Raw genomic sequence first — 46,471 nt, 5'->3', positions numbered from 1 at the left:
GTAACTTTACCCTCGCTAACTTTATCCTCGCTAACTTTATCCTCGGTAACTTTATCCTCGCTCACGTTACCCTCGGTAACTTTATCCTCGCTAACTCATTCGACTACCCATTGTAAACTCGCACCGTGTTGCCTTAACCATTTTGTTGCTTGCTTATAATCAGGATAAAACTCACTGACGCGCTGCCAAAATGCGGCACTGTGATTTAAATATTTCAAGTGAGCTAGTTCATGCACAATTACATAATCAATAATACTCTGCGGCGCACTGGCTAATAACAAATTAAAGGTCAATTCTCGTCGTCGATTACAACTGCCCCAACGACGCTTATAAGTATGAATGCGAATACTGCTAGGTAAAGCCTCTGCCATTTTTAGGCAATAAGCATGTACACGCATTTCAATATAATTTTCTAATTGCTCATGTAAAAAACTTTCGAGCAAGGTTTGGTACATTGGCTGCTGATGCTTAACCCGTCCAGAAAGATTTAGCTGTAACACATTCCCCTGCTGATTTTTTACTAGCTGCCATGCGCTGCGCGAGCTGACACCATAAGTCAGTATCATAGGTTGTGAAAAAACCAGTACGCGATTATCTTGTAATGGGTATTGGCGAGTATCAAGCATTTGACTTTGCTTATTAATTTGCGCATTGATCCAGTCAGTTTTACTTAGCAGCCAGCTTTCAAGTTCCTTTTTAGCAACCCCAACAGGCGCATAAACTGTGACACTTTGTTGCTGGACTTTGATAGCGACAGTTTTGCGGCGGCGACTACGTTTTAATGTATATTCAAACAAACCTAACTCTTGTAATTGACCGACAGTCATTGAACTAATTAACAGGTCACTATAATACCTTGCAAAATAACTGCTAATCTATAACTAAGTAGAATTAAATAAAGCGATATCAAACATGCCTGATAAGCCTTGTTGTCGTTATACCTCTCCCGATGGCCATCATTGTCAAGAAACAGACATGGGCTCAGGTTTTTGTTTTTGGCATGATGCCAAATTTGATAAGTCAGGCTTAGATCTGACCCAAAAATTAGAGCGCTATGCAAAAAAGGGAGGATTATTACAGGGATTGCAATTAAAACGCGCTAACCTCAATGGGCTTAATTTGATAAAACAAGATGATGAGGATGGTTTTGATTTATCTTACAGTAATTTTTATCGTGCAACGCTCACCAACGCTCACCTGTTTAATAATAAAATAGCCCACAGTTCACTGATGAAAGCCAACTTGCACGAAGCAAGCCTGCATTACTGCAACCTACAAGATACAAATTTATTGGGTATAAAACTAAACAACACCCGTATTGATAACATTGAGCTAGGCGCTGAACTATTACAGGAAAAACAAGCTAAAGCAGCGCTTAAACATACAGATAAAAGCGCAGCCCTTGACTTATTTGAACAATCAGAAGAAATATTTCGCAATTTACGTAAAGCATCAGAACAACAAGGCTTATTTGAACTGGCGGGTAATTTCACGTACAAAGAACTGCGGATGCGTCACGCACAATATCCACGGGGTTCAAAAAAACGATTAGCCTCGAGCTGTATTGATATGTTGTGCGGGTATGGTGAAAAGCCTGAAAATGTGATCCGTTTTAGTTTGTCACTGATCATCTGCTGCGCCCTGTGTTATTTTATTTTTGGGGTGATGGATGCTGGTCGTATTATGCAGTTCAATCCGGCGGCAACATTAAGTGATAATTTATTAGCCCTACTTAATAGCTTTTATTTTAGCGTGGTTACTTTTACAACCTTAGGATATGGCGATATTACTCCGGTTGGTTTCTCCCGATTCGTTGCTGCAGTTGAAGCGTTTTGCGGGAGTTTCTCTCTGGCACTATTCGTAGTCGTATTTGTCAAACGTATGACCCGATAATTACCGATTACTTTATCTGCGAAAATAAATAGTTCAGCTAAATACCTGCTATAAAACTGGTTATAAATGATGCTATCATTACGCACAATGAAACTTAGCGAATTGATTTTAAAAAGTTTTTGATTTTGTTAAATTTTGCAGCTAAATATGTAAACAAATAACAGGCATTTGCGCAAAATTAATTAATTGTCTTAACATATATTTCAGGTGATATTAGTTATTACTGAAATAACAGTGTATTGAGTCGTTATGCTTACCGCTTTTTTTATTACCGATCACGATCCGAGCCTTCTTATTAATGGTGTTTATGACCCATTTTTAGTCGCTCTGTCTGTTTTAACGGCTATTTTCTCTGCATTTTTTGCAACTTACATGATCGATCTGGCCAAAGAAACACGCTTCAAAAGTTATCAAAAATTAGCCAACTCAACGGCTTCCTTGGTACTTTCTGGCGGTATTTGGAGTATGCATTTTATTGGTATGTTGGCATTTTCACTGTGTACAAATATCAGCTACGACCCAACACTCACCTTTTTATCTTTCATTCCAGCATTTTTAGCCTGCCTAACTGGCGTGTCATTATTAGTAAAAAATAACGCCACTATTTTCAGTTTAATACTGCCCTCGGTACTACTCGGCGCAGGTATCGGCACTATGCATTACAGTGGTATGGCAGCAATGGAATTGAGCCCGCTGCTACGCTACGATCCATTGATGTTTGGGTTGTCAATTATCGTTGCCGTTGTACTGGCGTTTATATCTTTATATGCTCGCTTTAATATTAAAAAGCACCTCCCAACACTAAATTCTTTGCAGACGCGGTTGATCAGCGCAATCATTTTGGGTTTTGCTGTTGCAGGTATGCATTACATGGGAATGGCAGCAACACGGTTTGTTGCAACCTCGCCATTGATTGGTAATGACAGCGCCAGCTCAGAACTTACATTTGTTGCTATTAGCGTAGTGTTCGCCACCATTATTCTAACCGCGATAGTTGCTATCATTAACGGTATGGTACGCTATCGCATGTTACTTGAAGAAAAAACAGGGAATGAATCTCGCTTAGAGGCTATTTTATCGACCGCTATAGATGGCATAGTAACAATTAACAATCGCGGTATTATCTTAAGCTTTAATAACGCTGCAGAGAATATTTTCGGCTGGCATAGCACTGATGTAAAGGGTAAAAACATAAAAATGCTGATGGCAGATGATATCGCAGCCGAGCATGATGAATATCTATTAAAGGCACATCACATCGATTTAGGTAAAGTTATTGGCGTCAATCGTGATGTTCTTGCTAAACATAAACAAGGTCACCTATTTCCTATTCGCTTAGGTATTGGTGAAGCAAACCAGCCAGGACAAGAGTCAATATTTGTTGGCTTTATTACTGACTTGACTGAGCAACGCAAACTACAACAAAACCTCATAGCGAAAGAACAACAATACCGCTCGCTGATGAATAATATGCCTGGCGTGGTATTTCGCTGCCAGTTGGATAAAAGCTGGAGCATGATTTTTATTAGCCCTAGCATTAATGAAGTAACTGGCTATGTCCCATCGGAATTTATCAATCAGCATATTCAGTTTAGTGATTTGATTTTTAAAGATGATAACAAACGCATCAATAAATCGGTCGAGCAAGCGATCGCTGCTAAATCGCAATACTCAATTGAATACCGACTACGTCATCGAAGTGGCAAGCTAATTTGGGTGCTTGAGAAAGGTAGCTTTGAGTTCAACAAGCAAGGTGAAGCGATTTGGATCGACGGCGTTATTATCGATATTAGTGAACGTCGTGAATACGAAGATAAATTAAAGTTGGCGAAAATAGCCGCCGAAGATGCAGCTCAAGCCAAACAGTCATTTATGGCGAATATGAGTCACGAAATTCGCACACCGATGAATTCGATTATTGGCTTTAGTGATTTATTGATGGATACCCCACTTGATCAAGACCAACAAAAGCACTTAATTATCGTAAATAATGCGGCTCGCTCGCTGTTACGGCTATTAAATGAAATATTGGATTCTGCAAAACTTGAAAAAGGTAAGCTGACCATTGAATTAGTGCATTTTAATCTTCAAGCGGTGCTTGATAGTATTATTTCTACATTTTGGTTAGAAGCAAAAAAGAAAGATCTAGAACTAACACTTACCATCAAAGAGTCTGTTCACCCTACTTATTACGGTGATCCAGACCGAATTCGCCAAGTTTTAACAAATTTAATTGGTAATGCAGTTAAGTTTACAGCTCAGGGCTCAGTGAATGTCACTGTCAGTACGACACAAAATAATTACTTATTTTTTGAAGTACAAGATACCGGTATTGGTATTGCTAAAGATCGTCTTAAAGCGGTATTTCAGCCTTTTGAACAAGCTGACGGGACTACTACACGTCGTTTTGGTGGCACTGGACTTGGTACTACTATCAGTAAGCAACTCGTTGAGCTGATGGGTGGCATAATCAACGTAGTCAGTGAAGAAGATAAAGGCAGCTGCTTTTATTTTTCATTGCCTTTAGAGGTCGGTGATGAAACCCAAGTCAATTACTTTGATAAGTTGCATACGCAATTACCTAAGCTGCGCATTTTAGTCGTTGATGATATAGCACAAAATGTTGAGCTACTACAGTTATTATTGTCGCGAGATCAGCATACGATTAGCTCTGCAAGCAACGGCTTAGAAGCGATCGCTATTTTTGAAAAACAAGATTTTGATGTCATTTTAATGGATATCCATATGCCTGAATGTGACGGTATTGCCGCGACCGAAAAAATTCGTGAAATTGAGCAACAACGACAGCTAAAAAAGACTCCGATCATTGCGCTCACCGCCAGTGTCTTACAGCAAGATAAATTAACGGCTAGAAAAGCGGGTATGAATGGCTTCGCCAATAAGCCTGTTGATATCAATCAATTGAATCAAGAGATTGCGCAAGTGCTTGGCTTTGGTTTAAATATAGAAACGCAAATTGCTCACATTGATCCCGCAGCACAGCATATTGATTTTAAAAAAGGACAGCAACTTTGGGGCAGTAAGTGTAAACAGCTGAGCGAAATACACCGTTTTTTTAAAGAGCAGCAGGCAACATGTGACATTATCTTTAATGATGGACTAAATGCCTTAAAAGATATTAATGGCACATTACATACCCTTAAAGGCTTATCTGGTAATTTAGGTTTACCGACTATGATGGCCCTACTTTCAACCTTAGAAAACAGCCAAGCCCCTGAGCAGCAGGCGCAAATAATTCAGCAATTGCAGATAGAGTTTAATGCGGTCAATGAGTTGTTAGCTAGAAAAACCAGCAGCTGTATAGCAGTGCAAAGCAGCGAAAAAAATACCCAAGTACTATCGCTCAGCGAATTTAAAATACTGTGTGAACAACTGCGTAAAGACGCAGAAAATGCAGAGCTCAATGATGAGTTGTTAGCAACATTAGCAGACAATGCCCCCGCTACTTATCAAAGTGATGTGGATGCATTAATCGAATATTTCGACCAGTTTGACTTTGACAATGCCCAGAGTACTCTTATTGCATTAATAGAGCTGCTCAATCAGGCAGCAAATTTGGAAACACACTGATGGACTTAATAACCGAACGCCCACGAATTCTTATTGTTGATGATGAACCCGCCAACCTTAAAGTCATGCGCGAAGTATTAGGGAATCAATATCGCCTCTCTTTTGCTAAATCGGGTGATGCCGCGCTCGCGTTAGTTGAAAAAGAGCCACCCAAACTCATTCTACTCGATATTATGATGCCAAATATGAGTGGTTTTGAAGTATGTCAGCTGCTTAAACAAAACCCTGCTACTGAGCATATTCCAGTCATTTTTGTGACTGCACTTGCGGATGAAAGTGATGAGTTTAAAGGTTTTGAAATTGGCGCGGTAGATTACATAACCAAGCCTATTAGTCCTGCAATCGTAAGAGCGCGTGTTAAAACTCATTTATCCCTAGTTCAGGCTGAGCAGCTAAAGTTGGCTCACGTTGATTTAGTCCATCGTTTAGGGTGCGCTGCCGAGTATAAAGACACCGATACTGGCGAGCATATTGTGCGCATGAGTAAATACAGTAAAATTTTAGCACTAGCCTATGGAATGACTGAACAACATGCTGAGCTTCTCAAACAAGCAGCGCCGATGCATGACATTGGTAAAATCGGCATTCCCGATGCAATCTTGCTTAAACCAGGGAAATTAACAGCCGAAGAATTTGAACACATGAAACAGCATGCCAAAATCGGCGCTAAAATTTTAGCAAACTCGTCATCGCCGTTATTGCAGCTCGCCTATATACTTGCGATGGAGCATCATGAAAAATGGGATGGATCAGGTTATCCAAACGGTCTTAAAGGTGAGGAAATTTCGATTGAAGGACGTATTGTGGCAATCGCCGATGTATTCGATGCACTTACCTCTAAACGTCCCTATAAGCAAGCTTGGAGCGTTGATGAAGCCATAAGTCATATGCGCGAGCAAGCTGGTAAACACTTTGATCCTCAGCTTATCGCACTATTTGAAGGCCAGCTAGATGCTGTTTTAGCAGTGTACTCTGCCTACCAAGGCTAACCATATGCTAGATGTTGGCCGAGATATATGCATAGTCATGAGAGGTGATTTCATGACTATTACCACTTAAATCCTGAAAATAAACAGAGTATGTAACTTTGTGATCAGCAACCACGGTTTTAATATTTAAGTCAGCCAAATGCTTAAGCCAAGCGATAAACTGCTCTCCAGATGCGCCAAATGCAATCCCTTTACTACTGCCCTCTCGCTCAAATAACGCTAAGCGAATAGTTGCCGCAGGATCTTCTAGTGTTAAAGGCCCAGTACCCTCATCCCAAAAAGCAAGCTCTGGCACAATATTAAATCCAAGGACTGTTTTGTACCACGTGACGGCTTGCGCAAGGTTAGTCACATTTAAATGGCAATGATCGACACCAGATAAAGTAGGCATTGCCATTAGCCAATCTCCGACTTAAGTTGTTCAATAAATACCTGCATATATTCAGTACGACGCACCGCTTCTGCTTTTGCTGAAGGTGTATTCATACTCTGTGCAATATGTAATAGCTTGATGAAGAAGTGATCTAATGTATACAAGCTGTCATCCGGGCTGCGGTGGGCGCAAAATGGATCGTCAGGGTGATATAAATTGCGTCCGATTGAGCCCCCTACTTTCATACAGCGGCTGACACCAATTGCTCCTAAGGCATCCATACGATCAGCATCTTGAACGATTTGTGCTTCCACACTTTCAATTGCAATGTTAGCGCTAAAACTATGGGCTACAATAGCATGATGAATGGCATCAAAATATTGCGAGTCATACCCTATTGACGCTAAAAATGAAATTGCTTTATCTGCGGCCATTGTTGAAGCTTTAGCGCGATCCGGGTGGTTTTTAGCCACTGCAACACAGTCATGCAACCATGCTGCGGGTAACACCACGTCCATCGAAGCATCTTCAGCAAAGCAGAGCTGTTTTGCAACACGCACGACTCGTTCAATATGGGTAATATCGTGGGCGACATCAGCACTCACTAACGACAAAATAAAAGCACGGCAATGATTTTCTAGCTGTTGCAACGGCTCAGATAATACTAAAACGGGCAAACGTTGTTCCATAAATCCTGTAATTTCAAATTAATGCATTGAATTACTGTTACTTTACCGCGGTTATAGGCTGTTGTGCAAAACATTCATTGTATGTTCGAGCCTGCTTCACTAAAATACGCTCTTAATTTATCCGTAATGAGAAGCCTAATGTCATCTGTCGTATACCTAGAAGCTGGTCGTGAAAAATCACTAAAAAGAAAACACCCATGGTTGTTTTCAAAAGCCATCAAAAAAATAAAAGGTAAGCCAGGTTTAGGTGACACAGTGACCATTCACGATAGTAATGGTAAATTTTTAGCTACAGCGGCTTACAGTCCGCACTCACAGATCCGCGCGCGTGTTTGGAGCTTTGATGAAACAGAAATCATCGACCAAGCTTTTTTTGAACGTCGCTTACGTCGTGCCTTTGCGGCACGCGAGCAAGTAATTACTGAAGGTGGCTTAACGGGATTTCGGTTATGTGCCGCCGAGTCTGATTTTTTACCAGGTGTAACCATTGATAAATTTGACAACTTTTTAGTGTGTCAGTTATTAAGTGCCGGTGCTGAGCGCCATAAAGGTGAAATAGTTGGCGCTTTAATCGCTATTTTCCCAGGCTGTAACGTGTATGAGCGCTCTGATGTCGATGTGCGCACCAAAGAAGGCTTAGAGCCGACTATGGGCGTGTTATGGGGTAATAAGCCTGAGCAGCCAGTATTAATTGAAGAAAATGGTTTTAAAATTGAAGTAGACATTCTCGAAGGTCATAAAACCGGTTTCTACCTTGATCAACGTGATAGCCGTGCTGCATTAGAGCGTTTTTCAAAAGATAAAAGAGTACTTAACTGTTTTAGCTACACAGGTACCTTTTCATTGTATGCACTGCGTGGCGGCTGCGAGCATGTTACTAACGTTGACGTATCGCAACCCGCGCTTGATACCGCAAAACGTAATGTCGAGCACAATAATCTTGATTTAGATAAAGTTGACTTCATAAAACAAGATGTATTTAAATTACTACGCCAATACCGTGAAGATGGGGTGTTATTCGATACTATCGTTATGGACCCACCTAAATTTGCTGATAACAAAGCACAACTAACGGGTGCGTGTCGTGGCTATAAAGATATCAATATGATTGCCATGCAAATTCTTAAACCAGGTGGTACGTTGCTTACGTTCTCATGTTCAGGTTTAATGGAGCAAAATTTATTTCAAAAAGTGGTTGCTGATGCAGCCCTTGATGCTGGTAAGGATTTGTTGATCATGGAGCGTTTAAACCAAGCTGCTGATCATCCAATCGCAGGCAGTTACCCTGAAGGTTTTTACCTAAAAGGCCTGATCTGTAAAGTTTACTAAACTGACTGCAACTAATTAACCTGAGTTCATCAGGTTAATTAAACTGCATTATTTCTAGCCCAGCGGTTACCGTGCCATCACTTTCTTTGCTGGCACGAACGACTTTTGCTGTTGCATCAAGTGGTGCAATGGCAGGGCTGGTCGAATCAATATTCACCTTCACAATGGTGCCCAGTTCAAGTAATTCATCCAACTGCAGTGACAACCCAGTAGCACTTAAATCGACACATACAGCATCAAAATGTTGATCAGCGACTGGCTCAAGTGTGGTTAATTTTGCCTGTGCATTTAATTGCATACGTCTAAAATTACGTTTATCTTCATTTAGCATAATAACTCCTAAACAACCGTATTGATTTTTTCTAATAACCCCACGACCGAAAAAGGCTTCACCACATAGGCATCGCAACCGGCATCAAAACCAGCTTGTTGTTCCTGTACGGATTCTAAGCCTGACACCATAACAACAGGAATATTACGAGTTTCAGGGGTGTTCTTCAACATTCGACACGTGTCGTAACCATCTAGGCCGGGCATACATACATCGAGTAAAATCGCATCCGGTGGATTTGCAATAGCCGACGATAAACAGCTCTTACCTGATTCAGCATAACTGAGCTCAAAATCCGCTGATAAAGCGACTTTGAGCATTTCAAAATTAAAGTACTCGTCATCTACAACTAGTAAACGCGGGTGTGTATTAGCGGATGAGCGCATGGTTAATATCAGTTCCTTCTCATCTAACAAATATTTCCTTCCAAGGTATTCGATGTTTACTAAATACCAAACTCAATCAATTTCTTTCAGAGCATTCAATACACGCTTAGCTGAAATCGGATACGGTGTCCCTAACGTTTGCGCAAACAAGGATACTCTAAGCTCTTGTTGCATCCAAAAAATATCCTGCAATTGTTGCGGAGCAGGCATTCCAGGCGGCACTTTTTTCAGCTGTTTTTGATACTCTTGAGCAACCTTTTCTAACTCAAGTACACATAATCTGTCACGATTTGGATCAACTGGCAACTTTTCTAAGCGTTTTTCTATTGCTTTTAAGTAACGAATTAAATCACTAAGTTTGTCTGCGCCATGATTTGAAACAAAGCCTTTGAATACCAAAGATCCCAGTTGGCTTTTTATATCTCCATGTGCAGTGATCATGGTTAAATCAACTCGCCCTTTCATTTTTTTATGTAACGCATGCGCAATACTCAACACTTGCTCAACTTGGGTTGCAATAGCAACAACCGCATCGCCGAGCTCACCGCGCACGTGCTCTTTTACTTGCTCAAACGCTTGTTCGGTGCGTACATCGCCTAATTTTACCAATAAACTGTCAACGCCTGCGGCAATACAGTCATCAATTAAATCAGCAACCTTACCAAACGGATTAAAATATAGACCTAATTTAGCCTTATTGGGTAAGTTTTGTTGCAAATATTTTATCGGCGAAGGTACATTCAGTAATACCAAACGGCGTAACCCCTGCTGATGGGCAGTTTGCGCTTTAACTTCGTTATCAAATAGCTCCACTGCCGCCGATGATTTTTTATCTACCAGCGCAGGGTACGCTTTGATTTCATACTGGCCTTGTTTTTTCACATAGGATACCGGTAACTTGCCAAAATCCCATTGCAATAGGTCAGCTTTTTCAATGCCTTTATCTGCCACTTTAGACAGCGTTTGCGTCACTTTACCCTGCAATTGCGCTTTGAGTTTCGCTAAATCCATACCTCGGGCAAGTACATTATCTTTTTCATCACGAACTTCAAATTGCAGTCTTAAGTGAGTCGCAAGGGTGGTTAAATCCCAGGCCTCTGGATCAACTTTTACACCTGTCATACGTAATAAACGCGTACTGAGTGCCTCAATGAAGTTACCTTGCATAGGCTCGGTTGCTGCAAGAACCGCATCTGCGTAATTTGGCGCAGGCACAAAATTACGACGTAGTGATTTAGGTAAAGATTTAATTAAACCGGTGATCAACTCATGACGAAATGCCGGAATATGCCAGTCAAAGCCAGCTTCTTCTACTTGGTTTAGTAAGGCCACCGGAATATGCACTGCAACCCCATCGACCGCTTGGCCTGGATCAAAATGATAGCTCAACGGCAACATTAAATTGCCTTGTTGCCATACATCGGGGTAATCAAACTCAGTAACACTATCAGCACCATGTTGCATTAAATCATCACGTGTCATTTGCAAGTAATGTTTATCCTGCTGCTTTTGCGTTTTATACCATTTATTAAATGCTGCACGACTGTTTATTTGAGCAGGAATTTTCTTATCGTAAAACTCATATAAGGTTTGCTCATCAACTAAAATATCACGACGGCGGCTTTTATTTTCTAGAGTTTGAATATCTTCAATCAGTTCGCGATTAAACTGCAAAAACCCTTCATTTTGACCTAAATCTTGCTCTACTAATGCACTGCGAATAAACAACTGGCGGCTAACTTTCGGGTCAATGTTACTGTACACACAGCGACGCTTTGACACTATGATCAGCCCGTATAATACCTGCTGTTCGAAAGCGATCACTGCGCCGGGCTTTTTCTCCCAATGCGGCTCACTGTAACTGCGTTTTACTAAGTGTTGTGCTAATGGTTCAACCCAATCGATGTTAATTTTGGCATTAATACGTGCATATAATTTACTGGTTTCAACCAGCTCTGCCGACATCAACCATTTTGGGCTTTTCTTAAATAATCCAGAGCCTGGGAATACATGAAACTGACTGTTGCGAGCGCCTTTATATACTTGCTTTTCATCTTTAAAACCAATGTGACTGAGCATGCCACTCAATAGCGCTTGATGGATTTTATCGCCATCGGCAACATTGCTGGTCGCTTTCATGCCCATTTCATTGCACACAGTACTGAGCTGATAAACGATATCTTGCCACTCACGAATACGCATATAAGCGAGCATATCCTTTTGGCACAGCTTTCTGAATTGGCTGTTACTTAGCTCACTTTGCTGCTCTTCTAAGTAATTCCATAAATTTAAAAAGGCGATGAAATCTGAATCAGGATCGTCAAAACGGCCATGCTTTTCGTTTGCAGCAGCGCGTTTTTCTTGCGGGCGCTCGCGTGGATCTTGAATCGATAACGCCGCCACAATAATAATCACTTCACGCAGCGCACCCAGCTTTTGTGCTGTTAGTACCATTTTAGCTAAACGCGGGTCAACCGGTAAGCGGCTCAGTTCAATACCCGATTTAGTAAGCTGTGTATTGCTATTATGACGAGTGGGTTTAACCGCTTCAAGTTCCTCTAGTAACGTTAAGCCATCGTTGATATTACGGCTATCTGGTGCTTGTACAAATGGGAACTCGGCCATATCGCCCAACCCTAAGCCAAGCATTTTTAAAATAACGGAGGCTAAGTTAGTACGTAGTATTTCTGGATCAGTAAACTCTGGGCGCGAATTAAAATCATCTTCAGCATATAAACGAATACAAATACCCGCTTCCACACGGCCACAGCGGCCTTTTCGCTGATTGGCACTGGCTTGTGATATTGGCTCAATCGGTAAACGCTGCACTTTAGTACGATAACTATAACGGCTAATCCGCGCGGTACCAGGATCAATAACGTATCGAATACCCGGCACAGTAAGTGAGGTTTCAGCAACGTTGGTCGATAAAATAATATGACGACGACTATGGGGAGCAAAAATACGGTTTTGTTCTGCGTTAGAAAGGCGCGAATACAAAGGTAAAACATCCGCTCCTTTTAAATTACGTTTACTAAGGGCATCAGCAGTATCGCGTATTTCCCGTTCACCATTTAAGAAGATTAAAATATCGCCTGGGCCTTCTTGGCACAGCTCATCAACGGCATCAAAAATACCTTGCAGCTGGTCGCCTTCAGCCTCCATATCATTTTTATCAATTTCAACCAAAGGACGATAACGCACATCCACCGGAAATGTTCGTCCTGACACTTCAATAATCGGTGCATCATTAAAATGCTTTGAGAATCGCTCTGGATCAATGGTCGCAGAGGTAATAATTATTTTTAAATCAGGACGCTTTGGTAATAGGTTTTTCAAATAACCTAAAATAAAATCAATGTTTAAACTACGTTCATGAGCTTCATCAATAATAATGGTGTCATACAGGTTTAAAAATCGGTCTTGTTGAATTTCCGCCAGTAAAATACCGTCAGTCATCAACTTTATATAGCTGTTATTTGATACTTGATCGCTAAAACGAATTTTAAAACCCACTTGCTGGCCAAGTTCACATTGCATTTCATGAGCAATCCGATCCGCGACACTGCGCGCAGCCAAACGTCTTGGTTGGGTGTGACCGATATAACCATCAACGCCACGGCCAAGTTCTAAACACATTTTAGGAATTTGCGTGGTTTTACCTGAGCCGGTTTCACCCGCGATAATAACCACTTGGTTATTGGCGATAGCCTCTTTAATGTCGTCTTTTTTCTGACTGACGGGGAGCTGCTCAGGGTAAGTTACTTTAGGTAACTGAGCTAAGCGCACCTCTCGCAATTGTTGGCTACGTGTTATATCTGCAGTGATTTTTTCAATCACGGCTGCTTGTTTTGTTTCATCGGTTATTTTTTTTATGCCGTGAAGGCGTTTTTTAAAGATGAATTGATCTTTTCTTAAACACGTTTTTAGTTCACCAAACAATTGACCTAGGTTAACCACCCGCGACTACCTTATAAAATTTGAGTAAAGACGAGCGATTGTAGCAAACTTCGCCGCAGGGGTTAACTTTGCTGCGATATAAAATGTAATAACCAAAGCTTAAAACAATAAAAAAGGCGCTAATTAAGCGCCTTTCATGTTCTTTGGGCAGAACAATTGCTGTGTTTTATTTATAGAGCAGCGAAAACTTCATCTGTTTTGGCAGCGCAAATAAAATCATTTTTGTGTAAGCCTTTAATTGAATGGCTCCACCACGTTACCGTTACTTTGCCCCACTCTGTTAGCAAGCCCGGGTGATGGCCTTCATCTTCAGCCATATCACCTACTTTATTAGTAAAAGCGATGGCTTGTTTAAAGTTTTTAAATTTATAAACACGCTCTAATTGCATAATACCGTCGCGTACTTCAGGCACCCAATCTGGGATCATTTTAATTAATTCAGCTAACTCGATATCTGATACTTGTGGAGCGTCTACGTGACAGGCTTCACATTTTTGTGCGCTTAATGATGACATCTTAAATCCTTAACTTGCTAATTTTTCTTTAGGAGAAAATTTTGGGTCATGTAACCCTAATTCTTTTGCTTGCGCAACTAACGCCATAATATCCAGCTGTGAAATATCAAATAAATCATGGATAGAATTAATGGTGTAGTACAAAGGCTGCATAATATCAATTCGGTACGGCGTGCGTAATACATCCAATACATTCATCGGGTTGATCTCGGGCTTATCTGAATACACGTATTGTGTTTCACCTGGACTTGATAAAATACCGCCACCATAAATACGCAGGCCATCATCTGTTTGCATTAGGCCAAACTCAACCGTAAACCAATACATACGGGCAAGGTAAACCCGATCTTTTTTCTCGGCAGCGTAACCTAACTGGCCATATTTATGCGTAAACTTGGCAAAATCAGGATTAGTAAGCATTGCACAATGACCAAATATTTCATGAAAAATATCAGGTTCTTGCAGGTAATCAAACTCTTCACGGCTACGAATAAAGGTTGCGACTGGAAATTGCTTATTTGCTAATAAACGAAAGAATTCATCAAAGTCGATTAAAGCTGGCACAGGCGTAACTTGCCAGCCGGTAGTCGCTAGTAATACTTCATTAAGCTCACTTAACTGCGGAATACGGTCATGAGGCAGGTTTATTTTTTCAAGCCCTTCCATGTATTCATTGCAAGCTTTGCCTGCAATACATTTTAGTTGGCGTGCGACTAATTCTGACCATATTTTATTTTCTGCTTCGCTCCAATGGATAACGCCATTTTCATCTGGTGTCTTGGAGGTGTATTTACTTGCTTTAGCCATAATAACCTTCTTAGTGTTAAACCGATATCGGTGTCAACCTGTTAAGGAGATACTAAGCAAATGTAAGGCAAAGTTTAATAGCTGAGACAATATCAACTATTAGCACCAAACCGCCTTTTGTACACCAAACATTACACTTTAATATCAAAAAGTTTACAGTGCTATTTTTAAAGGGCTAGAAGCAATGTAAATTGTAAGATTAAATTTACAGCCTATACAATAAAAGTAAAAGCGCGGTTAAGGTCGTTAATTATATCGTTAACATCTTCAAGGCCAACAGATAGTCTGATCAGACCATCGCTAATACCCGCAGCTGCTCTTTCTTCGGGTGAATACGGTGAATGAGTCATCGATGCCGGATGTTGAATGAGTGTTTCGGCGTCTCCTAAACTCACGGCGAGTGTGCACAATTGGGTATTATTAATAAACTGCTCGCCATCTTTTAGGCTGCCTTTTAATTCAAAGGCAATAACGCCACCAGCCGCTTTCATTTGCTTACCGATAAACTTAAACCCTGGGTGAGATGCAAGTCCGGGGTAATAAACGGTATTAACTTGGGGATGCTGCTCTAAAAATTCAGCAATAATTTGCGCACTTTCACAATGACGCTGCATTCGTATCGCTAAGGTTTTTAAACCACGATTAATAAGCCATGCATCGTGTGGACTGATTGTTGCACCAATATCTTTAAGTACGGTCATTTTAATTAATGTAATGTGCTCTTGACTGCCACACACCAAACCAGCCACAACATCACCGTGACCATTTAAATATTTAGTAGCACTGTGAACAATTAAATCAATGCCATAATCAATTGGCTTTTGCAGTAACGGCGTGAGAAAGGTGTTATCTATTACACTGATCAAATTGTGTTGTTTTGCCACTTGTCCTATTAACGCTAAATCAATTACCGCCATAGTTGGATTAACTGGGGTTTCGGCAAAAATCATTTTTGAATTTGGTTTAATTGCATCGCGTAATTGCTGCTCATCGGTCATATCTACAAACGTCACTTCAATCCCCCAACGCGGCAACATATGTGCGAAGAAAGCAAACGTACAGCCATACAAAGCGCTTGATGCGACTAAATGATCGCCTTGCGATAAAAAACTTAATACCGATGCAGAAACCGCGCCCATTCCTGTGGCTGTTGCTGCAGCGGCTTCGCAACTTTCAAGTTGTGCGACTTTTTGTTCAAGCTCTGTCGTCGTCGGGTTACCTAAACGGGTATAAATATAGCCCGGTTCTTCACCAGCAAAACGTGCTGCACCTTGCGCGGCACTGCTAAAATGAAACGTTGAAGTTTGGTATAAAGGAGCAGTAAGTGCACCATGCGGATCATTGGCTTTTTCTGGTCCATGGATACATTGGCTGTCGATGTGGAGTTTGTTCATTGTCTGATCTTTTTTGATTATTATTGATCCCATAATCAAAACGTATCGCAGGATAAAGCACAAGCATGCCAGATGCTCAGATGGCTATAAATTTGGATGTAGTTAGTACAGTGGCCGTTCACCACTGTACAGATTTATTGTCAGCTCGTTTCTTTCGTGCCAGCTCCTGACGGCGAAGCTTTGCGGCTCATAATTTTGCTGGCAATCAATTGCGCAGTACCTTTAAGCAAGCTGCGCTTATGCTCAAGTCGTGGTAAAGGACGGCTTAGTTCCATCGCTTTATAACCAATGCGTGCGGTAAATATACCCGCGCTTAAGCCTTGTGCTGCACGTCCTGATAATTTACCTAGTAATTCAGCACTGAGCGCTGTAGCAGCTAAATCCGATACTAACTCAGCACTGCCAACAAACATCACTTGCTTGATCAACATACGATAGAGCTTGATCCGGCTAGCATAACCAAATCCGATACCGTAAATCTTACCTATTTGCTCAATCAGTTTTGTGCCCCGCCAAAGCACTGCCATCATATCCACCAGCGCTAATGGACTTAATGCCACTAACAAGCCTGATTCAGTGGCAAAACGGTTGATCAGCTTTTTAGCTTGAGTATCTTGTTTCACTAACAAACTATCGGCGTACAAGGTCATGATCTCTTTATCGCTATGATGGCTATCAATGCTTGCTTTAAACTCATCAAAGCCGGTTAACTGCTGATGTTTATTGAGTTTTTCAAGCCAAGGTAGTGCCCCACCAACCTGTTCGCTATTGAGCAAGCGATCCGCTTCATGACGATGTAATTGATTGCGCTTTAAGCTGCGCAACATTCTATATTCGCGCCATAACAAGCGCCCCAATAACAACACGCCACTGAGCACTGCAATTAAATATACGCTGCCTAAGATGATGGATTGCTGAAATGTCACAACCATAGAAAATATAAATTCAGCTAACACTAAAGTTATAAAGCTAATCGCAAACACCCCTTTCAGAGTTTGCCATTTTGACTTTTTATAAACAGGGGTTAAATCAATCTCTTCATCTTGGGGCTCATCGATAACGTGCTCATATTCATACTCCCCTTGATCGATCACTTTAGCTGGGGTCAAGGTAAGTTCATTGTCTATTGGCTGTTCACTAGTATCAATACGTCTGCCGGCTTGAAAGCCTGAAGCGGTCTTGCTCATGTTAGTTTGTCTCCTAAAAGGTACTGCATGACATGATCTAAACGAATGTGTTTTAGTTGCTTGTCTGGACTTGGCATCGGTGCAAACGATAAAAACTCAAAACCATGGCTTGGCCACTCATCTTTATTGAGCATGCGCATTGGTGGCTGCGGTGGTAAGTAGGTCAACCATTGCGACTCTGATAACGGCTTACCATAAATACAATTGAGGGTTTTACCTTGCTCAACCACTTGTTTTGGCATGGTTGCCGTAATAGATGACATCGCCATAGTTTCTATTTTAACGCCATCAAATTTTAAGTGATTACTTTGCTCGTGCACTAATGAGTCCAACAACAGCGCTAAATCTTTATGGTGTGCACTACTAATATGATCTGACTTATTCGCAGCAAACAATAGTTTATCTATATTGGGTTTAAACAAGCGTTTTAAAAAGCCAGTTTCGCCATAGTTAAAATGCGCAAGTAATTGTTTGATCACATCCCCTTGCTCTTGCAGCGTCTCAGGCCCTTCATTGAGCGCACTGAGCACATCAACAAGCACTATTTGCCGATCAAAGTTGCGAAAGTGTTGTGTATAAAATGGCTTAACCACTTCTTTCACATAAGCATTAAAGCGCTTTTGCAAGTGCGCCAAGTTAGACCCTGCAACCATCTCATCATTAGCCTGCGCAACTGGGAAAAACAGTAATAACGGTGCACCTTGTAATTCACCTGGCATCAGCATGCGTCCAGGTTGTAGCATCGCCAATTTAGTGTCTTTTTTAAGACTCACTAACAGTGTTTGATAGTGCGTAGCAATCGCGCTTAGCGCACTTTCATCTACTGGTGCTGTTAAATCAAGCTCGCTCAGTGCAGTTAAAAATGCCTGCGACTTTTCAACCCGAGGCGAGCGTTGTAGTAATGCATATTGCTGCTCACTCCACTGTTGATAGCTTTGCTCTAGCATGGGTAAATCAAGCAGCCACTCACCGGGGTAATCAATAATGTCTAAATACAAGGTTGATTGCGGTGCAAAGTGACCACGTAAGCCTGCGTCACTCCGGTATTTAATTGCTAGACGTAAAGTATTTATGCGCTCGGTTGATGCAGGCCAGTGTGGTTGCCCTTCAAGCGGCAATAAAGCACTCAGGGCTTTAGGGTAATCAAATGTAGGAATGGTCAGCGCTTGTTGTGGCACTATTTTTGTGGCGATATGGCGCTGTTGCTGCATAACATCAAAAAACGGTAAGTTTTTGTCTGTTGCTTGGCTGGTTAAATGCTTTACTAAAGCGGTAATAAAAGCGGTTTTACCACTGCCACTGAGGCCAGTTACCGCTAATTTTACGTGTTGATCTAAACTACGGTGAACAGCTTTTTCAGCCTTACCTTTGAGTTTATTAAAGGCGTTTTTTGCAGATGAAGTGTTTATCATAATGAGCTAGCACTTCAGCGCCATTATAAATTAGGTGGCTAAAGTGCTATTAAGTCCTTTACAGCTTATTGATTTCACGGCTAACCGTAAACTCGGTTGAAGTAACATAACGTTCCATATCTTGTAAACGTATATCAACACGTCCCAAACGGTCTTTTAAATCTTGTAAAGCACGACGTGGTGGCTCACCTTTTTGCCATACTTTAAATTTTACTTCAAGAGGATCTTCGTGTTTTGCCGCATCAGTTTTGCTTTGTGCATTGGCAGGTTTTTTATCTAAAATAAACCACGCTGCGATGTAAGCCACAACAAACAACGGGCCACCAGCTAGTAACACTGCCGTTACTACGATAATACGTACTAACCACAATTCCATATTGAAATAATCACTGAGCCCTGCACATACACCGGCTATTTTACCACGTGCTGGATCTCTTAGCAGTTCACGTTTAGCACTCATACCTTACGCCTCCACTGTGGGGCCTCTTGATCAAGTAGTGCTTCTAAAGTTTCTACTCGGTCAGCCATTTTATCTGCTTTTTGAGCAAGCTCAAGTAACTGGCGGTGTTCGTGTTCGCTCAAGCCTTGGCTTACTTGCTTTTTACTTCGGTAATGTAAAATTAACCAAAGGGGTGCTACCACAACCATAAAAATGATAATTGGAGCAACAAACACTTCTGCATCAAACATAACCCTCTCCTACACATCCATTAATTTATCAAGCATAGGGGGATGACTCCCCCTTTATTTATTATCTTTATTTATCAGCAAGCTTCTTTTTAAGTGCTGCTAATTCATCATCGATTTTTTCGTTTTGCTGTAACTCAGCAATTTCATCAGCCAATGACTTTTTGCCTAAGTCGTACGATTCTACTTGTGATTCTAGTCCATCAATCTTAGTTTCGTAGCGCTCAAAGCGATTTAATGCATCTTCAACTTTAGAGCTGTCTAATGCTTTTTTCACCTCTAGGCGTGACTCAGCTGAGCGTTGACGTAAAATAATCGCTTTTTGACGTGCTTTTGCATCCGCTAACTTGTCTTGTAGCGTACTTACTTCCTGTTGCAGCTTATCAATGTGAGATTCTATGTGACTGAGTTCATCTTCAACAGCAGCAACCGCTTGTGCTGACTTTTGCTTTTCAAGCAATGCAGCACGGGCTAGATCATCACGGTCTTTGCTCAATGCCAGCTCGGCTTTATCTTGCCATTGAGCGACTTGCTCTTTTAATGTATCGACACGACGTACTAATTCTTTTTTCTCTGCTAATGTTTTCGCAGAGGTTGAACGTACTTCAACTAATGTGTCTTCCATCTCTTGGATAATCAAACGTACCATTTTTTCAGGATCTTCTGCTTTATCTAAAATGGCATTGATATTAGAATTAACAATATCTGCAAAACGCGAAAAAATTCCCATAACATTTACCTCTGTAGTGTTTAACTTAATTGGTCTGCTGTTACTGTTACAATATGCTTGCCAACTTTATAAAACATAAAATACAGTAATATTTTCATAATGTTAAACTAAAAATACAAATTCCTTTAGTTCTCCCTAATTATGAAATACACTAACTGTTAGTAAAAATGACTAAGAGTTAGGGAATATGAGCCAATTTCGCCAACAAGATAATTTACTCGGCCAATCAGACAGCTTTTTAGCGGTACTTGATCAAGTTTCACAGCTGGCAAGTTTAGATAAACCAGTACTGATTATTGGTGAACGTGGCACAGGTAAAGAACTGATCGCCGCCCGTTTACACTTTTTATCAAAGCGCTGGGAGCAAAGCTACATTAAGCTCAACTGTGCGGCACTTAACGAAAACTTGCTTGAAAGCGAATTGTTTGGCCATGAAAGTGGTGCCTTTACCGGCGCAAGTAAACGCCACGAAGGACGCTTTGAACGTGCCAATGCCGGTACGCTATTTTTAGACGAACTAGCAAATACCTCTGCCATGGTGCAAGAAAAACTATTACGGGTAATTGAATACGGTGAATTTGAGCGAGTCGGTGGCAAACAAACCGTCAAGGTCGATACTCGCTTAGTCTGCGCAACCAATGAAGACCTTCCTTATTTAGCCGAGCAAGGTGAATTTAGAAGCGATTTACTCGACAGGCTCGCATTTGATGTAATCACTTTACCGCCACTGCGCGAACGTCAGGAAGACATCATGTTACTCGCTGAGCAATTTGCGATGAATATGGCCCGTGATTTGGACTGGCAACTATTCAGTGGTTTCACCCGCAGTGCTGTGGAAATACTGCAAGGGCATGATTGGCCAGGTAATATACGTGAACTTAAAAATGTCGTGGAACGAAGTTTATATCGCCATGGCAGTGAACATATTCCCGTTCACCAGATTATTTTAGACCCATTTGAAAGCCGCTTTAGACCCAAGCAACGAATTAAAAAACTCCCCACTACAGCCATAGAAGCAGCTCCTGTTGCAGTTGTCACCAATGAACCGATAGTTGCAACAAGTACCCCGCAATTTCAGTTTCCATGTAGCTTAAAAGACCTCTCAAATGAATTTGAAATTGATTTAATAAAAAAAGCGCTTGAATATAGTCAATTTAATCAAAAGAAAACTGCAGAAGTACTTGGTTTAACGTATCATCAACTACGAGGCTATTTGAAAAAATACAACTTGTTAGATCAACAATAATAGTCAGAGGCTAAACGAGTGTATAAATTATTACTTGGTATCTTAACGGTATGCCTAACGGGTTGCTTAGATACCAAAGAAAAAACACTAGAAGAAAAGAATCAGGGCTTAGTTTATTGCGCTGAGGCTAACCCTGTGTCGTTCAATCCCCAAGTGACGACCACAGGTTCGACGATCGATATTATTGCAAATCAATTGTATGACCGTTTGATCAGTATCGATCCCGTGACCGCTGAATTTAAAAGTGAACTGGCCACTGACTGGAAAATAAGTAAAGACGGCAAGTCAGTTACCTTTACCTTGCGCAAAGGAGTGAAGTTTCATACTACTGCATACTTTACCCCAAGCAGAGAGTTTAACGCTGATGATGTAATCTTTACCTTTAGCCGTTTATTCGATGTGTATAATCCTTATCACTTTGTTGGGGATGCCAATTACCCTTATTTTCAAAGTGTCGGCATTGACCAGCTAATTCGGCAAATTGTTCGCGTGTCCGACTACCAAGTGCGCTTTGAATTATTTAATGCCGAAAGCAGCTTTTTAGCCAATATGGCAACTGATTTTGCAGTGGTTTTGTCTCGCGAATATGCCATGCAATTAAAACAGCGCGACCAAGTTAATCTTTTTGATCAATACCCTGTTGGTACTGGCCCCTATGTTTATAAAGAGTATCGTCGCGATCACTTAGTACGCTATTATCGTAATCCTGACTATTGGAAACACCATGTAGTGCTGGAGCAGTTGGTTTACGACATCACCCCAAATGGCACCACCCGAATTGCAAAAATGCTCACTAAAGAGTGCGATGTAACCGCACACCCAAGTAGCGCACAGTTAAGTATTTTAGCCCAACGCGACGACATTAACGTACAAAAAGAAACCAATCTTAATGTAGGTTATTGGGCGTTTAATACCGAGCGCCCACCATTTGACGATTTAAGAGTACGTCAAGCACTGGCCCATGCCATTGACGTTGAAAAAATCATGCAAGCAGTTTATTACGGCAACGGTATTCGTGCGCAATCGTTATTACCGCCAACATCATGGGCATATCAACCACAAGCTAAACTACCCGGATTTAACCCTGATCTAGCTAAAAAACTGCTGATTGAGGCTGGCCTTCCGAATGGCTTTGATATGACCATTTGGGCTATGCCAGTGAGCCGAATTTATAATCCTAACGCACGTAAAATGGCCGAGCTAATGCAAAGCGATTTACGAAAAATTGGTGTAAACGTCAGTATCGTTGAGTATGAGTGGAACACCTTTATTCAACGAATAGGTGAACACCGCCATGACAGCGTGTTATTAGGTTGGGCTGCAGATACACCGGATCCAGATAACTTTTTTAGCCCGCTACTCAGTTGCACCGCGGCATTTAGTGGTAAAAACCCTGCGAATTGGTGTGATCCTGAGTTTGACTTACTCTTGACACAAGCGCTTGATACCACCGATTTAGCCAAACGAAAAGCCTATTATCAACAAGCACAAGCGATGATAGTGCGTGAACTACCTTTATTACCACTTGCCCACGGTATGCGTTTTCAAGCAAGTAGTGCCGATGTAGAAGGTATTCCACTTGGCCCATTTGGCGCAATTTCCTTAGCCAACGCGAGGAAAAAATAATGGTGTTAAATTATATTTTACGTCGTTTAGGCTTACTGTTATTTATGATGTTTACCTTGAGTGTATTTACATTTTCACTCAGTTATTTATTTCCCGGCGATCCGCTTAGTAATTTAAGTGGTATCAGTAATACCAGTTTTTCACAAACCAGTGAACTACAAGAAAAATATCACTTTAACGATAATTATTTAATGCAATATTTTGCTTTTATTGCGCGTATTGTGCAAGGCGACTGGGGCGTGTCGTTCGCTTCGGGCGACAGCGTATTTACTCATATTATCGAGCTATTCCCAGCCACGTTAGAGCTGAGTATTTATGCGTTAATTATTTCTGTTGTGGTTGGCGTTCCGGCAGGTATCTTGGCGGCGGCCTATCATCGGCGCTGGCCAGATAAACTGGTTAACTCCACGACATTAGTGGGCTACTCAATGCCGGTATTTTGGTTAGCTTTGCTGCTGATCATGGTGTTCTCATTACAACTAGGTTGGTTCCCGATGTCAGGGCGAATGGGCTTACTGTACGAGATCCCCTCCCAAACTGGCTTTATTTTGATTGATATTGTATTAGCAGACTTTCCTTATTCTGGTCTGGCAATGCTTGATGCTCTGCATCATTTAACCCTGCCGACCATTGTTCTGGCAATGTACCCTACCACTGTATTAGTGCGCTTTACACGAGAGTCAATGTTGCATGTGCTTGAGCAAAGTTTTATTAAAACTGCCCGAGCCAAAGGCTTAAACCGTGCCCAATTAATTATGCATCATGCCTTACGTAATGCCTTATTACCGGTTATAAAACAAATTGGTTTACAGTTTAGTACCTTGATCACTCTGGCAATGATCACCGAGGTGATTTTTTCATGGCCCGGTGTTGGCCGTTGGTTAATTGATAGTATTTATCAACGAGACTACCCTGCCATTCAAGGTGGCTTATTAGCGGTATCGATGTTTGTAATTCTGGCGACTATTATTGCAGAATTAACCTATACCTTGTTCGACCCGCTGTCACGGAATCAAGCGCATGGCAAAGTTTAATTTATTTTCAGAAGAGTCAAACAAATCGCCATTAGCGCGATTTTGGCGCAAATTTAAATCCAATCATCCTGCCTTAGTGGGGTTATGGATTTTTATCGCCTTTGCTATTTTAGCTGCGGCTGCACCACTGATTGCACCATATGGGGTAAACCAGCAACACAGTGATGCGTTACTTATTCCTCCATCGTGGCATGAAATGGGCGATGTACGTTTTATACTCGGTACTGACGACTTAGGTCGCGATGTACTCTCACGGCTTATGAATGGCGCAACTTATACCTTTGGCTTATCAGTCATTGCTGCGCTGATCACCACCATCATAGGTGTGTTAGTAGGCACATTTGCCGGCATTAGCCGAGGTATTCGCTCAAGCTTTTTAAATCATCTACTTGATATAACCTTATCAATACCGTCTTTATTATTAGCGATTATTATTATTGCGATATTAGGCCCAGGCCTGATGAATACCGTGTGGGCAATTATTTTAGCGCTATTACCGCAATTTATTCACTCGGTGCGCAACCTCATCGTCACTGAGCTTAATAAAGATTACATTACTGCATTTAAACTTGATGGCGCATCGAACTGGCATATTCTCTCCAGAGGGATTTTTCCAAATATTTATGAGCATATTGTGGTTATTTTTACTATGGCATTATCAACCGCTATTTTAGATATTTCCGCTTTGGGCTTTTTAAAACTAGGGGCACAACCACCAACCACAGAGTGGGGTGCAATTTTAGCTGAAAATCTGGGTTTAATTTATTTAGCACCTTGGACCGTTGGCTTGCCTGGGGTATTACTCTTTTTAGCGGTGCTGTCGACCAACTTAGTGGGCGACGGGCTACGCCAAGTGCTCAAAGCACGTAAGGCTGACTAAATGCAATTACTTGATATACGAAATCTGACCATAGAGCTGCGCACCTCTGATACCGTTATTCGCGCCGTAGATAGAGTGAACTTGAGCCTCAAAGAAGGTGAAGTACATGCATTAGTGGGCGAATCTGGCTCAGGTAAAAGCTTAATTGCTAAAGCCATTGTGGGTGTATTAAATAAACGCTGGCACATCACCGCCGACCGTATGCATTGGCGCGGTGTGGATCTAATGCGCTTATCAAGCGAACAACGGCGTAAAATTGTAGGCAGTGACATCGCAATGATTTATCAAGATCCTAGTCGTTGTCTTGATCCTACCGCAAAAATATTTGAGCAAATAGCCGAAACGCTCCCAGAAATAACAGGCTCCGGGTTTTTCTTAAAGCGAAACCGTGAACGTAAGGACCGAGTAAAAGCGCTGATCCACAAAGTGGGCATTAAAGATCACGAAAAAGTACTATCGAGCTATCCTCACGAGCTCTCAGAAGGCGTTTGTCAAAAGGTCATGATTGCTATGGCCATTGCTCGTACACCTAAGTTACTGATTGCCGATGAGCCAACTACAGCTCTTGAAAGTACCACACGAGCACAGGTATTCCGGTTATTAAAAAGTTTAAATCAACTTAAAAACATGTCAATTTTAATGATCTCCCATGAACTTGAAGAAATCATTAATTGGTCTCATTGCATGCATGTACTTTACTGCGGGCAAATGGTTGAAGCAGGTCCAACCCAGCGTATTTTTGCCCAGCCTCGCCACCCTTATACACAAGCATTATTAAAAAGCTTACCGGATTATGAGCAAGGGCTTGCCCATAAAGAACCTTTTTATGCACTAAAAGGGACAATCCCAACCTTACAGCATTTACCTATAGGCTGTCGCCTTGGTCCTCGCTGTCCGCAGGCACAAAAAGCTTGTGTGGTAACACCGCCTTTAACTAAACAACATGGTCATAGTTATGCGTGTCATTTCCCTCTCATTAAGGTGATGAAATAATGCAACCTCTGTTAAAAGTGCAAGCCTTGTCAAAAAGCTTTAACCTGCGTGCAGGGTTATTTTCACGTAAGCGTTTTGAGGTATTAAAAAACATCTCGTTTTGTTTAGAGCAAGGTGAAACACTGGCTATTATTGGCGAAACTGGCTCAGGTAAAAGTACCCTAGCAAAATTACTCGCTGGAGCAGACAGCGCAGATGCTGGGCAAATCCTACTCGATGGCAACATCATCGAAAACAAAGGCGTTCGCGATCAGCAATGCCGCCATATTAGAATGATTTTTCAAGACTCCGAAGCCTCGCTAAACCCAGGTTTAACGATCGGCGATATGCTCGACGATTGCCTGCAATATAATACTTCTTTGGATAAAGTAACTCGCGCTGAAAAAATCACCGCAACACTGTCTAAAGTAGGTTTATTAAACGACCATCAGTATTACTACCCACATATGTTTAGTGGCGGTCAGCTGCAACGTGTCGCTCTAGCACGTGCATTAATACTCGACCCTAAGGTTGTAGTACTTGATGAAGCATTATCATCTCTGGACCCTTCTGTACGCGCACAAACCGTCAACCTGCTACTCAAGCTTCAACAGGACACGGGTCTCAGTTATATCTTGATCACTCACCACTTAAGTTTAGTACGCCACATCAGCGATCAACTTGTAGTACTCGATCACGGTGAAATTGTTGAATACGGTAGAACAGAGGATGTATTCCAAAAGCCACAATCAAAAGTCACTCAGAAGTTGCTAAGTTGCTGAAGGTAGAACTTTAAGCGGTAAGTTTTAGCGAAAAGAATTGTATAGGTGCTAGATTCTAGAAAAAGCCAGAGTAGCTCGGCATTAAATTTATCGCGTTGGTTGGCTTGATAGCAACGAAACCCAAACTGCTAAAAGCGAACATATAACAAGTCACTTTAATGCCCGTTCATGGCACAAAAATGTCTAATCTCTAACTCTTTTGTGAGTATTTAATATCTTCTTCTAAGCGTAACGTTTCTTAACCTCTTTGTGAATAATTAAAACAACCGACAATGCAAAGTTTTGATATATAGCAATAAAATATTTTTATGCCGTTACTCAATGGTATAAGCGCGAGATGTCCCGCGCAGAAACAGAAATATACCCGTTAAGCCGGTTGGATTAATGATTCAACAATTTTTAACGCTTTAATTTCATTTTCATCGGTAATACCATCAGCTTCAATGACTTGTTTAAGCAGCTCTAATACAAACTCCCTCATGGATTGATCGACAATATGTGTCATTCGATGCTGAATAAATGACTCGATGTCACCACTTTGCACTGCCAAAACACATTTGCTTGTCATATCAATTATATAGTTATCAAGAGCAATGACAGAATTCCACTCAATTTTATGTGCCCAGGTTTCGACGACTCTCAACTCTTCTTGTGCAATAGAGCCATCAACAGCGACAAATAATAACGCAAGGTCTAACAGTGATTCTTTTTGTAACTGTTCAACACAGATACCCATATCAAAGTTATTTAATAACTGCTCGAATTTCATGATGTTCCCTTAATAATATAGAGGTAATGTTATTGAGCTTATACTAAGTCTGCTAAAAAGTAATCAAAATAGGTTCGGTAGATTGGGGGGGAATTTATTTATACTTGAACTCAGATATCTGCCTGTTAAAAAATAAAAAAAGGCGCCAATGGCGCCTTTTCATTATTTAATTAAGCATTACTCTGTGGCGGCTTGCGCTTTAGGTAATTTTAATTCTGCATTTGCTTTTAAAGCTTCAATGAATACCATGTAGTTTTTGTTAACTTGGGCCATAGTAATATTTTGCTTAAGCTGTGCGTCAATTTCGTCTTCAACAGTAGCGTTAGTCACTGTTTTAAGTGCTACGATTGCCGCGTCACCGTTGTTTAGGTCAACTTTTTCAACTACTGGTGTGTCAGTTGGGTGTGCCATTTTAAAGGCATGTTGAACGATTGCAGGCGAAACAGTGTAAGCTTGACGGGTTAGTGCCGCTTCTTGACGAAGTTCTAAGCTTTGCTCAGTTACTAGGTCATTTAAGCTCTTGCCAGCTTCAATCTCAGCATACAGCGTTGTTGCTTTTTCTTTCGCAAGCTCTGATGCTTTTTCACTAACTAAACGTGCTTTAATTTGCTCTGATACATCAGCAAGTGCTTTTGTTGCAGCTGGTACATGCTCTTTAACACGCACTAACACAACATGCTCATCGCCCACTTCGATAACCTCAGAGTTCATTTTATCTTCAAGCACATCTGGTGAGAAGATTGCAGCTAATACCGCTGGTGTATTAAGCGGCGCAGGTAGAGAATTACGGTCAACTAATGCTGTTGTTTGTACTTCAACACCGGCAACTTCTGCAGCATCAACTAAGGTATCTGAAATTTCAAATGCAATAGCGCCCATTTCTGTTTGCTTTTCATAGAATGCATTTACTTTTTCAGTACGCTCAAGCTCAGCACGTAAATCAGCTTTAACAGTGTCATACGCTTTTACTTGTTGGCTCTGAATATCAGTTAACTGAATAATATGGTAACCAAACTCAGATTGTACAACGTCTGAAAAATCCCCTTTGTTTGCCAATGCGAATGCCGCATCTTCAAAAGCAGGATCCATCATGTCACGTTCGATCCAATCTAAATCACCGCCCATTTCAGCACTAACGATATCATCAGATGATGATTCTGCTAACGCTGCAAAGTCACCGCCTTGTTGTAATTGTGCTAACAAGTCTTCTGCTTTGGCTTTTGCTGCATCATCGTCTTCACTGTTATCAATTAAGATATGCGACACACGGCGCTTTTCAGGTTCGGCGTATTGTGCTTTGTTTTGATCATAATATGCTTTAACGTCAGCTTCGCTAACATGAGTTTCAAGTGTTAAGTTAGCTGCATTTAAATCAATGTAGTTTACTGATACTTGCTCAGGCGCTAAAAACTGCGACATATTTAGGTCATAGTAATCGGCAATTTCTTGCTCTGTTACCGTCACGTTTTGCTGTAAAGACTCTTTGCTGATCACGACATAGTCAATACTACGCGTTTGCTGTTGTAGCGCAACGGCATTAGCCAATTCGCTATTTAGAGCGAAATCGGTGCCTGCAACCGCTGAAATTAGCTGGCTTCGGGTCATTTCTTCACGTAAATATTCACGAAATGCGTCAGGTTGGAAGTTCATTTGACGGATAACTTGTAAGTAACGATCGTTGTTAAATTGCCCACCAATTTGGAAGTATGGCAATTCTAAAATCGCTTTACGAACACTGTCGTCACTAACACGTAAACCAAGTTCGGCCGCTAGTTGAGTTTGCAATTCTTGTTGTACTAGACGGTCAACGACGCCTTGACGAATTTGTGCCATGTAATTTGGATCAGCAGCAATTTGTGCAAAGTATTCGCCAAATTGTTGCTCTAAACGTGCACGTTCATTTTGGAACGCACGGCTAAACTCGGTTTGGCTAATTTTAACTCCATTTACTTCAGCTACGGGCTGCTCTGTGGTTTGACCTAAGTAACCACCGATCCCTGCTAAGGCAAAAGATAAAATCACCGCGCCTAAAATAATTTTAGCTACCGGTCCTTGTGAACCTTCTCTGATTTTCTCAAGCATTTATTTATCTCTATTCTATTCGAGGCAGAAATCGCCTTGCTTATGTAAAAAAAGCGTATCTTACCAGATACGCTTTTTTACTTGAAGCAGTTGGCGAGAAAGAACGTTAATTAAGCTGTAAAAGCGATTAACTTCTTACACTACCAAACTAACTCACTAAAGAGCAGTGATTAGCTGTTACATGCATCTTTAAGCGCTTTACCTGCTTTAAAAGCTGGGATAGTCGCTGCAGCGATTTGAATTGTTTCGCCTGTTTGTGGGTTACGGCCTGAACGTGCAGCACGTTCACGTACTGAGAAAGTACCGAAACCAACCAATGCTACTGAATCGCCATCTTTAAGAGCGCCAGAAACAGCCTCGATGAATGAATCAAGTGCACGACCCGCAGCCGCTTTAGAAATGTCAGCATCAGCTGCGATTTGATCGATTAATTGAGATTTATTCACAATATCATCCTCTTTCATTGTTATTATCAAGAGCGATTGTTTTTTAAACTAACATCACTATTTTGAAAATTTTAGAGCAAACTTTTTCATGCTCATACGATTGTAATTTTTCTTCAGCCTAGGCCACATAAGGCCTCGGCTTGAAAACCAGTGCTTAACTTATCATACCATCTAGATTTGAAAAGCCCTTTAAAGCACTTTTTTTCGCTTTTTTACTGGTTTTTTGATGTTTCGACTGAAAAACTCTCAACTGGGTGTACTAAAGCCAGTTTTAAAACCTCATCAATCCACGTAACTGGGTGAATATCAAGTCCTGCCAATACATTGTCAGGGATCTCTTTTAAGTCACGTTCGTTAATTTTTGGAATAATGACCGTTTTAATTCCACCGCGATGAGCCGCTAATAGTTTCTCTTTTAAGCCACCAATAGGTAATACTTCACCACGTAAGGTGATTTCACCCGTCATCGCCACATCAGCACGTACCGGGTTACCTGTAAGACTTGATACCAAACCTGTGACCATCGCGGCGCCAGCACTTGGGCCATCTTTTGGAGTTGCCCCCTCAGGTACGTGAACGTGAATATCACGTTTTTCGTAAAAATCACTGTTAATACGAAATGCATCAGCGCGATTACGTACAACTGTCATAGCTGCTTGAATCGACTCTTGCATTACATCGCCTAGTGACCCGGTGTAGCTTAGTTTACCTTTGCCTGGTACTGCGGCACATTCGATGGTCAGCAAATCACCGCCCACTTCAGTCCACGCTAAACCTGTAACTTGGCCAATGCGATCGCCGTCTTCAGCTTTACCATAATCATAGCGCTGCACACCTAAGAAATCTTCAAGGTTGTCAGCGTTAATAGTGACTGTTTTAGTGCCTTTTTCAAGCAAGATATTCTTCACCGCTTTACGGCATAACTTAGATATTTCGCGTTCTAAGTTACGTACGCCCGCTTCACGGGTGTAATAACGAATAATGCCGATGATTGCACTGTCTTCAATGATTAATTCGCCATCTTTTAAGCCATTGCGTTTAACTTGTTTAACAATTAAATGCTCTTTGGCAATATTCAGCTTTTCATCTTCGGTATAACCCGATAACCGGATCACTTCCATCCGATCCAATAACGGACCAGGAATGTTAAAGCTGTTTGATGTAGCAACAAACATTACGTCAGATAAGTCATAATCGACTTCTAAGTAATGATCCGCAAAATGGCTATTTTGCTCAGGATCAAGTACTTCAAGCAGTGCCGATGCAGGATCGCCACGCATATCTGATGACATTTTATCGATTTCATCTAACAAGAATAATGGATTTTTAACGCCCACTTTACTCATGTTTTGAATCAACTTACCTGGCATTGAACCTATGTAAGTACGACGGTGACCACGAATTTCTGCTTCATCACGAACACCACCTAATGCCATACGAATATACTTACGCCCTGTAGAGCGAGCAATCGATTGACCTAATGACGTTTTACCAACACCCGGTGGACCCACAAGGCACAAAATTGGCCCTTTGAGTTTATTGGTACGCTGTTGCACGGCGAGATATTCAATGATGCGTTCTTTGACTTTATCAAGACCGTGATGGTCGCTGTCTAAAATCTTTTGTGCGCCCGCTAAGTCTTTTTTCACTTTCGAACGTTTTTTCCATGGCACATTAATTAATGTGTCTATGTATGAACGCACAACCGTGGCTTCTGCCGACATCGGCGACATCATTTTAAGCTTAGCAAGTTCAGAGTTCGCTTTTTCTTGCGCGTCATTGCTCATACCTGATTCTTCAATGCGCTTTTTCAGTGCTTCGAATTCATCTGGTACGTCGTCAAGCTCGCCTAATTCTTTTTGAATGGCTTTCATTTGCTCATTGAGGTAATACTCACGTTGCGACTTTTCCATCTGCTTTTTAACGCGGGTACGAATTTTTTTCTCAACTTGCAGTAAATCAATTTCACCTTCCATCAACGCCATTAAATATTCAAGACGTTCTGTAACATTGGTGATTTCGAGTACTTTTTGCTTTTCAGGCACTTTCAGCGGCATGTGCGCTGCCATAGTATCGGCAAGGCGCGGCGCTTCATCAATGCCACTGACCGAGGTTAACACCTCTGGTGGTATTTTTTTATTTAGCTTTACATAGCCTTCAAACTGACTGATGGCACTGCGAATAAATACATCTTGCTCTTGCTCATCGATTTCTTCTGAACCAATAAACTGCGCATTAGCAACAAAAAAGTCTTCATTATCAATAAAGCTTTCTAGTTTTGCTCGCTGTGTGCCTTCAACCAGTACTTTGACTGTGCCATCAGGTAGTTTAAGCAATTGTAATACCGTGGCTATGGTACCAACACGGTAAATATCATCTTGCTCAGGCTCATCCACGGTCGCGTCTTTTTGCGCAACAAGGAAAATTTGTTTGTCTTTATCCATTGCCGCTTCAAGGCATTTTATTGATTTTTCACGGCCTACAAAAAGCGGGATCACCATGTGCGGATATACCACGACATCGCGCAGTGCTAGCACCGGGATTTCGACTCGATCTGTTCTCTCAAGCGTCATTATTTTTCTCTTCGCTCTTCATTTATTTTAAAGATTACTCAAGTATATGGGGATAACCTAAGTAAAGTTCAACAATTTAACGCAACTGGATTAAATAAATTATAAAAAAAGGAGCACTAGGCTCCTTTTTATTATCAAAATGAGTAAATTTTACTCAGACGCTGCTTTATCTTGGCTAGCGCTTTGATAAATCAAAATAGGATCTGATTCACCTTTGATCACGGTTTCGTCAATCACGACTTTACTGACGTTTTCCATTGAAGGAAGTTCGTACATAGTATCGAGTAACACCGCTTCAACGATTGAACGAAGACCACGGGCACCTGTTTTACGCTCCATCGCTTTATGAGCGATAGCACGCAGTGCATCATCACGGAATTCAAGTTCAACGTCTTCCATACCAAATAATGCGCCGTACTGTTTCGTTAAGGCGTTTTTAGGCTCATTTAATATTTGCACTAAAGCCGACTCATCGAGTTCAGTTAACGTTGCCACAACAGGTAAACGACCGATGAATTCTGGGATCAAACCATATTTTACTAAATCTTCTGGCTCAACATCTTTAAATGTTTCACTTAAAGAACGGCTCGCCGCAGATTCTTTTACGTTAACCCCAAAACCGATACCGGTATTTTTATGGCTACGCTGCTCGATCACTTTATCAAGACCAGAGAATGCGCCACCACAGATGAATAAGATTTTAGAGGTGTCTACCTGTAAAAACTCTTGCTGTGGGTGTTTACGTCCGCCTTGTGGTGGCACAGATGCCACAGTACCTTCAATTAGTTTAAGCAGTGCTTGTTGCACGCCCTCACCAGATACATCACGAGTGATCGACGGGTTATCAGATTTACGTGAAATTTTGTCAATCTCATCAATATAAACAATACCACGTTGCGCTTTTTCTACATCGTAATCACATTTTTGTAGCAACTTTTGAATGATGTTTTCAACATCTTCGCCCACATAACCAGCTTCAGTTAGTGTGGTTGCATCGGCCATTGTAAACGGCACATCTAATAAACGCGCTAACGTTTCAGCTAATAATGTTTTACCACTGCCGGTTGGGCCAATAAGTAAGATATTACTTTTGCCTAACTCAATATCCGTTTTACCGGTTTGATTACGCAAACGTTTGTAGTGATTGTAAACCGCTACTGACAGTACTTTTTTGGCGTGATCTTGACCAATAACATAATCATCTAAATGATTACGAATTTCTTTTGGTGCAGGCAGTTTATCAGAGGTATTGTGCTTTGGCGCAATGTCTTTGATCTCTTCCCTGATAATGTCGTTGCATAGCTCAACACATTCATCACAAATGTATACTGAAGGGCCAGCAATTAACTTACGAACTTCATGCTGGCTTTTGCCACAAAAAGAGCAGTATAACAATTTATTACTTTTGTCGCCGTCTGTAGGAGTGTCAGACATTCAGCTACCTCATCTTATTCGTTGGCTGCCAAACTACTTAGCAGCTATTTTAATACGCTTAACTATACCAAAAAATATTGGTTTTCACAGTGTAAACAGCTCAAGCTAGCACCGTTAGTTACCAGCTTGTATTTGTTACTTGCTGTCGCGACTAGTAAATACCGCATCAACTAAACCATAATCAACAGCTTGGCTGGCGCTCATGAAGTTATCACGGTCTGTATCTTTTGAAATCACATCTAATGGTTGGCCGGTATGCTCTGCCATTAAACGGTTTAGTTTATCTTTAATAGACAAAATTTCTTTGGCGTGTATTTCAAAATCAGATGCTTGACCTTGGAAACCGCCTAATGGTTGGTGGATCATCACGCGTGAATTAGGTAAACAATAACGTTTACCTTTTGCACCAGCAGTCAATAAAAATGCCCCCATGCTCGCCGCTTGGCCAACACAAATAGTGCTTACATCTGGTTTAATGAAATTCATAGTGTCATAAATCGCCATACCCGCAGTCACTGAACCGCCCGGCGAATTAATATATAAAAAGATATCTTTTTCTGGGTTTTCTGATTCTAAAAATAGCATTTGCGCTAAGATCAGATTAGCCATGTTGTCTTCAACTTGACCTGTTAAAAAAATGATTCGCTCTTTTAATAGTCTCGAATAAATATCATACGAGCGCTCGCCTTTCGCTGTTTGTTCAACAACCATAGGTACTAATGCATTGAGTGGATCTGTAATACCAGTGTTCATATTTATCTAATTCCTTATGCGCTTATACTTATCCTTATTATAAGGAAGCATAGTTATTTTTTGGCGAAATTGAAGGCCACAAACTAAAATGGCTCGGGCACACTGCATAATACAGAGTAACACGAGCCATTTAATCGTTAGCGAGGGCTTAAGTCAATGACTTATTAAGCACCTTGCTGTGGATTCATGATGTCATCAAATGCTTTTTCAACGTCAGTCACATTTGCTTTAGCTAAAATAGCTTCAACAGCTTGCTCTTCCATTGCTACATTACGCATTTGTTGCATAAGTTGATCATTTGCTTTGTAGTATTCTACAACTTCAGTTGGATCTTCGTATGCAGAAGCCACTGTTGCAATTAATGCTTCAACTTTTGAATCATCAACTTTGATCTCGTTCGCTTTAATTACTTCACCTAATAATAGGCCAGTCTTAACGCGTGTTACTGCTTGTTCATGGAACAATTCTGCTGGAAGCTCAGGCATGTTTTTAGCGTCGCCACCAAAACGTTGTGCAGCTTGTTGACGTAGTGCATCAATTTCTTGATCTACTAGGGCTTTAGGCACTTCGATTTCGTTGTTAGCTAAAAGACCTTTAATTGCTTGGTCTTTCACGTTAGCTTTAACCGCTTGGTCAAGTTCACGTGTCATGTTCTTTTTAACTTCTTCTTTAAGAGCGTCAACACCGCCTTCAGTTACACCAAACTTAGTTGCGAATTCTTCGCTAAGTTCAGGTAGCTCTTGCGCTTCAACTTTCTTCACTGTAATAGTGAATTGAGCTGCTTTGCCTTTAAGATTTTCAGCATGGTAATCTTCAGGGAAAGTTACGTCAGAAACAACTTCCTCGCCTGCTTTTTTACCTACGATGTTATCTTCAAAACCTGGGATCATACGACCTTGACCAAGTTCTAATGGGAAGTCTTCAGCTTTTCCGCCTTCGAATACTTCACCGTCGATAGTACCTACGAAATCAACCGTTACACGGTCTTTTTCGCCAGCAGCCACATCAACTTCAGCCCATGATGCATGTTGCTTACGAAGTGTTTCTAGCATGTTTGCTAAATCTTCATCAGTAACTGATACAGCTGGTTTTTCTACAGTAATTTTATCTAAACCTTGAACTTCAACTTCAGGGTAAACTTCAAATGTTGCTGAGAACTCTAAATCTTTACCCGCTTCAAGTGCTTTAGGAGCAAATGTTGGTGCGCCAGCTGGGTTAATTTTTTCAGAAACGATTGCTTCGATGTAATTACGCTGCATTAATTCACCAGCAACTTCCTGACGAACTGCGCCACCGTAACGTTTGTTGATTACAGACGTTGGTACTTTACCAGGACGGAAACCATCAATACGCTGGGTTTTAGACAGTTGTTGTAAGCGTTTTTTTACTTCGGTCTCAACGTTCTCTGCAGGAACGGTGATGGTCAGACGGCGCTCAAGGCCTTGAGTCGTCTCAACAGAAACTTGCATGATATACCTCAATCTTCAATTTTGGCGACTGTTCGCCTTCCTTACAAACACGGTAATCACTATGCGTTTTGGCACGTTTAAAGTCATTTAAGCGACTTATCAACCCCATCTTCACTATAAGATACCAATGCTGCTCTGCCCTTCGGGCACTATGTTAAACAATAGACGCGGCATTATAACCTAATATTTATGATAGTCGAGTCTAGGGGGCAATTATTTGGTCAGATAGCGGATTAAGCAAGCATAGCGAATGAAAAGTAGGCGTTTTAGCTATCAGCTATCAGCTATCAGCTATCAGCTATCAGCTATCAGCTATCAGCTATCAAGAAGAGAATAAATGATATTTTAAGTTAATAAATAATTTTTAGAATTTTTATAGATTTTAAGAAAGTGGTCGGCGATGCAGGATTTGAACCTGCGACCCCTTGGACCCAAACCAAGTGCGCTACCAAACTGCGCTAATCGCCGATATTGAAGTATTAAACTTCGTTTTCATTGAACACTCAAACTTTGTATTTGAGACCACTTTTTGAGAAAGTGGTCGGCGATGCAGGATTTGAACCTGCGACCCCTTGGACCCAAACCAAGTGCGCTACCAAACTGCGCTAATCGCCGATATTCTTTTGTAAATGGGGTGACTGATGGGGCTCGAACCCACGACAACCGGAATCACAATCCGGGGCTCTACCAACTGAGCTACAACCACCGCTATATTTACATGTTTTCAAATGGTGCACCCAGAAGGATTCGAACCTTCGACCGACGCCTTAGAAGGGCGTTGCTCTATCCAGCTGAGCTATGGGCGCATCGAAAACTTCATAGTTTACCAATAAGCCAATCTATCATAATAGAAAGTGGTCTGCTTTTCAGCATTTAACCTGTGACTGCATGGGACATACCCTAACCAATCACTACCATTCTTTATAATTGAGAAAGTGGTCGGCGATGCAGGATTTGAACCTGCGACCCCTTGGACCCAAACCAAGTGCGCTACCAAACTGCGCTAATCGCCGATGCTTACTATTGTTAGCGAGTGACCTCGTTGACAACGGGGTGCATAATAGTGATTTGACCGTGTCAGGTCAAACCTTTTTTTAAGAAAATAAATCAATCGGTCATTTTTAGTTCATAATGGTTAAATATTGTGAGGATCAGCTAAAATTTCAACTGTTTTATATAATTAGCGGGTATATCAGAAAAGCAACTTGGCGCATTAGCGCTTTTCTGCGAAAATAGTAAGCATATTAAAAACGAATAATAAAGAACGTGTTCTTTATTAGCATTATATTACCCCTATTTCTGTATGCATTCGTTTTTAAAGTATCGGTATTAAGTTAACTAACCCCAATTAAAGGTCACCCATGACGGCAAACATCATCGATGGTAAGGCAATAGCTAAACAAGTACGCAGTGCAGTCGCACAAAGAGTAAGTGAACGTGTTGCAAACGGTTTGCGAGCACCTGGACTTGCAGTTGTACTTGTAGGGCAAGATCCTGCAAGCCAAGTTTATGTAGGTTCAAAACGTAAAGCCTGTGAAGAAGTTGGCTTTATTTCTAAATCATTTGATTTACCAGCAGATACAAACGAGCAAGCATTATTAGATTTAATTGATGAGCTCAATAACGATGCACAAGTTGATGGTATTTTAGTACAACTTCCTCTTCCCGCTGGTCTTGATGTTGAAAGAATCCTTGAACATATCACTCCACTCAAAGATGTTGACGGCTTTCATCCTTATAACATTGGCCGTTTAGCACAGCGTATGCCTGCTCTTCGCCCTTGTACGCCAAAAGGTATTATTACACTGCTTGATTCGACCGGTGTAAAATACAAAGGCATGCATGCAGTTGTTGTTGGCGCTTCAAATATTGTTGGTCGTCCTATGGCATTGGAACTATTACTTGCTGGTTGTACAACCACTGTGTGTCATAAATTTACGCAAGATTTAGAAACTCATGTACGCCGTGCTGATCTGTTAGTTGTTGCAGTTGGTAAACCTGAGTTTATTCCTGGGGATTGGGTTAAAGAAGGTGCAATTGTGATCGATGTAGGCATTAATCGTTTAGATAGCGGCAAATTAGTCGGTGACGTACAGTATGATATCGCTGAGCAAAAAGCACATTTCATCACGCCAGTACCTGGCGGCGTTGGCCCAATGACAGTAGCAAGCTTGATTGAAAATACTCTTGAGGCCTGTGAAAAATACCATAGCTAATTAGCCTCTAACGTCGCATCAAGAATTAACAAGGGTTGCTGTTTAGCAACCCTTTGTTGTTTAGCAACCCTTTGTTGTTATTTGTTAGACTATTTTAGCTGAGCGCTGGCGCCGTGTTAGCTTTAACAATTGCGGCAGCACAGAGAAGAAAATCATTAAAACCATTATCGTATATTGCCAAACTTGATAGTGCTCACTTAGTAATACAACGGCGCAAATAATACCTGCGATCGGATTAGCAATCGTACCGAAAGTAAACTCAACCACCGTCATGCGGCCAAGTAACCAAACATACAAGATATACGCAAGCGCTGTATTTGGCACAATTAACCAAAATAATGCAAGCCACTGTATTGAACTGACACCATTAGCAAGTACTTGATATTGTTGTGGATCAAAGTAAATAGCTTGAGTCATTGCTACTAATGATAACAATGATCCGCCAATGATCAGCTGCCATGTTAATACCGTCCACCAATGAGTGTGGGTAGACATTTTTTGCACTAAAGTACTACCAACAACAATTGTTAACAACGCACCAATTAAAGCGAATACTCCTAAGGCATTAATCGTGACATGCTGGGGATCAAATAATCGCCAAGCCAAAATCACTAATATAAGTGCGCACACCGATTGTAAAAACGCTGGACGCTGCTTTTTAAAAACCCACGCATAAATCAACGCAACCACAGGCACAGAGACCATACCAACACCGGCAATTGCCGCTGGTAAATTAACCGCCATAATAAAAATAAAACTAAAAAACAGGGCAATATTAACCACAGCTAATAATACTAAACCGCGCCACTGTTTTGCTTTAGGCCATGATGGTTTAAGCACAAATAACAGTAAACCCGCAGGTAATGCTCGTAACGCGCCAAGTAATATTGGCGGCCAATCTGGGGTGGCATATTTAGTGACCGCATAGGTGGTGCCCCATAAAAAAGCAGGGATCATGGCAAGAAAAATATTCATTTCATTCCTTTCAAAATAACTAAGAAACGCAAAGGTAAAACCTAAGGTTAAGTTGAGGTCAAGCTAGAAAAAATAAAAAGGCTGCCAAATTGGCAACCCTTTGTAATACTTACTAATAAAATACTTACTAATAAAATGCTTAATAAAATAAGACTTACTAAAATATGTCTTATTTAGCAATGCCTATTTGACTGGCACTAGTAAGGTAATTAATTACGCTTTACGCCATGTAGTTTTACCTGCAGAGTCTTCCAGTATCACCCCAAGTGCATTTAAAGCATCACGCGCTTCATCAGCCGCAGCCCAATCTTTACTCGCGCGCGCTTCATTACGCTTAACTATTAACGCTTCTATTTGGGCAACTTCGTCATCTGCTTGGCCACCTTGTAAAAATGCCTCTGGTGCTTGTTGAGCAACCCCTAAAACTTCCCCAAGACTGCGCAGAACAAATGCTAACTTACCCGCTTGCTCAGCATCAACGTCTTTTACACGGTTTAGCTCTTTGGCTAATTCAAATAACACCGGTAATGCTTCTGGTGTATTAAAGTCGTCATCCATTGCTTTTCTAAATTTAGCCACATGTTCATTTGTTGCTAAATCACAACTGATAGGCTCAACACCACGAAGTGCCGTATAAATACGCTCAAGCGACGAACGTGCTTGATCTAAGTTCTCTTGCGAGTAATTTAACTGGCTGCGGTAATGACCAGAAATTAAAAAATAACGAACCGATTCAGCATCATATTCTTTAAGTACATCACGAACAGTAAAGAAGTTGTCTAATGATTTTGACATCTTCTCTTTATTTACTTGTACCATACCCGTATGGATCCAGGTATTGACGTACTTGCCGTTATTTGCACAGCATGATTGCGCAATCTCATTTTCATGGTGTGGAAACTGTAAGTCTGAACCACCGCCATGAATATCAAAATGCTCACCTAAATGCTTTGAGCTCATTGCCGAACATTCAATATGCCAACCTGGACGACCTTCGCCCCACGGTGATATCCATGATGGTTCACCCGTTTTGGCTTTTTTCCATAACACAAAATCAAGTGGATCATCTTTATCTTGTGCTACTTCAACACGCGAACCGGCTTGTAGCATAGTTAAATCTTGCTGTGACAATGCACCGTATTGCTCAAACGTTGAGACGTCAAATAAAACATCGCCGTCGGCTGCAACATAGGCGTGGCCTTTAGTAACTAGTCGTTCAACCATTTCGATAATTTCGTCCATATGACCTGTGACTGTAGGTTCAATGTCTGGACGCAACATGTTTAGACTATCAAAATCTTCATGCATTGCTTTTGTCATACGCACAGTTAAGTCGTTAATCGCTTCGCCATTTTCATTCGCACGCTTAATGATTTTGTCATCAACATCGGTGATATTGCGCACATACTTTAAATCATAACCAATGTGACGAAGATAACGTACGATCACGTCAAAGCTAACAAATGTGCGGGCATGACCAATGTGACAATAATCATAAATGGTGATACCACACACATACATGTCGATCTTGCCGTCGACCATAGGTTTAAATTGCTCTTTTTGACGCGTGAGTGTGTTGTATATATTTACCATTTATTTTAAGTCCTTGACTATTTACTTGAATCGCTATGTTAACACTTGAAAAGCCCCTGCTCTAGCGCTTTATCAATTGAATAAGCACTTTGTTAATCTTAGCTAACTAAGATAAAATAGCGGCAAATAAATCAGCTAATAGGAAACCACATGGTTGTTCTACACACAAATTTTGGTGATATCACCATTAACATGCACAAAGAAGATGCGCCAAACACAGTTAAAAACTTTTTACAGTATGCTAACGCAGGCTTTTACGACGGCACTATTTTTCACCGTGTGATTGATGGTTTCATGGTACAAGGCGGTGGTTTTGAACCAGGTATGACACAAAAAGAAGTGCATGATCCTATTCAAAATGAAGCAAACAATGGCCTTTCTAATAAGATTGGTACACTTGCTATGGCACGTACTCCTGATCCACATTCAGCAACAGCACAGTTTTTCATTAACGTGAATAACAATGACTTCTTAAACTTCAGCAGCGAAACATCTCAAGGCTGGGGTTACTGTGTATTTGCTGAAGTTGTTGAAGGCATGGACGTAGTAGAAAAAATTAAAGCCGTTGCTACAGGTAGCACAGGCTTTCATCAAGACGTACCTCTTGATGACGTTATCATAACAAGCGTAACTGTAAACTAATAGTACGCTTACCCACGTAACGTGGCGTTTTAGCGGGTATTTATGCTATACGTATATGCCCGCTTTATTTATTTTTAAAAGACTTACCTATGACTCGCCAAACCTACTTTATTGCCGACCTCCATTTAAGTGAAAATCGCCCAGATATCAGTGCAGCTTTTTATCAGTTTTTAGACACGCATATTATTAATAAGGATGTAGACGCGCTATATATACTCGGTGACTTTTTTGAAGTATGGGTAGGTGATGACTATGTAACTGCACTCTCAACTGAAGTTGCAAAGCATTTAAAAGTAGTGAGTGATAACGGCACCCCAGTATATTTTGTGCATGGCAATCGTGATTTCATTATGCGCGATAAATACGCCAAACAAGCTGGAATGACTTTATTACCTGAACAGCTAGTAATTGACTTATATGGCACTCCCACCGTCATTTTACATGGCGATGAAATGTGCACACAAGATATTGAATATCAAAAGTTTCGTAAAAAAGGCCGCAGTTGGTGGTGGCCAAGATTAATGCTTGCTATGCCACTGTGGTATCGTCGTAAAGTTGCGCAAAATGCCAGAGAAAAATCAAAGCAAAATCAAACCGGTAAAGCGCTTGAAATATTAGATGTTACTGAACAGGCGGTACTAGCAACATTTGCAAAACACCAAGTAAAACATATGATCCATGGCCATACTCATCGCCCTAATGTGCATCATTATGAAGTAGATAAGCAAACACTCACTCGCACAGTGTTGGGTGATTGGTATACTCAAGGTTCTTATTTAGTCGTTACCGCGCAGACACAAGAACTTGTAAGTGAGCCATTCGCACAAATATAAAATATTGTCTACGCTTACGATATTGCTCGTTTTTTAATACTGGTCGTAATGCTTAAATTATTTTTCATACTTATTTGTTTACCTTACGCAAGCCATACATTCAGCCAAGATAAATGGCTTTTTGTTACCGAGCCTTTTCCCCCGTATTTTTCAGAGCAACTGCCACAACAGGGTTGGTTAGCTGACATTGTTGTTACCGCATTAGCAAGCCAAGATATTGAAGCTAGCATTGAGTTTACAACTTGGGCTCGTGCGCTAAGATTACTTGAAAAAAATAAGCGAACAGCTCTTTTAGGGGCTTATTATAGCGCCGAGCGAGAAAAAATATTCCACTATTCACGACCATTAGCAAAGTCATTTACTGGATTATTTAAACGAAAAAGTAGCAAAATAAACTACGATGGCAGTTTAACGTCGTTACAGCCATACAGTATAAGTAAAGGTAGTAACTATATAGTTAGCGAGGATTTTAGTAGTGAACACAACTTAGCCATTACAGCGACTAATGACTTGATCAGCAGCTTACGCGTGTTACAGCTTGGCCGCGTTGACTTAGTAGCAGGCACCAAAGAAGTCGGTGAGTACTGGTTAAATAATCATCCACAATTAAAAACAGGACAGTCAATCGTATACATCCCTCCTCATTTAGCATCCCACTACCTATATATTATTTTTTCCAAATCTGCTGTGCAAAGTAAGCAACAATTAATGCAATTAGAAAACGGTTTCAACACCATTGTAAATAATGGTGAGGCCGCACAAGTTCTCCTACGCCATGGCTTTTCAGAGGCTAAGACTGAGCAATACCTACAATTTTTAAAACGTTAAAACACAAATGCTTATATAACTATCACTCCAAGCAACGAATTCGCCGCGTTTAAATTAAAAGTCAGTATCTGAGTTCACCATTAACCCAGCTTTTACTTTATGATATTGGGTATAATAATCATAAACTGAGTTTTAAACCGCTCTGCAGAGTGTGGATTGGACTGTAGTTTAATTTCCCCCTGCAAAATGTGTGTAACCCATTGGTGCACCATATATAAGCCAAGCCCAGTATTGCCAATACCACGAGCCGAGGTATAAAAAGGCTCAAATATGAACTGTTGAGAATCCTCTTTAATCCCAACACCGCTATCTGAAATGGTTAATTTAATGGATTGACTAGCAGCTTGTGCTATTTTTATCTCAATTTCACCGACTTGATTTTTGGCAAACCCGTGGGTTAGTGCGTTCATTATCAGGTTTTCTAGCACTTGGGAAATAATTCCTGGTCGGCTTTTTATATCTTGGTCAGTATCAACTAAGGTTTTCACTTTTACGTTTGAGTTTTTTAATCTTGAATTAAGGGAGATCAGTAAATCTTCAGTTATTTTTCTTATATTACATGTGATGACATCATCATTATGACGGTCTATCGCCATTTTTTTAAAACTTTTAACTAATACCGCTGCCTTATTTAAATTAATTTTAGCTAACCCTAAATTTTCCTCAATGCTCTGTGTGCTTTTATCTAATTGCGATTTAGTTAATCCGGTTTTTATCGCGTCACTCAACTTATTAATAACCACATTCGCGTTAGATACTGAGATAATAGCACCGCCAATGGGTGTATTCATCTCATGAGCAACCCCCGCCACCAACAACCCTAAAGACGATAGTTTTCGAGCTTCGAGTAAGCTTGTTTGTAATTGCTGCTGCTGCCTTATAGTTAAATCGAGCTGTTTGTTGACGCTATCTAACTCTACTTTTTCACGCTGTAGTTTATAAGATAAAGTAATTAGTTGCTGTTGGAATAAATATTCACGGTAACTAAAACCAAAACCGCAAATACATAAAATAACACTACACAGAGCAGCATATTGAAAAGCAGTCATTTTTGCATTATACAGCAGCTCTTTAGGGCTACCGATAAGTATAATAATCTCTTTATCTGAATCTGCGGTTCTTTGTGTTGATTCACGTAGTGAAACAATAGAGAATCGCCTGAAAGTATATAAACTGTCATGAAAAATACGTGAGGTGCTTTGTACGTCATGTTCAATGATATGCTGCCAAAGCGCTGGAGAGTTATTTGCTAGCGAGTTATTAACTTGATTATACATAAACCCAAACTGTAATGCGGGATCCTTATTATACAACCAATAACCATCATGATTTAGAATATTTACTTGGGTGTTTTTTTCATCATATTGTCGAATATTACTAAATAAATAATCCAGATTAAAATTCACTACTAACAAGCCATCTATTAAATAATCACCACCTTGCGTTCTGTAAGTCACCCTAATTGTTGGCTCATGCGGGACAACAACTTTTCCACGCTCAATATTTAAATCAATTTCTGAAATAAATGTATTCGGTGGTGCAACTAACATCCCTTCTTTAAAGTAATAACGATTTTGCTTATTTTGTAATTGTGATACCTCAACAATTTCGCTTTTTTTATTGCTGAAATTAATTCTATAACGTTCTTTACCACTGCGTTCAAGCCAACGTATTTGTGAGATATTGGTTGATACAGAAGCAAAATTTAAAAAATAATCATTTATGAGCTTGTCGCTTTGTTGAGCGCTCAATGTATTTAAACCTGTATTACTTTTTAATACTTGGCCATTTGCTAACAGCTGAGTGAGTTTTTTAATACTGCTTAGCTCTTTAGATAAATCAGTACTCACAAGCACTAGTTTTTCATCTTGGCGCTCTTTTATTATGGTTACTTTTGACTGATAAACTTGCTCGTATACCAGCCAGCCAATTAATATCGCAACAAATAAAATGAACAGCGACTTTATGAGTACGCCTTTTTTGTCGCTATAAAATGAGTTACTTTTTTTAGTCATTTACATTATCAAACTGTGCTAACCAGATCAGTAAATCATCATAAAACAGCGGTTTTGAAAAAAAGTAACCTTGGGCCATTTCACAACCAGCTTGTTTTAACCATTGCACCTCAAATTCGTTTTCAACACCCTCAGCAATAACTTTAAAATCAAATTGCTTTGCGAGACTGATGATCATTTTTATCATGTATTGATTATTTATATTATGCTCAAGGTTGCTGACAAAGTAGCGATCAATTTTTATCGCATTCGACGGTATTTCATTAATGTGTGCTAATGATGAATAACCCGTACCAAAGTCATCAATACTCACTTTAATACCCAATGCCATAAATCGTGATAAAGCCTCTTTAATAAAGTTGTAATTACTGATCGCTTGCGTTTCTGTCACTTCAAGTTCCAGCATCGAGGGGGATACTTTATATTCCTCAATCCGACTCTTGATAGACTCAAAGTAAGAAGGCTCGATCAAGTCATAAGATGATGCGTTAAATGCAATGGGTAAGTTTATGCCACAGCTTTTTAGTTGATTAATAGTTTGTAGTATTTTTTCAAAAATAACATTATCAAGCTCATTAATTAAACCAGCGGTTTCAGCAAGCTCTATAAACTCTTCAGGATTTACAAAGCTGCCATCAGCCAACTGCCATCTAGCTAGCGCTTCAAAACCAATTGGTTTTAATGTTTTCAAGCACATTTTTGGCTGTAAAGCGATACGCAATTCTTTGGTACTAATAGCCGTCCTAAGGTGCGCCATCAACTCATAACGCCTTGTTATTGCCACTGTCTTTTCATCAGTATGCAAAATAAACTTCGTTTGAGTTACTTGCATGTAATTTAAACTCGACTCTGCTAGGCTAATTACTTTTTCGGGAGTAATATTTGATGCGCAACTTAACTTTAACTCCAGGGCAAGAGCATGAAAAAAGCCTATGATTTCAATACCTTTTCAAGGTAACCTGTACTGCGCATAGCTTTTTTCTGTTTTGCGGGCATGCCTTTATTAAAGCTTGTTTCTGCTTTTAGCTGA

General features: G+C 40.7%; 39 protein-coding genes and 5 tRNA genes. 14 read left to right on the top strand and 30 right to left on the bottom strand.

Translation table 11 applies throughout. The features are described 5' to 3' along the window. Positions 1 to 95: 95 nt before the first annotated feature. The gene (locus H5180_RS20545) at positions 96 to 827 is read right to left on the bottom strand and encodes a M48 family metallopeptidase (RefSeq protein ID WP_145241412.1); all 732 of its coding nucleotides are present in this window, start codon (positions 825 to 827) and stop codon (positions 96 to 98) included. A gap of 85 nt (positions 828 to 912) precedes the next feature. Here H5180_RS20545 and H5180_RS20540 point away from each other — a divergent pair, with 85 nt between their 5' ends. The 3 genes from H5180_RS20540 (at position 913) to H5180_RS20530 (ending at position 6,473) form a co-directional block, all read left to right on the top strand. Further along, complete coding sequence (locus H5180_RS20540; RefSeq protein WP_145241414.1) at positions 913 to 1,893, top strand: ion channel; 981 nt, start codon at positions 913 to 915, stop codon at positions 1,891 to 1,893. Between the two features lie 249 nt (positions 1,894 to 2,142). After that, positions 2,143 to 5,484 carry an MHYT domain-containing protein gene (locus tag H5180_RS20535; RefSeq protein WP_182758985.1) on the top strand — a complete coding sequence of 1,114 codons (3,342 nt, stop codon included), beginning with the start codon at positions 2,143 to 2,145 and terminating at the stop codon, positions 5,482 to 5,484. Further along, positions 5,484 to 6,473 (top strand): two-component system response regulator, encoded by a 990-nt coding sequence (locus H5180_RS20530; protein ID WP_182732488.1) that lies wholly within the window; start codon positions 5,484 to 5,486, stop codon positions 6,471 to 6,473. The genes H5180_RS20535 and H5180_RS20530 overlap by 1 nt, the downstream gene beginning before the upstream one ends. 7 nt (positions 6,474 to 6,480) lie before the next feature. Here H5180_RS20530 and H5180_RS20525 read toward each other — a convergent pair whose 3' ends face one another. Together H5180_RS20525 and H5180_RS20520 are read right to left on the bottom strand one after the other, a co-directional pair. Beyond that, positions 6,481 to 6,870: a VOC family protein gene (locus tag H5180_RS20525; RefSeq protein ID WP_145241420.1), complete on the bottom strand. Its 390-nt coding sequence runs from the start codon at positions 6,868 to 6,870 to the stop codon at positions 6,481 to 6,483. After that, positions 6,870 to 7,535: an HD domain-containing protein gene (locus H5180_RS20520; protein WP_182758984.1), complete on the bottom strand. Its 666-nt coding sequence runs from the start codon at positions 7,533 to 7,535 to the stop codon at positions 6,870 to 6,872. Before H5180_RS20520 ends, H5180_RS20525 begins: the two co-directional genes overlap by 1 nt. A 138-nt stretch (positions 7,536 to 7,673) precedes the next feature. Between H5180_RS20520 and H5180_RS20515 the strand changes: the two genes are divergently transcribed. Further along, positions 7,674 to 8,864 (top strand): class I SAM-dependent methyltransferase, encoded by a 1,191-nt coding sequence (locus tag H5180_RS20515; protein ID WP_145241424.1) that lies wholly within the window; start codon positions 7,674 to 7,676, stop codon positions 8,862 to 8,864. Between the two features lie 34 nt (positions 8,865 to 8,898). On the opposite strand, the gene H5180_RS20510 is transcribed toward H5180_RS20515, so the two are convergent. The 11 genes from H5180_RS20510 to pspA all read right to left on the bottom strand — a co-directional run bounded on the left by H5180_RS20510 (position 8,899) and on the right by pspA (position 20,273). Then, positions 8,899 to 9,195, bottom strand: a complete 297-nt coding sequence (locus tag H5180_RS20510) for a PilZ domain-containing protein (RefSeq protein ID WP_145241426.1) — start codon at positions 9,193 to 9,195, stop codon at positions 8,899 to 8,901. Between the two features lie 8 nt (positions 9,196 to 9,203). Continuing rightward, entirely contained in the window at positions 9,204 to 9,581 is a 378-nt protein-coding gene (locus H5180_RS20505; protein ID WP_145241521.1) for a PleD family two-component system response regulator, read from the bottom strand. A 72-nt stretch (positions 9,582 to 9,653) separates the two neighbouring features. Beyond that, complete coding sequence (gene hrpA / locus H5180_RS20500) at positions 9,654 to 13,541, bottom strand: ATP-dependent RNA helicase HrpA (RefSeq protein WP_182758982.1); 3,888 nt, start codon at positions 13,539 to 13,541, stop codon at positions 9,654 to 9,656. A gap of 170 nt (positions 13,542 to 13,711) precedes the next feature. Further along, positions 13,712 to 14,056 (bottom strand): 4a-hydroxytetrahydrobiopterin dehydratase, encoded by a 345-nt coding sequence (locus H5180_RS20495; RefSeq protein ID WP_145241430.1) that lies wholly within the window; start codon positions 14,054 to 14,056, stop codon positions 13,712 to 13,714. Positions 14,057 to 14,065: 9 nt separating this feature from the next. Continuing rightward, on the bottom strand, positions 14,066 to 14,863 hold the full coding sequence (gene phhA / locus H5180_RS20490; RefSeq protein ID WP_182758981.1) for a phenylalanine 4-monooxygenase: 798 nt from the start codon (positions 14,861 to 14,863) through the stop codon (positions 14,066 to 14,068). A gap of 212 nt (positions 14,864 to 15,075) precedes the next feature. Further along, positions 15,076 to 16,257, bottom strand: a complete 1,182-nt coding sequence (gene megL, locus H5180_RS20485) for a methionine gamma-lyase (protein ID WP_182735743.1) — start codon at positions 16,255 to 16,257, stop codon at positions 15,076 to 15,078. Positions 16,258 to 16,397: 140 nt separating this feature from the next. Beyond that, positions 16,398 to 17,444: a TIGR01620 family protein gene (locus tag H5180_RS20480; RefSeq protein WP_182718140.1), complete on the bottom strand. Its 1,047-nt coding sequence runs from the start codon at positions 17,442 to 17,444 to the stop codon at positions 16,398 to 16,400. Then, on the bottom strand, positions 17,441 to 18,856 hold the full coding sequence (locus tag H5180_RS20475) for a YcjX family protein (protein WP_220491307.1): 1,416 nt from the start codon (positions 18,854 to 18,856) through the stop codon (positions 17,441 to 17,443). Before H5180_RS20475 ends, H5180_RS20480 begins: the two co-directional genes overlap by 4 nt. Positions 18,857 to 18,914: 58 nt before the next feature. Continuing rightward, a complete protein-coding gene (pspC, locus tag H5180_RS20470; protein ID WP_145241438.1) occupies positions 18,915 to 19,316 on the bottom strand; it encodes an envelope stress response membrane protein PspC in 402 nt (133 codons plus the stop codon). Beyond that, entirely contained in the window at positions 19,313 to 19,546 is a 234-nt protein-coding gene (gene pspB / locus H5180_RS20465) for an envelope stress response membrane protein PspB (protein WP_145241440.1), read from the bottom strand. The genes pspC and pspB overlap by 4 nt, the downstream gene beginning before the upstream one ends. A 67-nt stretch (positions 19,547 to 19,613) precedes the next feature. Next, positions 19,614 to 20,273 (bottom strand): phage shock protein PspA, encoded by a 660-nt coding sequence (pspA, locus tag H5180_RS20460; protein ID WP_145241442.1) that lies wholly within the window; start codon positions 20,271 to 20,273, stop codon positions 19,614 to 19,616. Between the two features lie 187 nt (positions 20,274 to 20,460). Here pspA and pspF point away from each other — a divergent pair, with 187 nt between their 5' ends. From pspF to H5180_RS20430, 6 genes are read left to right on the top strand one after another with little or no spacing between them, the layout of a single operon-like run. Further along, the gene (gene pspF / locus H5180_RS20455; protein WP_182758980.1) at positions 20,461 to 21,519 is read left to right on the top strand and encodes a phage shock protein operon transcriptional activator; all 1,059 of its coding nucleotides are present in this window, start codon (positions 20,461 to 20,463) and stop codon (positions 21,517 to 21,519) included. An 18-nt stretch (positions 21,520 to 21,537) separates the two neighbouring features. Further along, positions 21,538 to 23,145: an ABC transporter substrate-binding protein gene (locus tag H5180_RS20450; protein WP_145241446.1), complete on the top strand. Its 1,608-nt coding sequence runs from the start codon at positions 21,538 to 21,540 to the stop codon at positions 23,143 to 23,145. After that, on the top strand, positions 23,145 to 24,179 hold the full coding sequence (locus H5180_RS20445) for an ABC transporter permease subunit (RefSeq protein WP_145241448.1): 1,035 nt from the start codon (positions 23,145 to 23,147) through the stop codon (positions 24,177 to 24,179). Before H5180_RS20450 ends, H5180_RS20445 begins: the two co-directional genes overlap by 1 nt. Beyond that, entirely contained in the window at positions 24,166 to 25,059 is an 894-nt protein-coding gene (locus tag H5180_RS20440) for an ABC transporter permease subunit (protein WP_145241450.1), read from the top strand. The genes H5180_RS20445 and H5180_RS20440 overlap by 14 nt, the downstream gene beginning before the upstream one ends. Continuing rightward, positions 25,060 to 26,052, top strand: coding sequence for an oligopeptide/dipeptide ABC transporter ATP-binding protein (locus tag H5180_RS20435; protein WP_145241453.1), 993 nt, complete (start codon positions 25,060 to 25,062; stop codon positions 26,050 to 26,052). It begins immediately after the preceding gene. Then, positions 26,052 to 26,813, top strand: a complete 762-nt coding sequence (locus H5180_RS20430; RefSeq protein ID WP_145241455.1) for an ATP-binding cassette domain-containing protein — start codon at positions 26,052 to 26,054, stop codon at positions 26,811 to 26,813. The genes H5180_RS20435 and H5180_RS20430 overlap by 1 nt, the downstream gene beginning before the upstream one ends. 367 nt (positions 26,814 to 27,180) lie before the next feature. Here the strand turns inward: H5180_RS20430 and H5180_RS20425 are convergent, their stop codons facing one another. The 12 genes from H5180_RS20425 to H5180_RS20370 form a co-directional block, all read right to left on the bottom strand. Beyond that, positions 27,181 to 27,582 carry a hypothetical protein gene (locus H5180_RS20425; protein WP_145241457.1) on the bottom strand — a complete coding sequence of 134 codons (402 nt, stop codon included), beginning with the start codon at positions 27,580 to 27,582 and terminating at the stop codon, positions 27,181 to 27,183. A gap of 177 nt (positions 27,583 to 27,759) precedes the next feature. Then, complete coding sequence (gene ppiD / locus H5180_RS20420) at positions 27,760 to 29,664, bottom strand: peptidylprolyl isomerase (protein WP_145241459.1); 1,905 nt, start codon at positions 29,662 to 29,664, stop codon at positions 27,760 to 27,762. Between the two features lie 170 nt (positions 29,665 to 29,834). Further along, positions 29,835 to 30,137, bottom strand: a complete 303-nt coding sequence (locus H5180_RS20415) for an HU family DNA-binding protein (RefSeq protein WP_301562686.1) — start codon at positions 30,135 to 30,137, stop codon at positions 29,835 to 29,837. Between the two features lie 185 nt (positions 30,138 to 30,322). Next, positions 30,323 to 32,683: an endopeptidase La gene (gene lon / locus H5180_RS20410; protein WP_145241462.1), complete on the bottom strand. Its 2,361-nt coding sequence runs from the start codon at positions 32,681 to 32,683 to the stop codon at positions 30,323 to 30,325. A gap of 150 nt (positions 32,684 to 32,833) precedes the next feature. Next, positions 32,834 to 34,117, bottom strand: a complete 1,284-nt coding sequence (clpX, locus tag H5180_RS20405) for an ATP-dependent protease ATP-binding subunit ClpX (protein ID WP_145241464.1) — start codon at positions 34,115 to 34,117, stop codon at positions 32,834 to 32,836. A 135-nt stretch (positions 34,118 to 34,252) separates the two neighbouring features. Beyond that, complete coding sequence (clpP, locus tag H5180_RS20400) at positions 34,253 to 34,870, bottom strand: ATP-dependent Clp endopeptidase proteolytic subunit ClpP (protein WP_145241466.1); 618 nt, start codon at positions 34,868 to 34,870, stop codon at positions 34,253 to 34,255. Positions 34,871 to 35,034: 164 nt separating this feature from the next. Further along, the gene (tig, locus tag H5180_RS20395; RefSeq protein WP_145241468.1) at positions 35,035 to 36,339 is read right to left on the bottom strand and encodes a trigger factor; all 1,305 of its coding nucleotides are present in this window, start codon (positions 36,337 to 36,339) and stop codon (positions 35,035 to 35,037) included. A 391-nt stretch (positions 36,340 to 36,730) separates the two neighbouring features. Further along, positions 36,731 to 36,807 (bottom strand) — tRNA-Pro (locus tag H5180_RS20390). 70 nt (positions 36,808 to 36,877) lie between these two features. Beyond that, positions 36,878 to 36,954 (bottom strand) — tRNA-Pro (locus tag H5180_RS20385). Positions 36,955 to 36,969: 15 nt separating this feature from the next. Further along, positions 36,970 to 37,045: transfer RNA gene (locus tag H5180_RS20380), tRNA-His, on the bottom strand. Positions 37,046 to 37,068: 23 nt separating this feature from the next. Continuing rightward, positions 37,069 to 37,145: transfer RNA gene (locus tag H5180_RS20375), tRNA-Arg, on the bottom strand. Between the two features lie 130 nt (positions 37,146 to 37,275). After that, positions 37,276 to 37,352: transfer RNA gene (locus H5180_RS20370), tRNA-Pro, on the bottom strand. Between the two features lie 348 nt (positions 37,353 to 37,700). On the opposite strand from H5180_RS20370, the gene folD reads away from it, so the two are divergent. Then, complete coding sequence (gene folD, locus H5180_RS20365; RefSeq protein WP_145241470.1) at positions 37,701 to 38,555, top strand: bifunctional methylenetetrahydrofolate dehydrogenase/methenyltetrahydrofolate cyclohydrolase FolD; 855 nt, start codon at positions 37,701 to 37,703, stop codon at positions 38,553 to 38,555. 84 nt (positions 38,556 to 38,639) lie between these two features. On the opposite strand, the gene H5180_RS20360 is transcribed toward folD, so the two are convergent. Then, complete coding sequence (locus tag H5180_RS20360) at positions 38,640 to 39,530, bottom strand: DMT family transporter (protein ID WP_182732579.1); 891 nt, start codon at positions 39,528 to 39,530, stop codon at positions 38,640 to 38,642. A 213-nt stretch (positions 39,531 to 39,743) separates the two neighbouring features. Next, positions 39,744 to 41,123, bottom strand: coding sequence for a cysteine--tRNA ligase (gene cysS / locus H5180_RS20355; protein WP_145241474.1), 1,380 nt, complete (start codon positions 41,121 to 41,123; stop codon positions 39,744 to 39,746). 150 nt (positions 41,124 to 41,273) lie between these two features. On the opposite strand from cysS, the gene H5180_RS20350 reads away from it, so the two are divergent. The 3 genes from H5180_RS20350 (at position 41,274) to H5180_RS20340 (ending at position 43,426) form a co-directional block, all read left to right on the top strand. Further along, positions 41,274 to 41,765: a peptidylprolyl isomerase gene (locus H5180_RS20350; protein ID WP_149980761.1), complete on the top strand. Its 492-nt coding sequence runs from the start codon at positions 41,274 to 41,276 to the stop codon at positions 41,763 to 41,765. A gap of 89 nt (positions 41,766 to 41,854) precedes the next feature. After that, entirely contained in the window at positions 41,855 to 42,598 is a 744-nt protein-coding gene (locus H5180_RS20345; protein WP_182718149.1) for a UDP-2,3-diacylglucosamine diphosphatase, read from the top strand. Positions 42,599 to 42,646: 48 nt separating this feature from the next. Then, a complete protein-coding gene (locus tag H5180_RS20340) occupies positions 42,647 to 43,426 on the top strand; it encodes an ABC transporter substrate-binding protein (protein WP_182758979.1) in 780 nt (259 codons plus the stop codon). Between the two features lie 92 nt (positions 43,427 to 43,518). Here H5180_RS20340 and H5180_RS20335 read toward each other — a convergent pair whose 3' ends face one another. Continuing rightward, positions 43,519 to 45,441 (bottom strand): sensor histidine kinase, encoded by a 1,923-nt coding sequence (locus H5180_RS20335; RefSeq protein ID WP_182758978.1) that lies wholly within the window; start codon positions 45,439 to 45,441, stop codon positions 43,519 to 43,521. Beyond that, entirely contained in the window at positions 45,434 to 46,273 is an 840-nt protein-coding gene (locus tag H5180_RS20330; protein ID WP_259399601.1) for an EAL domain-containing protein, read from the bottom strand. Before H5180_RS20330 ends, H5180_RS20335 begins: the two co-directional genes overlap by 8 nt. Positions 46,274 to 46,471 lie beyond the last annotated feature (198 nt).

This window comes from Pseudoalteromonas sp. SR41-4 (assembly GCF_014163985.1).
Taxonomy (GTDB): Bacteria; Pseudomonadota; Gammaproteobacteria; order Enterobacterales; family Alteromonadaceae; genus Pseudoalteromonas; species Pseudoalteromonas rhizosphaerae.
This window is presented reverse-complemented; position numbering and strand designations above follow the sequence as displayed.

Bases quoted from the DNA above. Each gene is read 5' to 3' on its own strand.
- H5180_RS20545 (WP_145241412.1), bottom strand. From the start codon at position 827: ATGACTGTCGGTCAATTACAAGAGTTAGGTTTGTTTGAATATACATTA.
- H5180_RS20540 (WP_145241414.1), top strand. From the start codon at position 913: ATGCCTGATAAGCCTTGTTGTCGTTATACCTCTCCCGATGGCCATCAT.
- H5180_RS20535 (WP_182758985.1), top strand. From the start codon at position 2,143: ATGCTTACCGCTTTTTTTATTACCGATCACGATCCGAGCCTTCTTATT.
- H5180_RS20530 (WP_182732488.1), top strand. From the start codon at position 5,484: ATGGACTTAATAACCGAACGCCCACGAATTCTTATTGTTGATGATGAA.
- H5180_RS20525 (WP_145241420.1), bottom strand. From the start codon at position 6,870: ATGGCAATGCCTACTTTATCTGGTGTCGATCATTGCCATTTAAATGTG.
- H5180_RS20520 (WP_182758984.1), bottom strand. From the start codon at position 7,535: ATGGAACAACGTTTGCCCGTTTTAGTATTATCTGAGCCGTTGCAACAG.
- H5180_RS20515 (WP_145241424.1), top strand. From the start codon at position 7,674: ATGTCATCTGTCGTATACCTAGAAGCTGGTCGTGAAAAATCACTAAAA.
- H5180_RS20510 (WP_145241426.1), bottom strand. From the start codon at position 9,195: ATGCTAAATGAAGATAAACGTAATTTTAGACGTATGCAATTAAATGCA.
- H5180_RS20505 (WP_145241521.1), bottom strand. From the start codon at position 9,581: ATGCGCTCATCCGCTAATACACACCCGCGTTTACTAGTTGTAGATGAC.
- H5180_RS20495 (WP_145241430.1), bottom strand. From the start codon at position 14,056: ATGTCATCATTAAGCGCACAAAAATGTGAAGCCTGTCACGTAGACGCT.
- phhA (WP_182758981.1), bottom strand. From the start codon at position 14,863: ATGGCTAAAGCAAGTAAATACACCTCCAAGACACCAGATGAAAATGGC.
- megL (WP_182735743.1), bottom strand. From the start codon at position 16,257: ATGAACAAACTCCACATCGACAGCCAATGTATCCATGGACCAGAAAAA.
- H5180_RS20480 (WP_182718140.1), bottom strand. From the start codon at position 17,444: ATGAGCAAGACCGCTTCAGGCTTTCAAGCCGGCAGACGTATTGATACT.
- H5180_RS20475 (WP_220491307.1), bottom strand. From the start codon at position 18,856: ATGATAAACACTTCATCTGCAAAAAACGCCTTTAATAAACTCAAAGGT.
- pspC (WP_145241438.1), bottom strand. From the start codon at position 19,316: ATGAGTGCTAAACGTGAACTGCTAAGAGATCCAGCACGTGGTAAAATA.
- pspB (WP_145241440.1), bottom strand. From the start codon at position 19,546: ATGTTTGATGCAGAAGTGTTTGTTGCTCCAATTATCATTTTTATGGTT.
- pspA (WP_145241442.1), bottom strand. From the start codon at position 20,273: ATGGGAATTTTTTCGCGTTTTGCAGATATTGTTAATTCTAATATCAAT.
- pspF (WP_182758980.1), top strand. From the start codon at position 20,461: ATGAGCCAATTTCGCCAACAAGATAATTTACTCGGCCAATCAGACAGC.
- H5180_RS20445 (WP_145241448.1), top strand. From the start codon at position 23,145: ATGGTGTTAAATTATATTTTACGTCGTTTAGGCTTACTGTTATTTATG.
- H5180_RS20440 (WP_145241450.1), top strand. From the start codon at position 24,166: ATGGCAAAGTTTAATTTATTTTCAGAAGAGTCAAACAAATCGCCATTA.
- H5180_RS20435 (WP_145241453.1), top strand. From the start codon at position 25,060: ATGCAATTACTTGATATACGAAATCTGACCATAGAGCTGCGCACCTCT.
- H5180_RS20430 (WP_145241455.1), top strand. From the start codon at position 26,052: ATGCAACCTCTGTTAAAAGTGCAAGCCTTGTCAAAAAGCTTTAACCTG.
- H5180_RS20425 (WP_145241457.1), bottom strand. From the start codon at position 27,582: ATGAAATTCGAGCAGTTATTAAATAACTTTGATATGGGTATCTGTGTT.
- ppiD (WP_145241459.1), bottom strand. From the start codon at position 29,664: ATGCTTGAGAAAATCAGAGAAGGTTCACAAGGACCGGTAGCTAAAATT.
- lon (WP_145241462.1), bottom strand. From the start codon at position 32,683: ATGACGCTTGAGAGAACAGATCGAGTCGAAATCCCGGTGCTAGCACTG.
- clpX (WP_145241464.1), bottom strand. From the start codon at position 34,117: ATGTCTGACACTCCTACAGACGGCGACAAAAGTAATAAATTGTTATAC.
- clpP (WP_145241466.1), bottom strand. From the start codon at position 34,870: ATGAACACTGGTATTACAGATCCACTCAATGCATTAGTACCTATGGTT.
- tig (WP_145241468.1), bottom strand. From the start codon at position 36,339: ATGCAAGTTTCTGTTGAGACGACTCAAGGCCTTGAGCGCCGTCTGACC.
- folD (WP_145241470.1), top strand. From the start codon at position 37,701: ATGACGGCAAACATCATCGATGGTAAGGCAATAGCTAAACAAGTACGC.
- H5180_RS20360 (WP_182732579.1), bottom strand. From the start codon at position 39,530: ATGAATATTTTTCTTGCCATGATCCCTGCTTTTTTATGGGGCACCACC.
- cysS (WP_145241474.1), bottom strand. From the start codon at position 41,123: ATGGTAAATATATACAACACACTCACGCGTCAAAAAGAGCAATTTAAA.
- H5180_RS20350 (WP_149980761.1), top strand. From the start codon at position 41,274: ATGGTTGTTCTACACACAAATTTTGGTGATATCACCATTAACATGCAC.
- H5180_RS20345 (WP_182718149.1), top strand. From the start codon at position 41,855: ATGACTCGCCAAACCTACTTTATTGCCGACCTCCATTTAAGTGAAAAT.
- H5180_RS20340 (WP_182758979.1), top strand. From the start codon at position 42,647: ATGCTTAAATTATTTTTCATACTTATTTGTTTACCTTACGCAAGCCAT.
- H5180_RS20335 (WP_182758978.1), bottom strand. From the start codon at position 45,441: ATGACTAAAAAAAGTAACTCATTTTATAGCGACAAAAAAGGCGTACTC.
- H5180_RS20330 (WP_259399601.1), bottom strand. From the start codon at position 46,273: ATGCAAGTAACTCAAACGAAGTTTATTTTGCATACTGATGAAAAGACA.